The organism is Neorhizobium galegae (assembly GCF_017877135.1).
Lineage (GTDB): Bacteria > Pseudomonadota > Alphaproteobacteria > Rhizobiales > Rhizobiaceae > Neorhizobium > Neorhizobium galegae_A.
Genome location: NZ_JAGIPH010000002.1, coordinates 280682 through 336603, shown reverse-complemented (window position 1 = coordinate 336603; position 55922 = coordinate 280682). Strand labels below are relative to the sequence as shown.

Genomic DNA, 55922 nt, shown 5'->3' with positions numbered 1-55922 from the left:
ATGATGGCGGCTGCCGCAAGACCGAGCACGAAGCCCATCCAGATGCCGATGCCCCGCCATTCGAAGACGAAGCCGAACAGCCAGGCGCAGAAGAAGCCGATCGGCCAGTAGGCGATCAGCGCCAGAATCATCGGAATGGTCGTATCCTTGTGGCTGCGCAACAGGCCGGCCGCCACCGCCTGCAAGCCGTCGAACATCTGGAAGGCGCCGGCCGCCACGATCAGCGGCACCGCCAGCATCAGCACCTCGCGCGCATCCGGCTGGGTCGTATCGAGAAACAGCCCACCCAACGCGGCAGGCGCAACAGCAAACAGCAGGCCTCCCATGGCGGAAATCGCAAGACCGATCAGAAGCACGGACAGCGCTGCCCGGCGCACGCCAAGCTGATCGCCGCGCCCGTAGGCGACGCCGACACGCACCGTTGCCACCTGGGCAAGCCCGAGCGGGATCATGAAGGCGATGGAAGCCAGTTGCAGCGCAATGCCGTGGGCGGCAAGCTCTGCCTTGCCAAGCAGCCCCATCAGCAGGGAGGCAGCCGTGAACAGCCCGGCCTCGGCCAGGATGGTAAAGCTGATCGGCAGGCCAAGTCCCAGAATTTCCCGGAAGGCCGCCCAGTCCGGACGCCAGAAGCGTACGAAGATCTCGTAGGCCTGCGTCTGGGGACGGCTCTGGACATAGGCGACCATCAGCCCGAAACCGGCGAGATTGGCGGTGACCGATGCGATGGCCGCCCCATGCAAGCCGAGCGTCGGCAGGCTGAAATGTCCAAAGATCAGGCCGTAATCGAGAAACATGTTGAGGAAGAACATGCCAAGCGTCACGTAAAGCAGCACGCTTCCCCGCTCCAGCGCGCCGACGAAGGAGCGCATGACCATGAGCAGCAGCGCCGGAAACATGCCCCATTGCAGGATGCGCAGATAGCTCTGTGCCAGCGCCGCAATATCCGGCTCCTGTCCAAGCCGCAGCAGGATCGGTTCGGAAAACCACAGGATCGGCGCCGTCAGCGCACCATAGGCGATTACCACCCACATGCCCATGCGCACCGATCGACGCGCCCTGACGGCATCGCCGCGCCCGATCGCCTGGGCCACCAGCGGCACGACGGCACTGGCAAAGCCGCTGCCGAAAATGAACACGATGAAGAACACCTGGCTGGACAGCACCACGGCCGCAAGCTCGGTCGTGCCAAGCCAGCCGACCATCACCACATCGGTGGTGTTGATCGCCATTTGCGCCAGTTGCGCGCCCACGAAGGGAAGCCCAAGGGCCACGGTCGCCCGCACATGGCCGGACCAGGAATTGTCCGAGGCCTGCGCTTCGGGCGCGGCTGAAAGGGTCACCATGTCACCAAACTCCATAACGAAAAAAGCCGCTGCCCCATTTTCGGGCAGACGGCATCAAAACGATCTAGCCACTGCCCGTCCTTGAGGCAAGGCGAATACACCACGCAGCAGAACAATTGTGGCATCCCATCAGAGACCGTGATGGATCGCCGCGTGTCCCGCCCAGTGTCCGCCTCAGGGGCCGCGGCGGTGCTCGGCCTTCAGGAACTCCACGAAGGTCTTGAGCGGCTGCGGCATATGGCGGCGGCTGTTATAATAGAGAAATGGCCCGGAAAAGCTCTGCGTCCAGTCCTCCATCACCGGAACCAGCGCACCGGAAGCAAGGCCCGGCGCCAGAAACTCCTCGAAGGTGAAGATGACGCCGAGGCCACGGATTGCGAGCGCCACTTCCAGGGCCGTGGTTTCGGCAACCACCCGGGCCGGCGGCAGGATGGTGAATTCACGTCCCTCCTCCTCGAAACTCCAGGACAGCACGCGCCCGCTCGCAAACCGGTGCAGGATACAGTGATGCGCCAGCAGATCCCGCGGATGCTTCGGCGCCCCGTGTTCGGCAAGATAGGCAGGCGCTGCCGCGCCGACATAGCGCTGTACGCGCGGGCCGATCGGCACGGCGATCATGTCCGCCTGCAAGGCCTCCTCATAGCGCACGCCGGCATCGAAGCCTTCGCCGTTGATGTCGATGAGCGCGTCATTGGTGGCAACCTCCAGCGTGATGCCGGGGTAAAGCGCCAGAAACCGTGCGGCGATATCCGGCAGGATCGCATGGGCCACGATGCCCGGCACGTTGAGCCTCAATCGCCCGACCGGCGTGTCGCGCACGCTGTTGATCGCATCGAGCGCCGCCTCGATTTCCAGGAGCCCGGGTTTCAGCCGTTGCAGCAACCGCTCGCCCGCTTCCGTCAGGCTGACGCTGCGGGTGGTGCGGTTGAGCAGGCGTACGCCGAGCCGCGCCTCCAGCCGCCGGAGCGCATCCGACAGCGATGAGGCAGACACGCCGCGCAGCTTGGCGGCGGCGCGAAAACTCTGGCTCTGCGCAACCGCTGCAAAGGCATCGAGTTCGGCAAGGGGGAGATCAGCCATTGTCCATCTTTCCGAACAGGTCGTGCGCGTTGCACCGGATTATCGCACAGCCTCTCTTCGAGTAAAAGACAACCAGCCGATCATTCACGGTACTGAGAAAAGGAATGCGAGATGAAAACACGACAGCTTGGAAAAACCGGTCCGCAGGTATCCACCCTTGGCCTTGGCTGCATGGGCATGTCCGACATGTATGGTCCGAGCGACCGCAGCGAAAGCATCGCCACCATTCATGCCGCCCTCGATGCCGGCGTCACGCTTCTCGACACCGGTGATTTCTACGGCATGGGCCATAACGAGATGCTGATCGGCGAGGCGCTTTCGGGCGGCCTGCGCGACAAGGTTCAGCTCAGCGTCAAGTTCGGCGCGCAGCGCGGGCCGGATGGCGGCTGGCTCGGCTATGATGCCCGCCCGTCCGCGGTGAAGACCGCCCTCGCCTATACGCTGAAGCGACTCGGCGTCGATTATATCGATATCTATCGCCCCTCCCGCCTCGACCCGAACGTGCCGATCGAAGACACGATCGGCGCCATCGGCGACATGGTGACGGCGGGCTATGTACGACATATCGGCCTGTCGGAGATGGGAGCAGAGACGATCAGACGCGCCGCCGCCGTCCATCCGATCGTTGACCTGCAGATCGAATATTCGCTGATTTCCCGCAGCCTCGAAGACAAGATCCTGCCGGTGACGCGGGAACTGGGCATCGGCATCACCGCCTACGGGGTCCTGTCGCGGGGCCTGATCAGCGGCCACTGGCAAAAGACACGGGATACCCAGGGCCGTGATTTCCGCGCCATGAGCCCGCGCTTCCAGAAGGGCAATCTTGAGCAGAACCTGGCGCTGGTCGACGCGCTGCGCGCCATTGCCGAGGCACGCGGCGTTTCGGTGGCACAGATCGCCATCGCCTGGGTGGCGCAGCAAGGCGATGACATCGTGCCGCTCGTCGGCGCTCGCCGCCGCGACCGGTTGAGCGAATCGCTCGGCGCGCTTGATCTGGTACTTACCGGGGAGGATCTCGCCGCCATCGAACAGGCGGTGCCCAAGGATGCCGCCGCCGGTTCGCGCTATGCCGAGGCGCAGATGGCGCATCTCGACAGCGAGCATTGAGCTTTTGGCCTTGAGGCCGCGCTCTGCGCGGCCTCAACCGTCAGCTGCGGGCATAATCATACTGGCCGCCCTTCATCAGCGCCCGCTGGTAGGCGGGACGGGCGCGGATGGCCTCCATGTAGCGGCGCACGCCAGACACATCGCCATGGGCGTCCATGCGCGTCATGCCCGCTTCAACGGGAAAGCTCATGGCAATATCGGCGGCAGAAAATTCAGCGCCGGCAAACCAGCCGCCACGCAATAGCTCGCGGTTCCAGAAGGCCAGATGATCGGCCAACTGCGGATCGACCAGTTTCTTCTGCACACCCTTGGCAATGAGCGAAGCAACCGGGCGCAGGAAAAGCGGCAACTGACCCGGCAGCCGCAGGAAGATCAGCTTCAAAAGCAGAAGCGGCATGGCAGAGCCCTCCGCGTAATGCAGCCAGTAGGTATAGCGAAGCGCCTCGTCGGTACCGGCCAGCGGTTTGAGCTGTTTGCCCGCCCCATAGGTTTCGACGAGATACTCGATGATCGCGCCGCTTTCGGCCACCACGCGGCCACTATCCTCAATCACCGGCGACTTGCCGAGCGGATGCACCGCCTTCAGGCTTTCCGGCGCCCGCATGTCGGCTGCGCGGTGATAGGTCTTGACGGTGTAGTCGAGCCCAAGCTCCTCCAGCAGCCAGAGAATGCGATGGGCACGGGAATTGTCGAGATAGTGCAGGATGATCATCGTGAACCTCGGAATCAGGACTGCTGCGTTGTCAGCACGGCCGCGAACCTAGCGCATCCCGCCCGGAAAGGAAAAAGCAGCCGCGACAGCGGAAGGACCGTCCGCCTGATGGTGCGGTGATGGGAAGCGAGCAGTACCGGAGTGAGGATGTCGCACGGCAGGCCGAGGAGATCGATATGCGACGTACTGCAAGCGCAACGCTTGCCGAGCAACTGATTTGAGACCGCACAAGGCAGGGCAGAACAACCTCCGCCCTTGCCCATTTAGACCGCGCGCAGCAAACCGCCGTTACAACTGATCGTAGCGTGGTGCGAACGTATCGCACGCCTTTATGTCGCCGCTGACAAAGCCTTTGCGGAACCAGGTCACACGCTGGGCGGAAGTGCCGTGATTGAAGGCATCGGGCACGACATAACCCTGGGAGCGCTTCTGCAACGTATCGTCGCCGATCTGTTGTGCGGCATTCAACGCCTCCTCCAGATCGCCCGCTTCCAGAATGCCACGCTGCTGTGTTGATTTTCCCCAGACGCCGGCAAAGCAGTCTGCCTGAAGCTCCACCCGCACCGACATCCGGTTGGCATCGACCTCGCTCATCGAACCGCGCATCTGGTTGAACTTCGGCAGCACGCCGGTCAGGTTCTGCACGTGATGACCGACCTCATGGGCGATGACATAGGCTTCGGCGAAATCGCCGGACGCACCGTACTGACCGGACAGCTGTCGGAAAAAGCCCGTATCGAGATAGACCTTGCGATCGTTCGGGCAGTAGAAGGGTCCCGTCGCCGAGGACGCCGACCCGCAGGCGGAGCGGACGCCGCCGGAAAACAGCACCATGGTCGGTTCCTCATAGGTCTGCCCGGCTCTCTGGAAGATCCCGTTCCATGTGTCTTCCGTCTCGGCCAGAACCGTGCGCACGAAAGCCGTCATTTCATCATTTTGCGCGGACCGGGGCTCAGTCTGCTGCCGGGTCCCCGAGGATCCGCCGTCCATGCCGATATCCCCGCCGGACAGCAAGGTCAGCGGATTGATGCCGAGCATGAAGCAGACGATGACGATGAAGATGAGACCACCGATCCCGATGCCGCCGCCGCGCCCGCCGCCGATGGGAATTCGAATCCCCCTCCCGCCCAGGGAACTGCCGCCCGCGCCGCGTTGATCCTCGATATTGTCCGATTGACGACGTCCCCGCCATTGCATGGCTTTGTCCCCTGCCTGTGTCTCTGCCGCCAGAACGCAATTGCAGGGACGCAGGTTCCTTTGCTGTGCACACGCAACCGAGCGGGCCTCGGATATTCCGCACAACCGCACCGCGCGGGCCCGCCTCCAATGTCAGACGGACGAATTATAGAGGCCCGCCAGGCTCAGCCAATAGACCGTCATGCGCCGTTGCGGCGACTTCTGTAGATTTCAAAGATTGGGGGTTCCTTCCGCCTCAACATTTCCCTATAAGCCGCTTCTAGCCTGAAAAAACCATTCTTGTGCCCGACCGGTGATCCACTCATCCGGCCGGTTTTTCGCGCAGGAAAAATAAGCGGAAAGACGATATGCCCAAGCGCCAAGACATCAAGTCCATCCTCATCATTGGCGCGGGGCCAATCGTCATCGGCCAGGCGTGCGAATTCGACTATTCCGGCACACAGGCCGTCAAGGCGCTGAAGGAAGAGGGTTATCGGGTTATCCTGGTCAACTCCAACCCGGCAACGATCATGACCGATCCGGGCCTTGCCGACGCGACCTATGTCGAGCCGATCACCCCGGAAGTCGTCGCGAAAATCATTGCCAAGGAACGCCCGGACGCGCTTCTGCCCACCATGGGCGGGCAGACGGCGCTCAACACGGCGCTGTCCTTGAAGCGCATGGGCGTTCTCGACCGCTACAATGTCGAGATGATCGGTGCAAAGCCGGCGGCCATCGACATGGCCGAAGACCGCGCCCTCTTCCGCGAAGCCATGGCGCGCATCGGCCTTGAAACGCCGAAATCGATGCTGGCCAACGCCACCGACATCAAGGATACCGACCGCAAGAGCCACGAGGCCGAGCGCGCCAAGCTGCGCGAGACGCTCTCGGGCGCCGAACTCGACAAGGCGCTGGACGAGCTGGAAAACCAGTGGAACCTCGGCGAAACCGACCGCAAGCAGCGCTACATGAGCCATGCCATGGCGGTGGCAGCCCAGGCGCTCGATGTCGTTGGCCTCCCCGCCATCATCCGCCCCTCCTTCACCATGGGCGGCACTGGCGGTGGCATTGCCTATAACCGCTCGGAATTCTTCGAAATCATCGGCTCGGGCCTCGATGCCTCGCCGACCACCGAAGTGCTGATCGAGGAATCTGTGCTCGGCTGGAAGGAGTATGAAATGGAGGTCGTCCGCGACAAGGCGGACAACTGCATCATCATCTGCTCCATCGAGAACATCGATCCGATGGGCGTCCACACCGGCGATTCCATCACCGTGGCCCCGGCGCTGACGCTGACGGACAAGGAATACCAGATGATGCGCAACGCCTCGATTGCGGTGCTGCGCGAGATCGGCGTTGAAACCGGCGGCTCGAACGTGCAGTTCGCCGTCAATCCGGCCGATGGCCGCCTCGTCGTCATCGAGATGAACCCGCGCGTGTCGCGCTCGTCGGCGCTCGCATCGAAAGCCACCGGCTTCCCGATTGCCAAGGTCGCGGCAAAGCTTGCCGTCGGCTATACACTGGACGAGCTGGACAACGACATCACCGGCGGTGCGACGCCCGCCTCGTTCGAACCGTCGATCGACTACGTCGTGACGAAGATCCCGCGCTTTGCCTTCGAAAAATTCCCCGGCGCCGAACCGACCCTGACCACCGCCATGAAGTCGGTCGGCGAAGTCATGGCCATCGGCCGCACCTTTGCCGAATCGCTCCAGAAGGCGCTGCGCGGCCTCGAAACCGGCCTCACCGGCCTCGACGAAATCGAGATCCCCGGCATGGAAGCCGGCGAAGGATCGAAGAACGCCATTCGTGCCGCGATCGGCACGCCGACGCCTGATCGCCTGCGCATGGTGGCCCAGGCCCTGCGTCTCGGCATGTCGGAAGCCGAAGTGCATGAAGGCTGCAAGATCGACCCCTGGTTCATCGCCCAGTTCAAGGCGATCGTCGACATGGAAGCGCGCGTGCGCGAACATGGCCTGCCGACGGATGCGGAAAACCTGCGCGCCTTGAAGGCCATGGGCTTTTCGGATGCCCGTCTTGCCTCGCTCTCCGGAAAGCGCCCGAAGGAAGTGGCCGAACTGCGCAACAGCCTGTCCGTCCGCCCGGTCTTCAAGCGCATCGACACCTGCGCGGCCGAATTCGCCTCGCCGACCGCCTACATGTATTCGACCTACGAGACGCCCTTTGTCGGCGCGCTGCGTTCGGAAGCCGAAATTTCTGACCGCAAGAAGGTGGTCATCCTTGGCGGTGGCCCAAACCGTATCGGCCAGGGCATCGAGTTCGACTATTGCTGCTGCCATGCCGCCTTCGCGCTGAAGGATGCCGGCTTTGAAGCAATCATGATCAACTGCAACCCGGAAACCGTCTCGACCGACTACGACACCTCCGACCGCCTCTATTTCGAGCCGCTGACGGCCGAAGACGTGATCGAGATCCTGCGCGCCGAGCAGGAAAACGGCGAAGTGGTCGGCGTCATCGTGCAGTTCGGCGGCCAGACGCCGCTGAAGCTTGCCGAAGCGCTCGAAAAGAAGGGCATCCCGATTCTTGGCACCGCGCCCGACATGATCGATCTTGCCGAGGACCGCGACCGCTTCCAGAAGCTCTTGATGAAGCTGGACCTCAACCAGCCGAACAACGGCATCGCCTACTCCGTCGAGCAGGCCCGCCTTGTCGCCTCGGAAATCGGCTTCCCGCTCGTCGTGCGCCCCTCCTATGTTCTGGGTGGCCGCGCCATGCAGATCATCCATTCGGAAGGCCAGCTGCAGAGCTACCTGCTCGATACGGTGCCGGGCCTGGTGCCGGAAGACATCAAGCAGCGCTATCCGAACGACAAGACGGGCCAGATCAACACGCTGCTCGGCAAGAACCCTCTTCTGTTCGACAGCTACCTGACGAATGCCGTGGAAGTGGACGTCGATGCCCTTTGCGACGGCGAAAACGTCTTTGTCTCGGGCATCATGGAGCATATCGAAGAAGCCGGCATCCACTCCGGTGACTCCGCCTGCTCGCTGCCGTCGCGCTCGCTGTCGAAAGAAACGCTGGACGAACTGGAGCGCCAGACGGCGGCCATGGCGCGTGCGCTCAACGTCGGCGGCCTGATGAATGTGCAGTATGCCATCAAGGACGGCGTAATCTACGTGCTCGAAGTCAACCCGCGCGCCTCGCGCACGGTGCCCTTCGTCGCAAAGACCATCGGCGCGCCGATTGCAAAGATCGCTGCCCGCATCATGACCGGCGAAAAGCTGGATGCGGCGATTGCGGCCTATGGCACAAAGCCAGATCCGCGCAATCTGAAGCACATCGCCGTCAAGGAAGCCGTCTTCCCGTTTGCCCGCTTCCCCGGCGTCGACACGCTGCTGGGTCCTGAAATGCGTTCGACCGGCGAAGTCATCGGCCTCGACAGCAACTTTGCGCTCGCCTTTGCCAAGAGCCAGCTCGGCGCCAGCGTCGAGTTGCCGCGCGATGGAACCGTGTTCGTCTCCGTGCGCGACGAGGACAAGGAACGTGTTCTGCCGGCCATCAAGCTCTTGGTCGAGATCGGCTTCAAGGTTCTGGCCACCGGCGGCACGGCGCGCTTCCTGGCCGAAAAGGGTATCGAGGCAACGAAGATCAACAAGGTTCTGGAGGGACGTCCGCATATCGAGGATGCCATCCGCAACCGCCAGGTTCAGCTCGTCATCAACACGACGGATTCGAACAAGGCGATCTCGGATTCCAAGTCGCTGCGCCGCGCAACGCTGATGCAGAAGGTGCCCTATTACACCACCATGGCCGGCGCCCTTGCTGCGGCAGAAGCCATCCAGGCGCTGAAGAAGGGCCAGCTGGAAGTGCGCCCGCTGCAGAGCTATTTCTGAGGACGTCACGCCTGACACGCATCTGCAAACAAGCAGCAAATTGACGAAGGGCGGCCTTGGCCGCCCTTCCGCGTTTTCGGGATCTTTTTCCAGCACAACGGCCCGCTTCGCTCGCCTCTATCGGGCCCGTCACGTTGCGTGACGCGGACCTTCGTAATCGGCGGTCGGGATGCGCCGAAGACAAGATAGCTTTACCTCGTCATTGGTCCGCCCGGCTGATCAGCCTTCATGCTGCCTTGCTGAGCGGGTCATGGCCGGCCACCGTCTTGGAGATCGGCTGGCGCACCTGGTGCCATTCGCCTGTGAGCCCCGTGCGATACTGGTAGATGATCTCACCGCCCGAAAAATCGGGTTCGAGAAGAAGGATTGCCGAATAGTTCTCCGGAATGACCGGTCCGATTCCGGCCTCGGGCGGCCACACAATCTCCGGCCAGCCTTTGAGGTCGATCCGGATCTTCGATCCCGGTCCCATCACGGTTTCGTAGATGAGCGGGCCGGAGACATGCGACGACACGCTGAGGGGCGGGTTGACGGCCTGCGTTACCTCCGAATGCCCCGTCACGAGGCTCTTCGGCGTGTAAACCGTCAGATTGAGCGTATTGATCGGGGCGCCCGGCGCGCCTTCCGAGCGCAGCGGCAAATAGAACAGCCCGACCTTCTGAACACTTTCGATAGCCATGAAACGTCCTCCCGTTTGCGGTGATTGATGAACCCGACCATTGATCTCCTTAAAAATCAACCTTCGGACGCAAACATAATGTCATCACCTGCATAGGATGCAACCGTAAGATTTCACGGACTTTTCGCAAAAAAAGTAAATTTTTGCCGACGACGCCAATAATACTAGGCTCTCCGGCAATATTTTTTTGCGCCTACATAAAGTATTCTTTCATGCCGCGCAGATCATTCTGAAAAAGCTGCCTTTCCCGCCTCTGGACCTCCCCTTCTTGCAAGCGCAGCAGATAGGAGGGATGGACGGTGACGAGCAACCGGCGGTCTTCGCCGATGCTCATCATCTTTCCGCGCACCTCCGAAAGAGGTCGCTTTTCGCCCGTCAGCGAGAAATAGGCACTGGCCCCCATCGCCACGACCAGCTTCGGCTGGACCAGGTCAACCTCCTGGCCCAGCCACCAGCGGCAGGCCTCGATCTCGCCCTGGTTCGGCTTCTGGTGGATGCGCCGCTTGCCGCGCGGCTCATATTTGAAGTGCTTGACCGCATTGGTGACATAGAGCGCCTGCCGATCGATGCCGATTTCAGACAGAACCCCGTCGAACAGCTTCCCGGCCGGGCCGACGAAGGCACGACCCGCCAGATCCTCCTGATCGCCCGGCTGCTCGCCAACCACCATGATATCGGCCCGCTCCGGCCCTTCCCCGAACACCGTCTGCGTGGCGTTGCAATGCAGCGGGCAGCGCGTACAGCCTTCCGCCTGCCGGCGAAGCCCGGCAAGCGTGGGCGACGGCGCATCGTGTGGCGGGTCCGCCAGCAAAGCCGTGGCGGCACGCTCGCGCAACCGCGCGTGAAACAGCGGCGGCTGGGAGGCGGCCTTTTCAGCCATCTCCTTCACCTTTTCCTCGGCCTGCGCGATGAGGCCCGGAATGAGCGAGGCTTCCGGCAGGTTTTTCCAGTATTTCTTCGGCATTTCCGCCGTCATCGCCTTCACCTTCAACCGGGCGGGATTGAAGATATTGGCGTAATAGACCCGCCAGAGGTCATCGGCGACATCCTGCCGGTCAAGCTTTTCTGCCGGCTGATCGGATACGACCAGGCCTTCACCATTGAAGGTAGCCGATCCTTTCGGGGTGGCAATCAGCCAGTCCATGTCGGCAAAGCGGCGGGCAAAGAAGGGGGCCGTGCGCGCCACGATGAAATGATCCGGTTCGAACCAGGCGACGAAAGAGCGGCGCGGCCCCTTCTCTCCCGGCACTTCCTTGAAGCGAACGAAGGCCTTCATCTTGTGGCTGTCGCGGCGCACCGATTTTTCAAGTCTGAGCGCCTCGATCACATCGGCATCGGAAACGATTTCCAGAAGCTGCCGCTCATGGCGCAGTCGAAAGAGCAGGCGGTAAAGCAGCGCAAAGCGCGCCGGCTGCGTGTGACAGACGACCGATTGCGCAAGCGCCAGAAAGGCTGCCGGTACCGCAACGGCCTTCCCCGCTGCCGCCAAAGGCTCCGGCATCGGCTGCGGTTCACCCGCCCCCTCCAGAAGCGTTGCCTCGCCTGCAAGCCGCCAGTCGACGGCCTGCGGCTCGATATCGGCCTGCAGGAGCGCGCGCGCGGCGTCCCGCCATTCGGTAAAATCGCCGCGCCCTTTCAGGAAAACCGTGCGCATCAGAACAGGGCCAGTTGCTGCGGCTGCGGCGCAAACATGCCGCGCAGATCCGTGCGATCGATCAGCCGGTGCGGCGTCCAGCCGTCTGCGACGATGAAGGCCTGCACCTTGCGCAGCGACACCGAGAGGCGCCCGAGATCCTCCAGCCGCAACCGCCGCTGCCGGCGCGAAGACAGGATCGCGCGCACCGTCTTTGTGCCGAACCCCGGGACACGCAGCAGCATTTCCTTGGGAGCCTTGTTGACGTCGACGGGAAATTTTTCGCGATTGCCCAAAGCCCAGGCCAGTTTCGGATCGAGATCGAGATCGAGATTGCCGTCGGGTGCCGAAGCGGTGATTTCGCCGATATCGAACCCGTAGAAGCGATAGAGCCAGTCCGCCTGGTACAGCCGATGCTCGCGCATCAGCGGCGGCTTGATCAGCGGCAGTTTCGAAGAGGCGTCCGGGATCGGGCTGAAGGCGGAGTAATAGACACGCTTGAGGCCGTAGCTGCCGTAAAGCCGGGCGCTGGTGCCCAATATGGTCGCATCGCTTGCGCCATCGGCCCCGACGATCATCTGCGTGCTCTGGCCGGCGGGAACGAAGGTGCGCCGGCGCTTCGTCTGCAGCGTCGGCTCGGACGCCTCCTCGATCTTCAACCGCAGATCGCCCATGGCGCGCCGGATGCCGGCGGGCTTCTTTTCCGGTGCAAACTGACCAATCCCCTGGTCGGTCGGCAATTCGATGTTGATCGACAGCCGGTCCGCATAAAGCCCTGCCTCGGCAATAAGGGCCGGAGAGGCATCCGGAATGGTCTTCAGGTGAATATAGCCGCGGAACTGGTGGGTGGTGCGCAGCTCACGCGCCACCCGCACCATCTCCTCCATGGTGTGATCGGAGGAGCGGATGATGCCGGAGGAGAGAAACAGACCCTCGATATAATTGCGCCGGTAGAATTCGAGCGTCAGCCAGATCACCTCGTCGGGCGTGAAGCGCGCACGCTCGACATTGCTCGACGAGCGATTGATGCAATAGGCGCAGTCGAAGATGCAGAAATTCGTGAGCAGGATCTTGAGGAGAGAAATGCAGCGCCCATCCGGCGCATAGGCATGACATATGCCGGACCCTTCCGTCGAGCCTAGACCGCCACTGCCGCCCGAATCGCGTTTCGTGGTACCACTCGAGGCACAGGACGCATCGTATTTGGCAGCGTCGGAGAGAATGGCGAGACGTTCTTTCAGCGACTTCTTCATAAGCATGTTCACTATATGTTCTGGTCGCCGCCGTCAAGCCGAGCTGTGAAAGTGCGCCCCCTGTCAAAGCCCGCCCGGCGCCCTATTTCGAATTTACTGGCAATTGACCTGGTGATTCTGCTATGGTTGCCCAAATTAGAGCTTTCACACGGTTCCGGGGACACCCTCCGGGACCTGTTTCTTTTTGTGGCCGCCCGTGGCGGCCATGAGACTGAGGGTTAAGGAAAATGGTTGATAAGGTCCCGATGACTCCGTCCGGTTTCGCCAAGCTGCAGGAAGAACTGCGCTGGCGCCAGCAGGAGGAACGTCCTCGCATCATCGAGGCCATTTCGGAAGCGCGCGCGCATGGCGACCTTTCGGAAAATGCCGAATACCACGCGGCCAAAGAAGCGCAGAGCCACAACGAAGGCCGCGTGACGGAACTGGAAGACCTGACGGCGCGCGCCGAAGTGATCGACCTCAGCAAGATGTCCGGTTCCAAGATCAAGTTCGGCGCCACGGTCAAGCTGGTGGATGAAGACACCGACGAGGAAAAGATCTACCAGATCGTCGGCGACCAGGAAGCCGACGTGAAGGAAGGCCGCATTTCAATTTCCTCGCCGATTGCTCGCGCCATGATCGGCAAGGAAGCTGGCGACAGCATCGAAGTGGTGGCACCCGGCGGCTCCAAGGCCTACGAGATCATCGCCGTCAACTGGGGCTGAAACCGTCAAGCAGGCGTCGATCGTGCCCCCTTCCCTGCATCAGGTCGAGGTGATTGCCCCGCACTTCAAACGAAGGCTGTCGGGCGTCACCTCCACCATCATCCAGCTCGTTCCGGTTCAGAACCGTCTCGGCCAGAAGGTCATCACCTTCGGGCCGGGCTTGCCGTCCTTCCTGCCGTCCATGTCGGCAGGCGACCTCCTGCGCCTGTGGGCACCGCCTGAGGGCGGCCGTTACCGGGTCTGGCATGCGCGGCGCAATATCGAGATGCTGCCCGGCATTCTGCTGCGCGATGTCTGCCGCATGCGGCTGAAGCTCGTCTTCACCTCCGCCTCGCAGCGCAAGCATTCCGCCTGGACGAAATGGCTGATTTCGCGGATGGACAAGGTGATTTCGGTATGCCGGAAAACCGCCTCCTATCTCGAGCGGGAGAGCACCGTCATCCTGCACGGCATCGATCTTCAGCGGTTTTCCCCGGCGCCTGACAAGGCTGCCGCCAAGGGGCAGCTCGGGCTAGATCCGCAAAAGCACCATGTCGGCTGTTTCGGCCGCGTGCGCCACCAGAAGGGCACGGATCTCTTTGTCGATGCGATGATCCGGCTCCTGCCGAACCATCCGCAATGGACCGCCGTGGTGGCCGGGCGCGCGACGCCGAAATACGTCCCCTTCGAGGACGAGCTGAAAGCGCGCGTCAACGCCGCCGGCCTTGCCGATCGCATCCTCTTTGTCGGCGAGCATACCAATATCAACGAGTGGTATCGCGGGCTGGACCTGTTCATCGCGCCGCAGCGCTGGGAAGGGTTCGGGCTCACCCCGCTTGAAGCCATGGCAAGCGGCATACCGGTGGTGGCCGCCGATGTCGGCGCCTTTGCCGAACTGATCGTCGATGGAGAAACCGGGCGCATGGTGGAACGCGGGGAACTTGCCAGTTTTGCCGGCGGGATAGAACCCTACCTTGCCTCCCCGTCCCTCTGCATCGCACACGGCACCGCCGCCCATGCCCACGTCACCGAACACTTTTCCGTCGAACGCGAGGCAAAGGCCATCGGCGCCGTGTACCGGGCGCTGCTGGATGCTCGATAAGGCCGTTTTCCCATGACAATCTACGTCATCAACCTTGATCGCGCCTTAGACCGCATGGCCCGCATGCAGGCGCTGCTGACGGAGCGTGGCCTTGCCTTCGAACGCATCGAAGCGGTCGATGGCAAGACGCTTTCGCCGGAAACGCTTCAGACATGGTCGCCGAGCCACGCGGACGGGAGCCTGGTTTTGTCGGTGGGCGAGGTTGGCTGCCTGCTAAGCCACAGGCAGGTCTGGCAAAAGGTCGTTGAGAAAGGCGAACCCGGCGTCGTACTGGAGGATGATCTGCATGTTGCTCCTGCCTCATCCGCACTTTTACGTTCTTTGGATTGGCTTCCCGCGGACGCAGACCTTGTGAAGCTTGAGACGACGGGAAAGACAATTGTCGTCTCACGTGCCAAGCAGCCGGTTGCATCTGCCTTCTGTCTCATGCGGCTCGTCGGGGCGCACCTGGGTACGGGCGCCTACATCGTGACACCCAAGGCTGCCAAAATGCTGCTTGCCGCAGTGAGCAGTTCAAATCAGGCCATTGACCATCTGATGTTCGATCCAGCCTCGCCGCTGTTTTCGCGACTGGCGACTTACCAGATCAGCCCGGCCCTTTGTATTCAGGACCAGTTTCTGAAGACAGGGCGCGAAGGACTTGACGGCGACATTGTCCGATCCTGGGCGATCCGGAAGCCAAGACTGAAGCCGGTTCAGAAGCTCAAGCGTGAATTGCTGCGTCTGGTCGCCCAGGCAGGGGTCGCTATTGCAGGCTCCCGGCTGAACCCGTTGAGCACGGTTCGCAATGTCAGGATCGCCTTTTCACCCACACAACCGTGATTGCCCTGAAGGCGTTTGACGCCGCTTAAACCTCCACCAGCCCCAGCTTCTTCACCTGCCGGATGGTGAGCATGGTGCGCACGGTGTCGACATGCTCGTTGGCGGCCAGCACTTCGATGACGAAATCCTGGAAATTGGTGAGGTTTTCGGCCGTACAGCGCAAGAGGAAGTCGCTGTCGCCGGACACCATCCAGGCTTCGCGCACGATGGTCCAGCCCTGCGCGAGCGCGGCAAAGGCCTTCAGGTTGCTTTCCGACTGGTGCTTCAGCCCGACAAGGCAGAAGGCGACGAGATCGTAGCCGAGGCGCGGACCGTTGAGGATCGCCGCATAGCCTTCGATGATGCCCGCCTCTTCCAGCTTGCGTACGCGCCGCAGGCAGGGCGGCGCCGAAATGCCGACGCGCTCGGCAAGCTCGACATTGGTCATGCGACCGTCGCGCTGCAACTCGCGAAGGATTTTGATATCGATGGCATCAAGTTCGGCTTTAAGCACGGAGAACCCCTTGTTTCGGGTTGGTTTTAGCCCAAGACCCGGCGAACGCAAGGATCTGGCGCAAGATTATGTCGCAAGCGCGCATGAATAGTGTGCGTAAATGCCCGCTTGCGCCTCCTCCCGCCCTGCTGCCCTTGAATTGAGGCAGGGAACGTTCATAAATGGGAGCCAAAGGCGAATGGCCCGGGAACCCCCGCAGGGGTTGCGTTCCGCCGTTTGCCGACAGCGACCTCGAAAGGAAAACGTCCATGTCTGCCCGTCACACGCAGGTTCTCATCATCGGCTCCGGGCCTGCCGGCTATACGGCAGCCATTTATGCGGCACGCGCCATGCTGAAGCCGGTGCTGATTGCCGGCATGGAGCAGGGCGGCCAGCTGATGATCACCACGGACGTGGAAAACTATCCGGGCTTTGCCGATCCGATCCAGGGCCCGTTCCTGATGGAGCAGATGCTGAAGCAGGCGCAGCATGTCGGCACCGAGATCGTCAACGATCTCGTGACCGAGGTGGACTTGTCCACCCGTCCCTTCGTGGTCAGAACCGATTCCGGCCAGGTGTGGACCGCCGATACGCTGATCATTGCAACCGGCGCCAAGGCGAAATGGCTCGGCATCGACAGCGAACAGCATTTCCAGGGGTTTGGCGTCTCGGCCTGCGCCACCTGCGATGGCTTCTTCTATCGCAACCGTGATGTGATCGTGGTCGGCGGCGGCAATTCGGCCGTCGAAGAGGCGCTCTACCTGTCGAATATTGCAAAGTCAGTGACCGTCGTGCATCGCCGCGACAGTTTCCGTTCGGAAAAGATCCTGCGTGAGCGCCTCATGCAGCGCCCGAATGTCGAGGTGCTGTGGAACACGGAAGTGGCGGAAATCACCGGCGAGGCTGCAAAGCCGCCGATGCCGCCATCGGTCACCGGCGTGAAGCTGCGCAACACGCTGACCGGCGCCATCACCGAACGGCCGATCCACGGCGTCTTCGTGGCCATCGGCCATGCGCCGGCAACGGAGCTGTTCAAGGGCAAGGTCAGGCTGAAGGACAACGGCTATATGTGGACCGCGCCGGATTCGACCGCCACCGACGTTCCGGGCGTCTTTGCCGCCGGTGACGTCACGGACGACACTTTCCGGCAGGCGATCACGGCCGCCGGCATGGGCTGCATGGCAGCGCTTGAAGCCGAGCGTTATCTTGCCGGCATCCTGCCGCTTGCCGAAGCGGCGGAATAATCATGGTGGTGCCTCTCGACTGGGACAAATTGCGCATTTTTCACGCGGCAGCGGAAGCCGGATCGTTCACCCATGCCGCCGACAAGCTGCATCTGTCGCAGTCGGCGATCAGCCGTCAGGTGAGCGCCCTCGAACAGGACGTGGGGGTAAAGCTGTTTCACCGCCACGCCCGCGGCCTGATTCTCACCGAACAGGGCGAACTTCTCTACCGGACCGCCCATGACGTGCTGCTGAAGCTCGAAACGGTGAAAATGCAGCTGACGGAGACGACGGAGAAGCCGAGCGGCAAGCTGCGCGTCACCACCACGGTCGGCCTCGGCCAGGGCTGGCTCACCGACAAGGTGCAGGAATTCCTGCAGCTTTATCCGGAAATGGCCATCCAGCTCATCCTCGACAACGAGGAGCTGGACGTCAACATGCGCCATGCCGACTGCGCGATCCGCCTGCGCCAGCCGCAGCAATCCGACCTCATCCAGCGCAAGCTGTTCACCGTGCATATGCATGTCTACGCAGCCCCCTCCTACATCAACCGGTTCGGGGAGCCGCAGACGATCGAGGACCTCGACGAACACCGGATCATCACCTTCGGTGAGCCGGCGCCGAATTACCTGCTCGATGTGAACTGGCTGGAATATGCCGGGCGCAATTCCGACAATCCGCGCCTGCCGCACCTGCAGATCAACAGCCAGACCTCGATCAAACGCGCCTGCCTGCTCGGAATCGGCATTGCGGTGCTCCCAGATTACATCGTCGGGCGCGACCCGGGACTGATTCAGCTGGCGATCAACGCCGATATCCCCTCGTTCGACACCTATTTCTGCTATCCGGACGAGATGAAGAACGCCGCGAAGCTCAAGGTTTTTCGTGATTTCATCGTCGCAAAAGCGCGAAACTGGAACTTCTGACGAGGACGCGGGCAAACAGAGTCCGTTGCAACCGAATGACAAAAGCCATTTTCTTCAAGGATTTGCAGGCAGTTCCTACAATTGACGGCAGCTCGAAGCCGCACCTGTGCGAGGAGCGCATGGCTGTCCTGCACAAAAATGGATTGTTCACTGCACAATAAAGCACCATATCGCACACAGCTGATGCACATGGTGGCTTTTCCTCCCAGTTCCACCGCAGCAGCTGTTCCCCTCTGGAGGTTATTTGACCTTCACACTTTAAAGGGCCCTGGAGAAATCCGGTGGCCCTCTTTTTTTAACTGCGCATTGCCCATGTCAGCGGAAATATCCGCCGGAAACACGGCACGGCACTTGCCTGCACCATTCCTCCTCCCCATATTGATGTCAGCTGGCGCCCCTTGGTGACATCCCCTCGTTGCCCGCGCCGGCTGTTCCCCTCTGGAGGTTTTTTCAACCTTCACACCTTTGGGCCTCGGAGCAATCCGGAGGCCCATTTTTTTGGCCGAACCACCTTTAAATCGGGAATGAACGATCCATATATCGTTCATGGACGATATAAGAGATCAGGCCATGGACCGCAGCGAAATCCTCAAAGCCCTGTCGCATCCGGCGCGCGTCGAATTTCTCGAATGGATGCGCGAGCCCGAAACACATTTTTCATCGCAGGCACACCCGCTCGACATGGGCATCTGCGCCAACCAGTTCGAAAAGCGCTGCGGCCTGTCGCAGTCCACCGTATCCGCCCATCTGGCAACGCTTGAAAAGGCAGGTCTCGTCAAGATCACCAAGGTCGGCCAGTGGACCTTCTATCAACGCGACGAAGACATGATCCGTGCCTTCGTCGCGCATCTTGGCGCTACGCTCTGAGCCGTAGCGCTTCCCTCCTCCGCACAGTCAAAAAAGGAACGTTCATGTCGTCATTGTTTGATACCGTCACCTTCGGGGACCTCACCCTCAACAACCGCATCGTCATGGCGCCGCTTACGCGCAACCGCTCGCCGAAGGCCATCCCGAACGATCTCAACGTCGTCTATTACGAGCAGCGCGCCACGGCGGGCCTCATCGTCTCCGAAGGCACGGCCGTCACCCAGCAGGGTCAGGGCTATGCCGATGTGCCCGGTCTTTATCTTCCCGAAGCGCTGGAAGGCTGGAAGAAGGTCACCGATGGCGTGCATTCGCGCGGCGGCAAGATCGTAGCCCAGCTCTGGCATGTCGGCCGCGTCTCGCATGTTTCGCTGCAGCCGGGCGGCGGCGCCCCCGTTGCACCGTCTGCCATCACCGCTAAGTCGAAGACCTATATCCTGAACGAAGATGGCAGCGGCGGTTTTGCCGAAACCTCTGCCCCGCGTGCGCTCGAACTCTCCGAACTGCCGGGCATCGCGGCTGATTTTGCCCGGGCTGCCCGTGCTGCCGTCGATGCCGGTTTCGACGGCGTGGAAATTCACGGCGCCAATGGCTACCTGCTCGACCAGTTCCTGAAGGACGGCGCCAATAAGCGCACGGACGGCTATGGCGGCTCGATCGAAAACCGCCTGCGCCTGACGCTTGAGGTGGTCGATGCCGTGGCTGCGGCCATTGGCGCCGGCAGGACCGGCATTCGCCTGTCCCCGACCACGCCCGCCAATGACGTGAGCGACAGCAACCCGCAGGCCCTGTTCAACGCGCTGGTCGCGGAACTTGCCACACGTAACCTCGCCTTCATCCATGTGATCGAAGGGGCAACCGGCGGTGCGCGCGACCATCAATACGACGGCAGCCGCTTCGACTACGCCGCCTTCAAGGCAGCCTATGTCAATGCCGGCGGCAAGGGCGCCTGGATGCTCAACAACGGCTACTCGGCCGAGACGGCAGCCGAGGCCGTCGAAAGCGGCAAGGCCGACCTGATCTCCTTCGGCAAGCCGTTCATCGCCAATCCGGACCTGGTTCGCCGCATCAAGGACGGCGCTGCCTGGAACGACATCAACCCGCAGACCCTCTATGGCGGCGGCGCGGAAGGCTATACCGACTACCCGACGCTGGAAGCAGCCGAGTAATCCGATTTCCAACGAGGCCCGCACAGCTGCGGGCCTCGTCTTTTTGGAGCGCATGAGCACGTTGGCGACCTATGGCCTGGAGGACAGGGGCAAGGCGTTCTTCGTCAGCCTGTCGCCACGAGGACCGAGCGCCGGTTCGGTCGGCGGCTCCAGGCATTTCAGCGAAACCAGCGTTTCGCGAATGGCCGTGTCGAGCGGCGTCTGTGGCTCGAACCCCAGGAACGCGCGCAGCTTGCCGTTCGACATGCGGATCGGCTCTCTCCAGAGGTATCGCATTTCCCACAGCTCCCGGAAAAGCGGCACGACGGGGGGCGCCAACCCGACAAGCCACCAGGGGAACCGATGCTGGCGCAGCTTGCGTTTGGTGACGCGCGCAATGGCGCCGATCATCCGTTCGCCATCCTCGTCCCAGACGCCCTCCATATGAAAGACAGCGAAGGTCGGCAGCCGACTGGCCTGCCCCAGGAGCCGCACCATGGTTTCGGCCACGTCCGGCAGATAGGCCCACTGGTGGCCAATGCCGCGCGCCGCCGGTCGCATGACACGGGTGACCGGCCGGCCGGGCCGGACCAAACCTTGCGAAAACCAGCTGTTTGCCGCACCCGGCCCGAAAAAATCTCCCGCCCGCACGATCAGCACCGGCACGCCGTCCTGCACTGCAAAGCGCAACCGCCGCTCAAGCTCGACGCGGATCGCCCCCTTGGCGGTCAACGGGTTCTGCGGGCTGTCCTCCTCAAGGATTGGAAAGGCGTCCGGGCCGAAATTGTAGACCGTGCCGGGCAGAAGAATGCGCGCACCGCAGGCTCTCGCAGCAGAAATGGTATTGTCGATCATCGGCAGAACCAGCTTGCCCCAGTCGCGGTAGCCGGGGGGATTGACCGCATGCACGATAAGCTGCGCCCCTTCAGAGGCGTTCAGCACGTCGGAACCGTTCATGGCATCGCCCGTCACCCATTCGAACGACGGTTCGCTCGCGGCAACGGCGAGCGCCCTGCGATGCAGAGCGCGGACATGCCATCCTTCCGCGACCAGACGGCGGCCAACGGTTCCGCCAACGCCTCCGGTGGCGCCAAGGATAAGAGCGATGGGTTTCGTGGCAGGAGTGGTGGAGGCATTGTCTGCGGCGTGGGGGACGGTCATCGGAAACTCCTTCTGTCTGACGGACTGGAGTATCCCGCGTTCTGCAGTTATAGGAAATTCTCGGAAATCTTATGGTGTCTATTCAAAAATGAATGAGCCAGACTGGAATCTCTACCGAACGCTTTTGGCTGTTTTAGAAACCGGCTCCCTCTCGGCGGCAGCAAGGACGCTCGGGCTGACGCAGCCGACTGTCGGGCGCCATATCGATGAGCTGGAGCAGGCGCTGGGGCATGCGCTGTTCACGCGCTCGCAGCAGGGTCTGCTGCCGACCGATGCGGCTGAGGCCTTGCGGCCCTATACGGAAAACCTCGCCACCACGGCTGCGGCCCTGTTGCGCGAGGCATCGAGCGCCATCGGCGCTGTGGAAGGCGTCGTGCGCATCAGCGCCAGTGATGTCATCGGTGTCGAGGTCCTGCCCCCGATCCTGTCAAAATTGCAGGCGGCCCATCCGCGGCTCGACGTGGAGCTGTCCCTGTCCGATACGCTGCATGATCTTTTGCGGCGCGAGGCAGACATTGCCGTGCGCATGACGAGGCCCCGGCAGGATGCCCTGGTGGCGCGCCATATCGGAACGATTGAACTTGGGCTTCACGCCGCCCGAAGCTATCTGGACCGGAAGGGCAGTCCGGCGGACCTGCAGGCCTTGACGCTGCACCACATGGTCGGTTTCGACCGGGAAACGGCCTTCATCCGGGCAAGCATCGAAAGCATCCGGCAACAGGCTCCGGATTTCCCGGACAATCTTCATTGGACCTATCGCACCGACAGCAATCTTGCCCAACTTTCGGCGATCCGGGCCGGAGCCGGCATCGGCATATGCCAGGTCAAGCTGGCGCAACGCGATCCGAACATGGTGCGGTTGCTGCCGGAGTTCTCCCTGTCGCTTGATACCTGGGTCGCCATGCACGAGAATCTGCGGCAATCCCCCCGCTGCAGGGCGACATTCGATGCGCTCTGCGACGGATTGATCGATTATGTGCGAAGCGCCTGACGGGCGTCAGGGCGCCTGATTTGCCTGCGGCTCGGTGTCTTCCACTTCGGCCTCCGGCCGGTCGCCGCCGTCGCTATATTCGACGTGCCATATGCCGGCTGCATCCTGCCAGCTGATTTCTTCTGCATCGCCACCCACCTGCTGCTCGGCCGCAACGATCCGTGCTGCCTGCAGCGCGTCGGCATGGCTGGCAAATGTTTCGGAATAGACGTCGCCCAGCCGGTAGGCCCAGCCGCCATCATGTTGAACGACCTTGTATACGACCTTCGTCATGGCTTTCCTCCTGATGTGTTCTTTTGACGATAACCAAACACCAAATGTCCGGGGGCTTGCGGGGTTCCCACAAAAACGTCTGAAGGCGCCCCTCCTGGCTGCGGATCTGCTTGAAGCCTGCAGCCACTGCCATAGATTGCTCCCGAGCAGCCGGGAGCACAAGCACGCGTATGACATCACTGATAAGGCAGGAAAAATTCCTTCTGGTCGCGCTTGTGGTGGCAATCGCTGCCTATCTTGGCGAACATGCGGTGCTGGAGGCGGGAAAGATCGGGTCACTGGTTGCCGCGGCAGCCCTGATCGGCGTCATCGTGCTGGTGTCCACCCGCGTCGCGCACCATGCGGAAATCCTTGCCCACAAGGTGGGCGATCCCTATGGCACGATGATCCTGACGCTGTCTGCCGTCGCCGTCGAGGTCATCATCCTCGCAATCCTGATGAACAGCAGCGCCTCGCCGACGCTGGTGCGCGACACGATCTATTCTGCCGTGATGATCGACATCAACGGCATTCTGGGGCTTGCGGCCCTGCTCGGTGGTCTGCGGCACGGCGAGCAGCCCTATAACGACAATTCCGGCAAGACCTACGGCGTGATGATCCTGACGGCCATGGGCATCTCGATGATCGTGCCGGAATTCGTGCCATCGGATCGCTGGCACTATTATTCCGCCTTCACCATCTGCGCGATGATTGCGCTCTACGGGCTGTTCCTGCGCATGCAGGTGGGGCCGCACAGCTATTTCTTCAGCTACAGCTATCCGCGCGCCAAACCCGCAGCCGGTGCCGCCCAGGCCGGCGCGCAGGAACAGGAAGGCGAAGGCTCCACTGCCTTGTCCATCGTGACCATTCTGATCGGTGTCGTCCTTATCGGGGCGCTCGCGGAGTTCATGTCGGCCTTCATCAATACCGGCCTTGAGGGTAGCGGCGCACCGCCGGCCCTGATGGCCGTGATCGTCGCCTCCATTTCGGCAGCACCGGAGATCCTGACGGCGCTTCGGGCCGCCCTTCGCAACCGCATGCAGGCGGTGGTGAATATCGCCATGGGCGCCTCGCTCTCCACCGTCATTCTCACCGTGCCGGTGATGGAGGCAATTGCGCTCTATACGGGCCAACCCTTCATCATGGCCATGACACCGGTTCAAACCGTGATGGTGACGATCACGCTGATTGCCGCGGCCATCAACCTCAATGACGGGGAAACGAACGCCATCGAGGGCATGACCCATTTCGTGCTGTTCGCCACCTTCCTGATGCTCACCATTCTCGGGCTTTAAAGTTTCATATCAATCACTTGCCCGCACCACCGGACTCAACCCGGCAAGCACTTGATTCAACCTGCAAAGCGGGACTTCACCGGGTGATAAAGCAAACTTGAACGCGGCGCGTGCGGTCTTCATCACAGGCTACCCTACATGGTCTCCAGGCCCGCCGCGTCCGAACGACCGCCGGCGCGCGCTTGAAACACCGAGACTTGGGACACCGAAACTTGGGAAACTGGGAGAAGACGATGAATTCCTTGAAGCTTCTGATCGCCGGAACAATCCTTGCCGGCACGGCCGCCCTCACCGCCCATGCGCAGGAAAAGCCGGCCGAGACGAGTCCGCCCAACGCGCCGAACCAGCAGCCGCAGTTTGAAAACCAGACGCGCGCCCCGCAACCCGCTGCCCCGGTCAACATCAAGACCGAGGTGGTGGCAAAGGGCCTGCCGCATCTCTGGGCGATGGAATTTCTCCCCGACGGGCGCATGCTGGTAACGGCCAAAGCCGGCGCCATGCATATCGTCCGCGACGGCAAGGCCGGCCCTGCAATTAGCGGCGTGCCAAAAGTCCTGTCCGGCGGCCAGGGCGGCCTGCTCGATGTGGCACTTGCGCCCGACTATGCCACCTCCGGCCGGATCTTCTTCTCGTTTTCCGAGGAGCGCGAGGACGGCAACGGCACCTCGGTTGCCTCCGCGCGCCTTGTGCCGAACGATCAGGGCGGTGGGCAACTGCAGGACGTCTCCGTGATCTTCCGCCAGATGCCAAGCTATGACGGCAACAAGCACTTTGGCTCCCGCCTCGCCTTCGGGCCGGCCGGCGAACTCTATGTCACCGTCGGCGAGCGCTCCGACACTGAACCGCGCGTGCAGGCGCAGGATCTGAACAGCGGTCTCGGCAAGGTGTTCCGCATCACGCAGGACGGCAAGCCCCTGCCGGACAATCCTTTCGTGGGCCAGGAGAATGCGCTTCCCGAAATCTGGTCGCTCGGACACCGCAACGTGCAATCCGCCACCGTGGATGGAGAGGGCCGCTTCTGGCTGGTTGAACACGGGCCGAAGGGCGGCGACGAGTTGAACCGACCGGAAGCGGGCAAGAATTACGGCTGGCCGGAGGTGACCTACGGCGTCGAATACAGCGGCGCCCCCGTCGGCAAGGGCCTCACGCAGATGGCTGAGACGGAGCAGCCGGTCTATTACTGGGACCCTGTCATTGCCCCCTCCGGCATGGCCTTTTACGACGCAAACGCCATTCCGGAATGGAAAGGCGCCTTTCTCGTCGGCGGGCTGGTGAGCCAGGGTGTCGTCATTCTTCACATGGAAAACGACAAGGTAAGCCACGAGGAGCGCGTGCCGCTCAATGCCCGCATCCGCGACGTCAAAGTCGGCCCCGACGGCGCCGTCTATGCCGTGACCGAACAGCGCGGCGGCGGCCAATCGACCATCATCAAGCTGACCAAGGCGTAAAAACTCAACCCTCGGCGTTTCGGCAATGGCTCAGAGCCGGAACGCCAGCGGATGCCCCACAAGCGCGCGGTCGATGGTGACGAGTTGCAGCCCTTCGACCTGGCATTGCGCCAAGAGAAGCCGATCAAAGGGATCGCGGGTGGGCGGTTCGGGATGGGCGGCGGTCAGAACGCGTTCGACCTCTATACCCATAAGGATAAAACCCGCCGCTTCGAGATAGGCCGGAATTTCGTTGATGGGCAAAGAGGGCACCAGTTTTCCAATCCGTGTCTTGATGGCCATTTCCCAAAGACTGGCGGTACTGACGAAAACCTCTCCGACACTGCTGGCAACCCTTGCGTAAAACCGAGGGAATTTCTCGGCCATCACGCCGTCCGCTGCCGCCAGCACAAAATGTGTGTCGAGCAGCAATCTTGCCATCAGGGCAGCGGTCTAAGCAGAAAATCTTCCGGCAGGGGATCGTCGAAGTCGTCCGAGATGAAGCCCTTCGTGCGAACGATGCCTTTGGACCGCAGATAGGCCTGCCCTGCCTCCCAATCAATCCCGCCCTTCTTCTGCGCAGCCCCTTCCCGTGGCACCAGATCGAACACCGGCTTACCGTCGCGCGTCACGGTCACGGTCTCGCCCCTCTCGACATCCTGGGCGAGTTCGTCAAAACGATCCTGAGCTTCACGAATGCTGACGGTTTTCATGGGCAAAAGATACGCCCGGACCGGGATAGCGTCAACGATCCCCCCATAACGACAAAAGGGCCTGCCATCACTGGCAAGCCCTCCATTGAAAGTCGTGAAAAGCCGCGCTTACTTGCAGTTATTGCAGAAGCGCTGGATGCGGCGGCAGGCTTCTTCCAGCAGGTCTTCCGAGGTCGCGTAGGAGATGCGGAAGTTGGGGCCAAGGCCGAAGGCCGAGCCGTGGACGACGGCAACACCTTCGGTTTCCAGAAGCTCGGTGACGAAATCCTCGTCCGTCTCGATGACCTTGCCCGAGGGGGCGGTCTTGCCGATCAGACCCTTGCAGGACGGATAGACATAGAAGGCGCCTTCCGGGTTCGGGCAGGAAATGCCCTTGGCCTGGTTGAGCATGGAGACGACGAGATCGCGGCGGCCTTCGAAGATCGCCTTGTTCTTGGCAACGAAATCCTGCGGGCCGTTCAGCGCTTCGACAGCGGCCCACTGGGCAATCGACGAGGCACCCGATGTCTGCTGGCCCTGGATCATGTCCATTGCCTTGATCAGCTCGAGCGGGCCTGCCGCATAGCCGATACGCCAGCCGGTCATCGCATAGGCTTTCGACACGCCGTTCATGGTCAGCGTGCGGTCATAGAGCGTCGGCTCCACTTCCACCGGCGTCACGAACTTGAAATCGCCGAAGGTCAGGTGCTCGTACATGTCGTCGGTGAGAACCCAGACATGCGGATACTTGACGAGCACGTCGGTCAGCGCCTTCAGCTCGTCATAGCTATAGGCGGCACCCGACGGGTTGGACGGCGAGTTGAAGATGAACCACTTGGTCTTGTCTGTGATCGCCTTTTCGAGATCTGCCGGCTGCAGCTTGAAATTGTTCTCCTGCGTGGCAGACACGATGACCGGCGTGCCACCGCACAACGCCACCATTTCCGGATAGGACACCCAGTAAGGCGCCGGAATGATCACTTCATCCCCGGCGTTCAGCGTTGCCATGAAGGCGTTGAACAGGATCTGCTTGCCGCCGGTGCCGACAATGGTCTGGGCGGCCGTGTAATCGAGATTGTTCTCGCGCTTGAACTTCTTGGCGATCGCCTCGCGCAGCTGCGGAATGCCCGAAACCGGCGTGTACTTCGTTTCGCCGCGGTTGATCGCCTCGATAGCCGCCTGCTTGACATTGTCCGGCGTGTCGAAATCCGGTTCGCCGGCACCGAGCCCGATCACGTCGCGGCCCTTGGCTTTCAGTTCGCGGGCTTTCTGCGAAACGGCAATGGTGGCGGACGGCTTTACGCGGGAAAGTGCATCGGCAAGAAAGGCCATGATGAGAATGTCCTGAAGCTGTTGAAAACGGCAGGCCGGCTCGGCTTTGCCGTCAGGTTCTATGTCGAAGAAAGCCGCCTGTTTCAAGGCCGAAAAGCCGGCACTTGCGTCTTTCTTGCAACGGTTGCCACACGGCGAATTTACCTGTCATTTCAATGCCCGCCGGGGCAGCATGCGGCAACCATCCGCACGTCCGGCGTAACGCCTTGTTTTCGCCACAGTAATTGCCGGTGACTGCCGCAATCCTGTCGTTGTGGCGTCGCTTTCGCCGGGTCTTCTCACACCATCGACGATGCCGTGAGAGGACCACCCATGTTTCTGGACGACGAAGAGGCAACCGCCCGCATCCGGACACGCCGCCTGAGCGGCAGTTTGTGGGTTGCCGGGACGGCACTTGCGGCCTGCATCCTGATGATGCTGGCGCTGGTCGGCACCGCGCGTGCGCAGGACATCTCCTCCCTGTCGCAGGTCGTCACGCCGCAACTTCTCCTGCAAAGCGATGCTGCCGGCGATCAGCGGCTCATTTTCGGCGCCTTGACCCTGGTCTTCTGCGTCGCCGCCGCCGGCCTCTGGCGGTTGAGCTTTCGTGGCCTCTCCACGAACCGCAGCGGCAAGAGCGATGGCCGTCGTATCCACCATTCCTAAGAACCGTCTGACGCCCCCTTACGAAAGCATTTTCGTCCACAAGCTTGAGCCTGCCCGAACCACCTGATAGGCAGCCGCTGCGGTCAAGGCCGCGCGGCTCATCTTTCACGGATCTCGACATGACGCGATTGCAGGCGAACCTTGTGCTTCTTCTTGCGGCCGCCATCTGGGGCGGCGGGTTCGTCGCGCAATCCACCGCCATGGCGACGATCGGGCCCTTCTGGTTCGTCGGTCTGCGGTTTGCCATCGCAGCCCTTGCTGTTCTGCCCTTTGCCGTGCTCGAGGCCCGCCGGATCGGCAGTCGACCGGAACGCCGGCATATGGGCGGCTTCCTCCTCGTCGGTCTGGCTCTGTTCGGCGGCGCCATCACCCAGCAGATCGGCCTGCAGACCACCACCGTCACCAATTCGAGCTTTTTGACCGGGCTCTACGTCGTCTTCGTGCCGGTCATCTCGATCGTCATCTTCCAGCGCTTTCCGCACTGGATCGTCTGGCCGGTGGCGCTGCTGGCGCTCATCGGCATTTTCCTGCTGAGTGGCGGCAATATCCAGGCCGTGTCCACCGGCGATCTCTGGAGCATTGCCTGCGCTGTCTTCTGGGGGCTGCAGATCGTGCTCGCCGGCCACTTCGTCAGCCGCTCCGAACGGCCACTGGCACTGTCTGCCACGCAGTTTGCCGTCTGCGCTGTCGTATCGCTGATGATCGGGATTGCCGTGGAACCTGTCTCCCTGGATGCTGTCGGGGGCGCGCTTGCCGAAATTCTCTATGTCGGCCTGATTTCCTCGGGGCTTGCCTTCGTGCTGCAGGTCATTGGCCAGCGCCACACGACGGCGCCGCAGGCCGCCATTTTCCTGTCGTCGGAAGCTCTGTTCGGCGCGTTTTTCGGTGCCCTGCTGCTCGATGAAACCTTGCCGCCGCTTGGCTATCTCGGCTGCGGATTGATCTTTGCGGCCATGCTGATCGTCGAACTCGTGCCCGAACTCCTCAACCGGCGCCGGAACGCCCGCCTTCAATCGACGCGCAGCTGAGAATTTGAGAGCCTGCGCTTGCGGCCGGAAAACCGCGAGACGATTGAAGTTGCGGGCCTTTTTCCCTCCGAAGCAACGGATGACCCACATTTTATACAAGTCCGAAACAGACGTTTGGCATCACCCCTCGGTGCCAGAAAACTTTTTCTTGCCAATTTGTGTCAAACGCAGCAATCTGTGTCGGTTCGGGCAGTTTGCGAGCATGGGAAGAGCTATAATGAAGCGTTTCGGAAGCGCCAAAACTTCCGGGCGGGGGATTGGGCAAGGATCATGACGATCTTTTCTTTGTTTCCCGCGGTAAATACGGGCCCCTTTCCGCCATTTCGAAATGCCTGCCGCCTGCCCTTCATGGGCAAATATCGTGATGCTGTCCGCCGCTGAACACGGACAGAGGAAAAAGGACCTGATGCATGGCCGAAACTGGCACTGTAAAATTCTTCAATACGGACAAGGGCTTCGGCTTTATCAAGCCAGACAATGGTGGAGCAGATATCTTCGTCCATATCTCTGCGGTACAGGCTTCCGGCCTGTCCGGACTTTCGGAAAATCAGAAAGTAAGCTTCGACACGGAACCGGATCGTCGCGGCAAAGGCCCCAAGGCAGTCAATCTGCAGATTGCCGGCTAAGCCTCGTTACGGTTTTTTACTTCGAGTTGAAGCCCGGCAGGAATGCCGGGTTTTTTTGTCTTGCATCTGCACTTGCGATGTTCGTCTGCGGTGCCGCAGAGGCGGTAACGCTGGACTTTTGACGCTGGCTTACAACACCCCGGTCTGGCCGAACGGCATCCGTGGCTCGACGCCGAGTGCGGAGGGACCTACAGGCCCTGGAGGAAGGGGTTGCTGCGGCGTTCGTCGCCGACGCGGCTTCCGGGCCCATGACCGCAGATGAAGCCCATCTCGTCGCCAAGCGGCAGAACCTTGTCGCGGATGCTGTCGAGCAGTTGCTGGTGATTGCCGCCCGGCAGGTCGGTGCGGCCGATCGAGCCGTTGAACAGAACGTCACCCATGATGGTGAAATTCATGTCGCGGTTGACGAAGATCACATGACCCGGCGCATGGCCCGGGCAGTGCAGCACATCGAAGCGATGATCGCCGAGCGCCACGACGTCGCCTTCGTTCAGAAACTGGTCGGGCACCAGCTTGCGTGCCGGAACCGTGTAACCAAAGGCAGCCCCGCGCGTATCGAGCACCTCCAGCAGCGGCTTGTCGTCGGCATGGGGACCGATAACGGAGGCACCGGTCTTCTCGCGCAACTCGTCGGCACCGCCGGCGTGATCGATATGACCGTGGGTGATCCAGATTTCGGTGATCGTCACGCCCTGCTGCGCGGCAACCTCGATGATCCGGTCGACATCGCCGCCCGGATCGACCACGACACCCTGCTTTGTGTCGGCATCAAAGAGAAGCGTGCAATTCTGCTGGAAGGGAGTAACCGGAATGATACCGGCTTGAAGCATGCCCATGAAGCCTCGTCAGGTTGGTGATGAAAGATAGATCACTATACCCGCCCTGCCTGCCGCAGACAGCCGACAAAATCAATCCGAGACGGAATAACGGCTTTCGGCACTGACGGAGGGTGCAAGGCAGGCACTGGCGACCAGCAGGCTTGCAACGGCAAATTTCAGCGCGAAAACGGTGACGAGAACCGGGCGCAGCGGATGCGAGAGGGAGATCGGGCTCTTGCTCGGCATTGTCCCATCGATGGTGGATAAGCTCATGTTATACTTCCTGTTTCCCTGCGGCTCGGAACGGGGATCGGCGATAAAGGTTCCGTGTGGCCGCAGCTGATTTTGTCTTTCTGCAGCACTTGCGTCTTCTTTGTGGCCGACAAAGCGCAGCGGGCCAGCCCTGCACAATGTTTGCGTGGGATGATGCGCGTTGAGCACACATATTGATGTTGATTGTTGAGCCGCTTCGGGCTTTATCAAATCAGCATGAAACACGTCGCGGTCGGCGGGCGGTGCGGTTGGGCCAAGAGGCTGCACCTCCCCTGCCCGCCAAACCGCCACTCGAAGAGGAACGCCTGGTGCCACCGGTCTCGTCTGGGAAAGCCCTGAAAAAGGTCCAGCCGCCGATGCCTGCTGTCGATGAAAGCAAGATCGACTTCGAAACCATCGAGCTGTTTTTCTTTGCCTATCGCGACTTCATTTCCGATCCAGACGCGATCCTAGAAAAGATCGGCATGGGGCGCGCCCATCACCGGGTCGTCTATTTCGTCTGCCGGCAGCCGGGGATGATGGTAACGGATCTGCTCGATACGCTGCAAATTACCAAGCAGAGCCTGGCGCGCGTGCTGAAGCAGCTGATCGACAGCGGCTATATCCGCCAGATGGCCGGCGCCAAGGATCGCCGGCAGCGCCGGCTCTATCCCACGCTTGCCGGGCGGGAACTGGCGCTTGCCCTGTCGGAGCCGCAATCGAGCCGCATATCGGCAGCGCTCGGCGACCTGACAGCGGAGCAGCGCGAGGGCGTCATCCGGTTCCTGCGCCTGATGCGCGGCCGCGCCGAAGGGCTCAAACCTGTCGAAAACGAGGTGGATTGAAGATGGGGAACAACCCTGTAGCGTTGCTCGACGATGCGGCCCACCTTTTGGTGGTGGATGACGACACCCGCATCCGCGACCTCCTGCACCGTTATCTGCGGGAGCAGGGCTTTCGCGTGACCGGCGCAAGCGATGCGGCCGAAGCGCGGCGCAAGCTGGAGGGGCTGGATTTCGATCTCATCATCCTCGACGTGATGATGCCGGGCGAAACCGGCATTTCGCTCACCCAGTCGCTGCGGGAAAAGCGGGCGATCCCGATCATTCTGCTGACGGCACGCGCCGAAGCCGAATCGCGCATCGAGGGGCTGCAGGCCGGCGCCGACGACTATCTGCCAAAACCGTTCGATCCGCGCGAACTCGTGCTGCGCATCAACAATATCCTGCGCCGCAACAGCAATCCGGATGCGCCGAAGATCGATCAGGTGATGTTCGGCCCCTTCACCTTTTCGATTGCCAAGAAGGAGCTGCGGCGGGCGGCCGAAACCATTCGCCTCACCGACCGTGAGCAGGACATCATGCTGATGTTTGCGCTGAAGGCCGGTGACACCATTCCACGCCACGAACTGATCGGCGACGATGCCGAAGTCGGCGAGCGTACCATCGACGTGCAGATCAACCGGCTTCGCCGCAAGATCGAGGACGATCCGGCAAACCCCATCTACCTTCAAACCGTGCGCGGCATCGGGTACCGTCTGAGCATCGATTGAGGTCGCAGCCTTTTTCAAGGGCTGCCCGCAACCGGCGGCGGCAGCGCTGCCCGAGAGAGACAGCATGGCGATTTTCGACAGGATCGGGCGCGATATCGGCAGGGTGAAGCCGCCGGGCTGGATCCCGCTCGGCCGCTGGCTGAAACGGCGCATGCCGAGCGGGCTTTACCTGCGCTCGGTGCTCATCGTCATCATCCCCATGCTTCTCCTGCAGACCGTGGTGGCCGCCGTCTTCATGGAGCGCCACTGGCGGCTGGTGACGGAGCGCCTGTCGCAGGCCGTCACGCGCGACATTGCCGCCATCATCGAGGTGATCCGCACTTATCCGCAGCCCGAGGACGATTACCAGCAGATCATTCGCATCGCCCGCGACACGCTGTCGCTCAACATTTCCGTCGAACCGGGCGGGCAATTGCCGCCGCCGCGGCCAAAGCCCTTCTTCTCGATCCTCGACGATATCCTCGCCGACCAGATCAACCAGCAGATCCGGCTGCCCTTCTGGATCGATACGGTGGGCGACAGCAGGCTTGTGGAGATCCGCATCCAGCTGGGCGACAAGGTCTTGCGCGTCTTTACCATCCGCAACCAGACCTATGCCTCGAACACCCATATCTTCCTCGTCTGGATGTTCGGCACCGCGCTGCTCCTGATCGGCATATCGATCCTCTTCCTGCGCGGCCAGATCCGCCCGATCCTGGCGCTTGCCGATGCGGCGGAAAGTTTCGGCAAGGGCCAGAAGATGCCGACACCCTTCGTGCCGCGCGGCGCCGACGAAATCCGCCGGGCCGGCATTGCCTTCATCCAGATGCGGGAACGCATCGAGCGGCAGATGGAGCAGCGCACCGCCATGCTGACCGGCATCAGCCACGACCTGCGCACCATCCTCACCCGCTTCAAGCTGCAGCTGGCGCTTGCCGGCGACAATCCGGATCTCGCCGGCATGGGAACCGACATCGACGACATGCAGAGCATGCTGGAAGGCTATCTCGCCTTTGCCCGCAATGAAGCGGCCGAGGATTTCGGCCAGTTGAAGCTCAGCGAACTCCTGGAAAAGATGCGCGCCGATTTCGAGCTGCACGGCAAGAGCATGACCTACCGGGTCGAGGGCGAGGATCTCCTGTCGGTCCGCCCCGGCGCCTTCATGCGCCTCGTCGGCAACCTCGCCTCCAATGCCCGCCGCTACGCCGACAGCCTGCATGTGGAGGCGCGCCACAATGCCAAATGGCTGACGCTCACCTTCGACGACGACGGCCCCGGCATTCCGGAACAATCCCGTGAAGACGTGTTCAAGCCCTTCTACCGGCTGGACGAGGCGCGCAATCTCGATGCCTCCGGCACCGGCTTGGGCCTTGCCATTGCCCGCGACATCGCGCGTGCCCATGGCGGAAACGTGACGCTGGGCGACAGCCCGTCAGGGGGATTGCGTGCGGTGGTGCGCGTGCCGGCATAATCCGTGAGCAGATCCGGCCGGCGCTTACAAGGCGCCGACGCCGCCTCACATCATCTTCATGCCGTTCGGCACCGGCCGCTCGACGGCGGTAAGCACGATATCGCCGTTCTCATCGGCAAAGCCGAGCGTCAGAACCTCCGAGCGCACAGGCCCGATCTGGCGGGGCGGAAAGTTGACGACGCCGAGAACCTGACGCCCGATCAGCGTCTCGGGTGTATAATGCACGGTGATCTGCGCCGACGAACGCTTGACGCCGATCTCGGGGCCGAAATCGATCTTCAGCTTGTAGGCGGGCTTTCGCGCCTCGGGGAATTCGTCCGCCTCGACAATGGTGCCGACGCGGATATCGACCTTTTCGAAATCGGCAAAGGTGATCTCGCCCGCCATCGTCATCTCCCCGGAAAAATCAGCGACCCAGTTCTTCGGCGCGGGCGCGCGCAGCTTCAAGCGCCGTGTCGAACAGCGGCTGCATGCCATCCTCCGCCATCAGCACGGCAAGCGCTGCCGCCGTCGTGCCGCCCGGCGAGGTGACGTTCTGGCGAAGCCGTGCGGCCGTGTCGGAAGAGCGGTTCAGCAATTCGCCGGCACCGGATACGGTTTCGCGCGCAAGCCGCATGGCCAAGTCTTCGGGCAGACCGAGCTTGCGGCCGGCCTCCGCCATGCATTCCACCAGATAGAACACATAGGCCGGGCCGCTGCCGGAAACGGCGGTCACCGCATCAATATCGCTTTCACGCGCCACCCATTCCACCGGACCGCTGACCTTCAGAAGGTCATGGACGGCGGTGCGCTGCGCGTCGGACACCTTGTCATTGCCATAGGCGCCGGTCACCCCACGGCCGATCATGGCCGGCGTGTTGGGCATGGCACGCACCATGGCACCATCGCCGAGATAGCCTTGCAGGAAGGCGAGCGTCTTGCCGGCGGCGACCGAGACGACCACCGTCTCCGGCCCGACCAGCGCGGAAAGCTTAGGCAGAACCGCCTCCATCACCTGCGGCTTGACGGCAAGAAACAGGATGCCGGCCTTTACATCGGCAGGTGCGGCCGTCTCATGGCGGGCACCGGCGGCCTCGATCTGCGCCTTCATGGCCTCCGACGGACCCGGATCGATGACGAGCACGGACGCGCCCGGCACGCCGTTCTTCAGCCAGCCCGACAGCATGGCGCCGCCCATGTTGCCCGCACCGACCAGGACCACCCGGGACGACGAGACGTCAGAGACAGCAGCAGACATCAGCATTCACCCACGGTTTCGAACAGCACCGCATCCATGGCGGCCTTGGCTTCCATGCCGGACCAGACGACGAACTGGAAGGCCTGGTAATAGGTTTCGCAGGCTTCGAGCGCGCTCGACAGCAGCACTTCGACCTGCTGGTTGTTGGGTTCGGCACCGCCGGCCAGAAGCAGCGACTGGCGGAAGATCACCACGTCCTCCTGGCGCCAAAGATCGAAATGCCCCATCAGCACCTGACCATTGACGTGCGACAGCAGCCGGATGACCTCATTGGTGCGCTGGTCGGACACTTTCAGATCGAAGGCGCAGGCCAGATGCAGGGCTTCGAACTCCTCCATCCAGGAGAAGGACACGTGGTAGTCGGTCCAGTGGCCGGCCACCGTCATGGCAATCTCGTCCTCCCCCGATCGCTCGAACGTCCAGTCATTGGAGGCTGCGACGAACTCGATCATGTCAACCGGGTTCGAATGACGTTCAATCTGCATCTCTAAGAGGCTCATACGGCACCTTCTCAACCGGAATGAAAGCGACATGCATGCTTTTCTCAAAACACGACGGATGAACGCGGACACGAACCCGGAAAACCAACTTCATCGATGTTCTTGGCGCCTGCCGCACCGGCCGGCTCATCGTCGTGAGCCTGCGGATCGTGCGGTCGTCGTTTCGAATCATCATTTAAAATCAGTGTATAGGCAGCGAGTCCCAGCACCAGCCCCCGCACCCCGTTTTTGCGGGGACGACTCACACGGACGCTTCGTTCGCGGCATCAGCCTGTGCGGTTAAGCGACTCTGCCGGCAGAGTTTTTCGGCTGTGTCCACAGGCTGTAAAAATCTCGGGACAAACTTTTTAGGAAAGCCGTCAAGCCCAAAAAGAAAACGCGGCGCCTCGTTTGCGAAGCACCGCGTGGTATTGCCGTAGACGAGAGCATGTCCGAACTAAAAGTGCGTTCGCGGCTTTGCGTCCGGACTGCGTAGAAACAATGGAGAGAATAACGTCTGATCCGGTTTTACCGGACATTCTCTCGCACCAACATCAGCTGTTGCTTGCGGAAAGCTTTGCTTCCAGCGCATCGAGACGCGCCTTCAACGCATCGTTTTCATCCCGCGCCTTGATCGCCATTTCGCGCACCACGTCGAATTCCTCACGGCGCACGAGATCCATGCTGTTGAGGAACCGTTCGGCCTGGGCCTGGAAAGCGGTTTCCACTTCGCGCCGCACGCCTTGGGCCGCGCCTGCGGCATCGGTCATCAGCCGCGCGAATTCATCCATCATGCGGTTCGTTCCGGTCGACATTGCCTTGATCTCCCGTTGATGCGCCGCAGCGCGGCGACCTGTCTCTTAACTCCTGACGAGGTAGGATGTGGCATGCCTCCTTGCAAGGAGATTCGCGCCCGTCGCCGCAATTCGTCCCACTTCGCCGACGAAGACATGAGGGCCATCACCTTGTGCCGGGCCGCGACGGGATCATCGAAGCCTTTTGGCAGCGATAGCCCGAGTTCAATCTAGTATAGTGGTTTTGTTGTGTTTTTCGAGCATATGGTTCAGTCAGAAAACCAGATAGGCCTTGACCGGCTGAAGGCGGAAAGTCATGTTCCCGCTCGATACGGCACATCGGCCGAGGGACGTTAAACTTGTATTCAGCATCATCTTTCCTCGCCATCATGCCATTTCCGAACATCGATCCGATTGCTTTTTCCATCGGTCCGCTGTCGGTTCACTGGTATGGACTGGCTTATGTCGCCGGCATCTTTCTCGGCTGGTACTATGCGCGCGCGCTGGTATCGCGGCCGGATCTGTGGCCTGCGGGCGTCGCGCCGACATCGAAGGAGAAGCTCGACGACTTCCTCGTCTGGGTGGCAGCCGGCATCGTGCTGGGTGGCCGCATCGGCTATATCCTGTTCTACGACCTTCCGGCCGTCGTTGAAAATCCCATCCGCGCGCTTGAAATCTGGAACGGCGGCATGTCCTTCCATGGCGGGCTGATCGGCACGACGATCGCCATGATCCTGTTTGCCCGCCGCAACGGCATTGCCGTCTGGAGCCTGTTCGATCTGGTGGCGACCGTTGCCCCCTTCGGCCTGTTCTTCGGCCGCATCGCCAATTTCATCAATGGCGAGCTGTGGGGCCGGATCAGCGACGTGCCCTGGGCCGTTGTCTTTCCGACCGGCGGTCCGTTTGCCCGCCATCCGAGCCAGCTTTATGAAGCGCTGCTGGAAGGTGTCCTGCTGTTGATCATCCTGCGTTTGATGACGCATGGCCTGAAGGCGCTGCGCAGCCCCGGTGTCGTCTGCGGCGTCTTCGTCTGCGGATATGCGCTGTCGCGCATTTTTGTCGAATTCTTCCGCGAGCCGGATCCGCAGCTCGGCTATCTCGCCTTTGGCTGGCTGACCATGGGCATGGTACTGTCACTCCCCATGCTGCTCGTCGGCGTGGTGTCCATCTGGCGCGGTCGGCGCGCCACCCAAAATCCCTGACGCGAGGACGAGGCTTCCATGACCACGCCACTTGCAGACAAGATCAAGAATCTCATCCGGGCCAACGGCCCGATCAGCGTGACGGATTACTTCGCCCTGTGCCTGGCAGATCCCGACCACGGCTATTACAGGACGCGCGAACCCTTCGGCCGCCATGGCGATTTCGTCACGGCACCCGAGATCAGCCAGCTGTTCGGCGAGATGCTCGGCATTTTCATGGTGCATGCCTGGCAGCAGCACGGCGCGCCCTCCCCGGTCAATCTCGTGGAAATCGGTCCCGGCCGCGGCACGATGATGCTCGACATGCTGCGCGTCATCGCAAAGCTCGCGCCCGCCCTGCATGAGGCTCTCTCCGTCCATCTGGTGGAAACGAGCGACCGTCTGCGCGGCGTCCAGCGCGTCACGCTCGAAGCCTATTCCGCCAAGATTACCTGGCATGCGGCCTTCGAGGATGTGCCGGCCGGCTTCACGCTGATTGCCGCAAATGAACTGTTCGACGCCATTCCCATCCGCCAGTTCGTGAAGACCCCGACCGGCTTTCGCGAGCGGATGGTGGGGCTCGATGCGGACGATGAATTGTCCTTCGGCATCGGCGTTGCCTCGCTCGATCCCGCCCTCCTGCCCGCCTCGCACGGATCGGAGCGCAACGGCGTGATCTTCGAGGTGTCGCCGGCGCGACAGGCCGTGATGAGCACGCTGTGCGAGCGGCTGAAGAAGGAAGGCGGCACCGCCCTCATCATCGACTATGGTCACATGGTGACGAATTTCGGCGACACGCTGCAGGCCGTGCTGCGCCACGATTACGACCCGCCGCTTGCCCATCCCGGCGATGCGGACCTGACGAGCCATGTGGACTTCGAGGATCTGGCCCGCGTTGCCCGCGGTGCCGGCATCCGTATCAATGGTTGTCTGCATCAGGGCGACTTTCTGTACGGCCTCGGCCTTTCCGAGCGTGCGGCAGCGCTTGCCCGCAACAAGAGCGAGGCGGAACAGCGGGCGATTGCGCTTGCCGTCGACCGGCTTGCCAATGCCGGCGAAGGCCGGATGGGCGAGCTTTTCAAGGTGATGGCCGTCTCCAGCCCGACCGTGGCGCTTGCGCCCTTTCGACCGGTGCGCGACTGACGCTGCCGCTCGGCGGTTGACATCGCGCTCGCCCCCGGTCCACATTTCGCCGCGACAACGAAGCAGGCGCGTGCAAGGCGCACGTCGCCCAGCCGGCATGCCTGCCGCCTCATCCACCCTCCAGAACGGACAGACGAACAGCACATGCAGGATCCAGCGCCGATCGAAAGCCCTTTGCTGAAAAGGAGCGCCGAAAGCGGCATCCGCCACGGCTTCTTCACGCGTCAGGGCGGTGTTTCCTCCGGCCTCTATGCCGGCCTCAATGTCGGGCTCGGCTCGCGTGACAGCCGCGACGACGTGATCGAGAACCGCCGGCGGGTGGCGGCCTATTTCGGCCAGCCGCCGGAGCGCCTGGCAACCGTCAACCAGGTGCACTCGCCCGATGTGGTGACCGTCGACGCGGCCTATGCCGGGGAGCGTCCGAGCGCCGATGCCCTGGTGACGGCAACGCCCGGCATCGTTCTGGGCGTACTTGCGGCCGATTGCGGCCCCATCCTGTTTGCCGATCCGAAGAACCGGGTCGTGGGTGCCGCCCATGCCGGCTGGAAGGGCGCCCTGTTTGGTGTCGCGGACAATACCATTGCCGCGATGATTGCCCTCGGTGCCGAGCGGAAAAACATTCTCGCCTGCCTCGGCCCCTCGATTGCCAAGGCAAGCTATGAGGTCGGCCCGGAATTTTTTGCCCGTTTCGTCGATGAGGACAAACGCTTTGCCGCTTTCTTCACTCCCTCGGGGAAAGAAGGGCATTACCAGTTCGATCTGCCGGGGTTTACCACGCGGCGCCTGCGAGAGGCCGGCATTGCGGCGGAAAACCTCGATCTGGACACCTATCCCGATTCTGAACGCTTCTTTTCCTATCGCCGCACCACCCATGCCGGCGAACCGGATTACGGACGCCAGATATCGGCCATCGCAATCATGGAGGAATGACATGGCCCTGCATTTCGAACGCAGCGAATACGCCGCCCGGCTGGAGCGCCTGCTTGCCGCCATGGAGGCGGAAAAGCTCGACGCCATGCTGCTGTTTGCCCAGGAAAGCATGTACTGGCTGACCGGCTACGACACCTTCGGCTACTGTTTCTTCCAGTGCCTGGTGGTGAAGGCAGACGGCACGATGTCACTGATCACCCGCTCGGCGGACCTGCGCCAGGCGCGCCACACCTCGATCCTCGACAATATCAGCGTCTGGGTCGACCGCGTGAATGCCGATCCGACCGCCGACCTGAAGAACCTGCTGTCGGAAATGGACCTGCTCGGCTGCCGTATCGGTGTCGAATACGACACGCATGGCATGACCGGCCGGGTTGCCCGGCTTCTCGACAACCAGCTCTCCACCTTCGGCGACATGATTGATGCCTCCTACGTGGTCAGCCGCCTGCGCCTGGTGAAAAGCCCGGCGGAAATCGCCTATGTCCAGCGCGCAGCAGCACTTGCCGACGACGCGCTCGACGCTGCCCTGCCGCTGATTTCGGCCGGTGGCAGCGAGGCCGACATCCTGGCGGCGATGCAAGGGGCGATTTTTTCCGGCGGCGGCGATTATCCGGCCAACGAATTCATCATCGGCTCCGGCGCCGACGCACTGCTTTGCCGCTACAAGGCAGGACGCCGGACGCTAGACGCGCAGGATCAGCTGACGCTCGAATGGGCTGGTACCAGCGCCCATTACCATGCCGCCATGATGCGCACGGTGCTGATCGGCGAACCGACCACCCGCCACCGCGAACTCTACAATGCCTGCCGCGAAACCATTCTTGCCATCGAGGAGGTGCTGCGCCCGGGCCATACCTTCGGCGACGTGTTCGATACACACGCCCGCATCATTGATGACCGCGGCCTCACCCGCCATCGCCTCAACGCCTGCGGCTATTCGCTCGGCGCGCGTTTCTCGCCCTCCTGGATGGAGCACCAGATGTTCCATGTCGGAAATCCGCAGGAAATCCTGCCCGACATGTCGCTCTTCGTGCACATGATCATCATGGATTCCGACAGTGGCGCGGCCATGTCACTCGGCCATACTTATCTCACTACGCAAGACGCACCACGCACACTTTCCAGGCACAATCTGGACCTGCTGGTAAAATAGACAAAGACTCAGATCTACTTGAGTAATACAAAAGCTAAATATCGAAAATATTGACTCCACCCAAATAATTCCCCTAAAGATAAAGGGGCAGTACATTCGAGGGGGAGTGATATCATGAGGAATTTGCAACGGTTTGGACCGCGCACCATCGCGGTTTCCATGGCGTTGCTATGTATAGGCTGCAGCGACTCCCGCCGTATGGTGCCCCGGGCGGATGTCGGGCATTCCTCCTACGGGCGCTATGCTTACACGCGCGATGGCGATACTGTACGGCGCAACACCGCCTATCGCGCTGGCTCCCGGCAAACCTATGCCAGCCAGCCCTATCGCGATCCACGCCTGTATGGCCGCTACGACGACGTCGCCACCGGCGGCGTTCCAGGCTATTACGGCGCTGCGCCGAATTGGAATGCGCCCGGCAATCCCGCTCCCTACGGTGCGCCCGCCGGCTACGGCGCGCGTCCAACCTATGGCGGCTATGATGGTCGGTCGTATGGTGCGACGCCAACCTATCCGAACGGCTGGAACGCGGCCCCGAACCAATATTACCCGCAGCCGCAGCCCTATCCCCCGCAAGCCTATCCGGCGCAGGCCTATCCCGGATCGGGCTACCCTGCCGAGATCTACCAGCCCTACCCGCCAGCGCAGCCCTATCCGGCCTATCGGCCGCAACCTTACACGGCTCCGGCCTATCCGGCCCAGGCCTACCCGTATCCGCCACAGTCCAATACGTATGGCAGCCCAAGTGACGGCAGCGGTACCGCCTATGATGGCCGGTCAAGCGCTGCGTACAGCAGCTACAGCAATCCCGATCCCGCCGGCACCAGTCGCCGGACGAACACGACGCTCTCGACGGCCAGCACACCCGCCCTCAGTCCGCCAACCCGCCGTCTGACGTCCGGCACTGTGCAGAGTGCGCCTCTGCCGCCACCGGCGCAGAGGAACGCCTATACGTCACAAACCCACGCGCCGATTGCGCCGAACACGCTCGACGCGCAAGCCAAGGCTGTCGACCACGGGCGGCGCTCGCCGGTTGCCTCTGCGCCCTTGCCTGAAAAACGTGCGCCACCTGTGGCCACAGGCCGCCAGGCATCCGCCGCAAAGCCGAGGCTTCCAGCGACCCGGCAAACGGCGACCCGGACGGGGACTGACACGGCATCGCTGGGCGAGTCCTCGCGCAACACGATCCGCTTCCTGCCGATCATCGGAGCGCCGACAACGATCATCACGCCCCTGTCGCGTCATCTCGCCAATGCGGCGCGTGCCGGCGGCATCGTCATCCAGGCGTCCAGTGCAAACAATGGCGGCCACTTCCTGAAAGGCTATCTGGCAGCCTTTCGAAACGGCGACGGCGTGACCATCTCCTATGTCTGGGATGTGCTGGACGGGACGGGCGAGCGCCTGCACCGCATCCAGGGGAAACAGGATATCGCCTACGCCGGCGGCGACCTCTGGGCTGCCGTTCCCGGCAAAACCCTGCAGACGATCGCACAGGACACCATCGCCACCTACCGGCAATGGCTGGGGACACGAACCACCTGAATGGAACAGGATCGGCAGCAACTGCACACACCGTTCACAAAAAGTGCTTGATTGCGGTCGTTCAGTCTTGCATTCGGGTGTGGCAACGGTAAAAGGCCGCATCCAGCGTGACAACAGGCGGACCCCAATGAAGGTTTTCGCAGGGAATTCGAACCGGCACCTCGCCGACGCGATCTGTTCCTATCTTAATGTGCCTCTTGGCAAAGCCACCGTCAAACGGTTCGCAGACCAGGAAATTTTCGTCGAGATCCAGGAGAACGTGCGTGGTGAAGATGTCTTCGTCGTGCAGTCCACCTCGTTCCCGGCCAATGACCACCTGATGGAACTGCTGATCATGATCGATGCCTTCCGCCGCTCGTCGGCGCGGCGCATCACGGCCGTTCTTCCCTACTTCGGCTACGCCCGCCAGGACCGCAAGGCCGGCCCCCGGACACCGATCTCGGCCAAGCTGGTGGCCAATCTGATCACCGAAGCCGGTGCCGACCGCGTTCTCACCCTCGACCTGCATGCCGGCCAGATCCAGGGCTTCTTCGATATTCCCACAGACAATCTCTATGCGGTACCGATCCTCGCCCGCGACGTGCGCGAACATTACGACCTGAAGAACGTCATGGTCGTGTCGCCCGATGTCGGCGGCGTGGTGCGCGCCCGCTCGCTTGCCAAGCGCCTCGACACGCAGCTTGCCATCGTCGACAAGCGGCGCGAACGGGCCGGCGAATCCGAGGTGATGAACGTCATCGGCGATGTGACCGGCAAGGACTGTCTGCTGATCGACGATATCGTCGATTCCGGCGGAACGCTCTGCAATGCCGCCGAAGCGCTTCTGAAGAACGGCGCGACCAGCGTGACGGCCTATATCACCCATGGCGTTCTGTCGGGCGGCGCGGTTGCGCGCGTATCCTCCTCGAAGCTGCGCGAACTCGTCATCACCGACTCGATCCAGCCGACGACCGCCGTCCAGTCGGCTCCCAATATCCGTGTCGTCTCCACTGCCGGCCTGCTCGGCGAGGCGATCAACCGCACGGCGCTTGAGGAATCGGTCTCCAGTCTGTTCGACTGACCCGACGCTTCCCAATGCATTCAGAAAGACGCCGCCGCCTGAGGCGGCGTTTTCATTTGAAGGGCATGGTCAAAGGGTGGAAATAGCCCGTTTGCAAGGCTTTTGCTTGCCAGCCCGCGCCACTTGGTCTATAGGCCCCTCGTCCGCGTAGACACCCTTGGAGGCAACGCGGATGAAGCGCATCGGACGATGCCCTTCCGACCCGCTGTATGGCCAAAGCGCCGTCGACGGGTTCTCCAAATAACCTCGAAAGGAATAGCCATGAGCCACGCATCTTACGAGCTCAAGGCCGAGGCGCGCGAACGGGTTGGTAAGGGGTCCTCCCGTGAACTTCGCCGCAACGGTTTCATCCCCGCTGTCATCTATGGTGACAAGCAGGCCCCGATTTCCATCGCTCTGTCGACCAACGAGGTCACGAAGCGCATCCACGCCGGCGGTTTCATGACCACCGTCGCCACCATCGTGTATAACGGCGAAAAGATCTCCGTTCTGCCGAAGGATTACCAGCTCGATCCCGTCCGCGACTTCACCATGCACGTCGATTTCCTGCGCGTCTCCGCAGACAGCCAGGTCACGGTTGACGTTCCGGTTCACTTCATCAACGAAGAAAAGTCCGGCATCAAGATCGGCGGCGTTCTGAACATCGTTCGCCACGAAGTCGAAATGACCTGCCCGGCCAACGACATTCCGGAATTCATCACGGTTGACCTCGACGGCTTCAAGATCGGCGACAGCATCCACATTTCGGCTGTCAAGCTGCCGAAGGGCGCAACGCCGACGATCACCGATCGCGATTTCACCATCGCCACGATCGTTGCTCCGGCTGGCGGCACGTCCGAAGAAGAAGGCGCTGCCGAGTAAGCCTCGCGCTTCACCGGCATTCGTTCGAACCCGCCTTCTCACGAGGGCGGGTTTTTACGTTGAAGCAGGTCTGTTACTCTCCTCGATCAGCATCCCGACAGTAGACAAATCTCGCAACACCCTGTCGGTTTCTGCTAGTCTCGCTTCAAGATTGCTTAATCAATGAATGGAAGCATGGCCGCTCGGCAGGTATAAGCCGACATTCGAGAAAGAAACGGGAGCGCCAGTCAGATCGATGCGCCATTCGGTCGAAAGTCGTTTTATTGCGATTATTTCCGGCGCTCTTCTGATCGTCGTCGCGCCGCTCTTTACGCTCTTTCTCGTCCTGTCTTCACAGCAGGCGACACAGAGCCTGAGGGAGCGCGTCGATATTCGCCTGAACGTCAATGCACAGGCGCTCAGCAAACCGCTATGGGATCTCGATCTCGACAGCATTCGCCTGGTGACCTCACAACTGATCGGCGAACCGGGCATTCGGGTTGTTCAGGTCAGCGATACGCTCGGCAAACTGGACGTGACGGAGAGCAACCTTAAAGACGGCGACGAGCCGTTGACCAAGGCGATGCAGACGATCCAGTACCGTTCGGCCGATGGACTGCAAGAGGTCGGCACGCTCACCATCTACTATACCAAGCTCGGGCTGTTTTCTTCGCTGAGCGCCATGGAAATCGCGTTCATTTCCATTTTCACGGTCGCCATTATCACGGTTTTCGTCACAGCCATTCTCGGCAACCGCATCATGGTGATCCGGCCGCTGATGCGGCTGACGGCCGCCATCGAGGCCACCCGCCGGCTCGGCTCACGCCATCATGTCGATTGGCGTTCCACTGACGAGATAGGACGGCTGGCGCAAAGCTTCAACGAGATGCAGATCGAGCTGGAGCGCGAGGAGCACGAACTGAAGCGCGCCCACCAGCAGACGACGGAAACCTACAACCTGACGCCGGCCATGCTGTTTTCGCTGAACGGCGACGACATGATCTGGGCGGTCAGCGATTACTGGCTGCTGGCCACCGGCTATGCGCGCGCGGACGTGCTCGGCACCCCGTTCATCGATCTGATCGTGGCTGCCGACCGGGCGCGCTACCGGGCACGCAAGCAGCAGATGCGCCCGAGCAGTGCCGCCTGCGAAGTGACCGTCGGGTTTCGCTGCGCCGACGGGCGCGTGATGGACGTGCTGATCCTCGAGACGGAGCTGCGCTCATCCGGCAGCGACATGCCGACCTCGCTCAGTGTGATGACCGACGTCACCGAACTGAAGCAGTCCGAACAGCGCAACCGGCGCCAGGCCATCTCCGATCACCTGACCGGTCTTTTGAACCGCCAGGGTTTCGAGGCGGTGCTGGACGAAAAGATCGTAGAAGCCGACGCGACGCGATCGGAGATCGCCTGCCTGTTCATCGATCTCGACCGGTTCAAGTCCATCAACGACACGCTGGGCCATGCGGTGGGTGATGGCGTGCTGTGCCAGTTTGCAGAGCGCATCGCCCCGCTGATCAAGGCGCATGACGTGGCGGCGCGTCTCGGAGGCGATGAATTCGCCTTGCTGATTACAGGCATCGGCGCAGAAGAGCGGGCACGCGACATCTGCCAGAAGATCGTCGACCTGTTCGACATGCCGTTTCAGGCGGATGGAACGGCCGTGCGCCTCAGCGCCAGCATAGGCCTTGCCTTTTATCCCCGCCATGCCCGCTTTGCCGCTGAACTGCTGCAGAAATCCGACATGGCCATGTACACCCGCAAGCGCGAGGGCAAGAACGGCGCCGTCGTCTATAACGAAGCCATTCTGGACCGGGCGCGCGAACGGGCGGAAATCGAAAGCGACATTGCGGTTGCCCTCTCGGCCAACTGGTTTGAATCGCATTTCCAGCCGATCGTCGATGTGACGACGCGCCAGATCGTCGGCTTCGAGGCGTTGATGCGTCTGCGCCATCCGCGCAAGGGCCTGCTATCTCCCTCCAGCATTATCGAGGTGGCGGAGGAAACCGGGTCCATCAACCAGATCGGCAGTCTGATCCTTGAGGACGCGCTGTCCAATCTGGCGCGGCTTTCCGCCATGCCCGGCATGGACGAGGCCTATGTGGCGGTGAATTTCTCGCCACTGCAGTTCGAGCCCAGCCTGCCTGCGCGCCTGGCAGCGCTCATTGCCCGCCATGCCATCCTGCCGCATCGGCTGGTGCTGGAAATCACCGAAGCCGTGCTGATGCATGATGATCCGGAGGTGCGAAAGGTCCTGGACGAGATCCACGCCTTTGGCTGCCGCATCGCGCTCGATGATTTCGGCACGGGCTATTCGTCCCTGAGCTACATGAGCCGTTTCCCGGTCGACATCGTCAAGATCGACCAATCCTTTATCCGCTCCATCGGCAAGGAGGCCTCCGAAATCGGGCAAAAGAACCGCATGCTCATCGAAGGGATCAGCGCCATATCGCACAAGATGAACTGCACGGTGATTGCCGAAGGCGTTGAAACACGTCGCCAGCACGAGCTTTTGAAACAGATCGGCGTCGATTGCGCGCAGGGCTTTCTCTTCTCTTTACCGCGCAGTATCGACGACCTGATGACGGATCTTTCCCGCTCTGCAGCGCCACTGGAAAGCCTGACGGGATGAGGTCATACTAGGGACGCGCAAGAGGCACTCCGGGGGACGCGGCATGAGGTTTCTGATCGCAATCATCTGCATGGTGGGCAGTCCGGCTTGTGCTGCAAGCATTGCCTTCACCACGGAATCCTACCCGCCCTTCAGTTTTCTCAAGGACGGCGTGCCCGCCGGCGCCGGCGTGGAGCAGGTGAGCCGGATGATGATGGAAGCCGGGTCGGACATGCACTTCACCATTGAAGTGCTGCCCTGGGCACGCGCGCTGGCGCTTGCCGAGACACAGCCGGATCACTGCGTCTTTGCAACGGCGAGAACCCCGGAGCGCGAGAACCGCTTCAAATGGGTGGGCCCCATGCAGATGGATCGCAACAGCTTGGTGCGCCGCGCCGGAAGCGCTGTCCATGTGCCAAATCTTGCTGCGGCCAAAGCCTACCGGATCGGAACCCAACGGGACGACTATACGGAAGCCCTTCTCCAGCAGAAGGGATTTACCGGGATTGATCTCAGCGCCAGCTTCGATCTTACCCTTGCCAAGCTTCTGGGCGGACGCATCGACCTCATGCCGATGTCCCAGCCTGTCATGAAGAAACTCCTCAAAGAACAGCAGCCGATCGAGCCGGTGGTTGAACTGTCACAACAGGAACTGGCCATCGCCTGCAACAAATCGGTCGCCAACGCGCTGATCGCCCGCATGCAGACCGCCCTCGACCGGCTGAAGGCCAATGGCACGGTCGACAGGATCTACCGCGCCTACGGTGTCGAGCTGGTGCACTGATACCAAGTGTCGGTGATCCTGCCAAAAAGGCTTGACTTCATGCCCGTTTCGCGGTCCCAAACGTCCGCGCAGTCGGCCGACGACCAGAGCCAGCGGCATCACGTTCAAACGGGCAGCGCGTCGAGGAGAAGTCTCAGATGCTCATCATCGCCGGCCTTGGCAATCCAGGCTCCAAATATTCCGGCAACCGCCACAATATCGGTTTCATGGCCGTGGATGCCATCCAGCGCCGGCCCGGCTTTTCGCCCTGGTCGAAAAAGTTCAAGGCGGAGATTTCGGAAGGGGAACTGGCTTCCGAAAAGGTGCTGCTGATCAAGCCGCAAACCTTCATGAACCTCTCCGGCGAGGCCGTCGGCGAAGCCATGCGCTTCTACAAGCTCGGGCCGCAGCAGATCATCGCCATCTATGACGAGCTGGATCTCGTGCCGGGCAAGGCCCGCATCAAGACGGGTGGCGGCCATGGCGGCCATAATGGCGTGAAATCGCTCGATGCCCATTGCGGGCGCGAATACCGCCGCCTGCGGCTCGGCATCGGCCATCCGGGCTCCAAGGAGCAGGTGCAAAACCATGTGCTCGGCGATTTCGCCAAGTCAGACCGCGTCTGGCTCGATCCGCTGCTCGACACACTCGCCGACAATGCCGAGATGCTGGTGAAGGCCGAGGACTCGCAGTTGATGAACAAGCTGGCGCTCGCCGTCGGCGCCAAGCCGGACGACGAGCCGAAGACGGCAAAGAAGCCGGAAAAGCCGGGTGGCGGCCAGTCGCATATCCGCGCCGCCCGCAATTTCGCCCAACCCAAGGCCCTGCCGACAACCGGCCCCATGGCCGACATGCTGAAGAAGATGTTCGGCGCCAAGGACAAGGAATGACGCCGCAGGCCGCAGACTTGGCCGCGCTGCGCGGCAACCGGTGCCGGTCAGACGCCCTGTAGCGCGGTCTCTGCGCAGACCTCCGGCGTATAAATCGCGGCAATGCAGTATCAGCGCGCAATTTTCCTTGAAGTCTCGCCAAGAGAGCTTATGTTGAAGCCATACGTTTACAGCCTTTTCGGCTACCTGATCATCCTTGCCTTCTAGGCTGCTTGGCGACCCCCAGATTTTGCGAACGTTTTTCAGAACTTCAGCCCGACCGGCTGGAGCGCGCCAGCAAATCCGTTTCTTGCGCCATCGACCCAGATTTCAAGGACAACCATGTTTCATACCCCCCGTACCGCCGCAGCACTTTTGTTTGCGAGGCCAGAGCCGCAAGCCGGCTCCAATGCCGCCAAGCTGCAGGCCTTGCGCAACAGCCAGGCGCTTCGACTGCGCGAACGCAAGATGATCGAAAAGCAGGAGCGCCTCACCAAACGCGCGTCGCATCTGCAACCCGCCGGCTGATCCTTTCCGCCGACACCCAAGAAGACGACCCAACCCCGATTGAAGGCCGTTTGACGGCCGCAGGACAGTTTGACGTGACAACCATCGACTACAACGCAAGCGCCGGACTTTATCCGTGCAAGACCAACAAGCGCACCACCCGCGTGCGCTACCGGCGGTTCGACACCGTTGCCGAAGCGGTACGCTTTGCCATCGAGGACATGCCCGACGTGCAGTTACGCGGTTGTGTGCTGGAGGTGGACGAGACCCGCTTCGACGGCAACGGCATCCGCCGTCTTTATGACGCGCAGGACTACCCGCTGCTGCGTCGGGCTTGACGGCCTTTGTCGCGGATGCGGGCTTTCATCGACGCATCCGCCCGGCGCCGCACGCGACCGCGATGACCGGAAGGCGATAATCGCATGACGATATTTTCCGTTCGCCACATCACCGAATATGTCTACAAGCGGCCGGTCGCCTTCGGGCAGCACCGCCTGATGTTTCGGCCGCGCGACAGCTTTGATCAGACGCTCCTCAGTTCCGATCTCGCCATCCATCCGCCGCCGCAATCGGTGCGGTGGATCCATGACGTGTTCGGCAATTGCGTGGCGCTCATCGAGTTTTCCGGTCGGGCCAAAAAGCTTCGGTTCGAAACCAACATCCGTCTTGAGCATTCAGAGCAGGTTGCGCTCGATCTGCAGATCGACGAAGAGGCCCTCACCTATCCTTTTGCCTATGATCCGGAAGAAGCGCCGGACCTTGAGCGCACCATTGCGCGCCAGTTTCCCGACCCGGAGGATCAGCTCGGACGCTGGACGCGCCAGTTCGTGCGCCAGGGCCAGCCGACAGAGACCGGCCGGCTGCTGATGACGCTTTGTTATGGCATCCATGAAAGCTTCACCTACCAGCGGCGGCTGGAGCACGGCACGCAGACGCCGCTTCAGACGCTCTCGCTGCGCCGCGGCACCTGCCGCGACTTTGCGCTTCTGATGATGGAGGCGGCACGCACACTCGGCATGGCCGCGCGTTTCGTCACCGGCTATATCTATGTGCCAGACCGCGACGGTTCCACCACGCTGGGCGGCGGTTCGACCCATGCCTGGTGCCAGGTCTACCTGCCCGGCGCCGGATGGGTGGAGTTTGACCCGACCAATGGCATCGTCGGCAACCGGGATCTCATCCGTGTCGGTGTGGCGCGCGATCCGCGCCAGGCCGTGCCGCTCTCCGGCAGCTATGACGGCAAGGCTTCCGATTTCGACGACATGACCGTGCAGATCAACGTGACGACGGACGAAAACAGCACAACCCATACAGGATGAGCGGAACAACCACCACCGAAAGCCGTTCCACGCATGAAGTCGCCACTCCCTTTTTCGATCAAGGACAAACATCCATGAAAATCCGCGCGGGCTTTCGCCTGAGCTACGAATGCCCGCAGGACACGGCCATGCTGCTGGTTCTCAACATCCACCCCTCGCGCCGGGCAGACCTCCTTGGCGAGCAGACGCTGAGTTTCGACCGCCCGATCGAGGCACGTGGTTATCTCGACGGTTTCGGCAATGCCTGCAGCCGCATTGTGGCTCCGGCAGGCCTCACCACGATCACCACAGATTTTGAAATCTATGACGGCGGCCTTGCCGATCCAGTGCCGGAGAATGCCTACCAGCACGAGATCAAGGATCTGCCGGACGAGGTTCTGGTGTTTCTGCTCGGCAGCCGCTACTGCGATACGGATCGTCTGGCCGATTTTGCCTGGAAGACCTTTTCCGACACGCCGCTCGGCTGGCCACGCGTAAAGGCCATTCTGGATTTCACCCACAACCACATCGCCTTCGATTACCAGAAGGCAGATCCGCTGCGCACCGCCTTTGGCGGCTTCACCGACCGCACCGGCGTGTGCCGCGATTTTGCCCATCTCGCCATCACGCTCTGCCGCTGCATGAACATTCCGGCGCGCTACTGCACCGGCTATCTCGGCGATATCGGCGTGCCCGTGGACGTCAATCCGATGGATTTCAGCGCCTGGTTCCAGGTCTATCTCGGCGGCAGCTGGCACACGGTGGATGCGCGCCACAACAAGCCGCGCATTGGCCGTATCCTGATGGCCACCGGCCGGGATGCAACCGATGTGGCGCTGACGACTGCATTTGGCCCGGCGGCCCTCAAGCATTTCGAAGTTATAACCGACGAAATCCCTGCCCAGGCGATGTGACGGCGCCACCTTGGGCAGCGTCGCAGGCGGGATCTTCAATACCTGCGACGGCCGGCAGAATCACTCTTCCGGCTCGGCCTTGAACATCAGCGGAAAGCCCGCTTCCTTGGCCAGATCCATGGCCTCGGAGACTTTTGTCTCGGCAATATCCTTGGCGCAGACGACGACGACGCAGGAGCCGAGCTTGTGTGCCGTCATCATCACCCGGTAGCCAGCATCCTCCCCGATGCGGAAAACAACCTTCAGCACCAGCGTGACGAATTCGCGCGGCGTATAATCGTCGTTGAACAGAATGACCTTGTAAAGCTTGGGTCGCTCCAGCTTCGTTGTGCTCTTCGGCTTGAGTGTAGTTCCGTTCGCCATGGCGGCGGGCCTCCTGTGTCACCTGAGGCGGTGCAGCCGGGATTTCATGGGTCATTCGCGCGCGTACAACAGCGTTTGCGCGCATCATCATGAAAATAGGAAGAGTCTTCGTCCACAGCAAGGCGGCAAGTGCTTTCGGCGGCCGGAAACGCGGCGGAATGGGCCGTTGCCCTTGACCCCATGGCGTGTTTCCCCCATAGCCACGGTCAATCTAAATCAAGGACGGGTGGAACCCTTATGGGCTTCAAATGCGGTATCGTCGGTCTGCCGAATGTCGGCAAGTCGACCCTCTTCAACGCGCTGACCAAGACGGCGGCGGCACAGGCGGCAAACTATCCCTTCTGCACCATCGAGCCGAACACCGGCGAAGTGGCCGTGCCCGATCCGCGCATGCAAAAACTCGCTTCCGTGGCCGGCTCCAAGGAAATCATCCCGACCCGCATCTCCTTTGTGGATATTGCGGGCCTGGTGCGCGGCGCCTCCAAGGGCGAAGGGCTTGGCAACAAGTTCCTCGCCAACATCCGCGAAGTGGATGCCGTGGTGCATGTGCTGCGCTGCTTCGAGGATGACGACATCACCCATGTCGAAGGCCGCATCAATCCGGTCGGCGATGCCGAGACGATCGAGACCGAGCTGATGCTCGCCGATCTGGAAAGCCTGGAACGCCGTGTCGAGCAGACCCGCAAGCGCGCCGCCTCCAAGGACAAGGATTCGCTTGCCCAGCTGCCGATCATGGAAGCGGTGGTGAAGCTCCTGAACGAGGGCAAGCCCGCCCACCTTCTCCTCGCCACCCTTGCCGCCGACGAGATCGAGATCCTGAAGGGTTTGAACCTTCTGACCTCCCACCCGGTTCTCTACGTCTGCAACGTGGCGGAAGCCGATGCAGTGGACGGCAATGCCCATACCAAGGCCGTGGCCGAAATGGCAAAGGCGCAAGGGGCCGAATGCGTGATCATTTCGGCGGCCATCGAATCGGAAGTGGCGCAGCTGCCGGAAGAGGAAGCCAAGGAATTCCTCTCGGCGCTCGGCCTTGAGGAAGCCGGTCTCGACCGCCTGATCCGCGCCGGCTACAACCTGCTCGACCTCATCACCTATTTCACTGTCGGCCCCAAGGAAACCCGCGCCTGGACCATCCGGCGCGGCACCAAGGCGCCGGCTGCGGCCGGCGTCATCCACACCGATTTCGAGCGCGGCTTCATTCGCGCCTTCACCATCGCCTATGACGATTACATTGCCTACAAGGGCGAAGTAGGCGCCAAGGAAGCCGGCAAGGGCCGCGACGAAGGCAAGGAATATGTCGTGCAGGATGGCGACGTCATCCACTTCCGCTTCAACACCTGAGCCTCTCCAGGCTTTTGTCGATTGCGCTGCCGCCCCTTGCCCGGGCGGCAGTTTTCGTTTGGGGCCGGCCGTTTCCGCAAACAGCTTGGAATGACAGGAACATCCGCTATGGTTGTCTGATCAGCGTGAATGGGAAGAGCAATGCTGCATTTTGAGGATTTTCATGAGGGGCGCAGTTTTCCGCTCGGGCCTCGCACGGTCACGGCCGAAGAGATCATCGAATTTGCCCGCGAATTCGATCCGCAGCCGATGCATCTGTCGGAAGAGGCCGGAAAGGCGAGTATTCTGGGCGGCCTTGCCGCCTCCGGCTGGCACACCGCCGCCTTGCAGATGCGCATGATCGTCGACAGCTATATCGGCAATTCCACCTGCCAGGGTGCCCCCGGCGTCGATGTGATGGATTGGAAGAAACCGGTTCTTGCCGGCGACACGCTGTCGGGCGAGGGTCTTGTGCTGGAAGCGCGTCCGCTCAAGTCCCGCCCGGGCATTGGGCTGGTACGCATGCGTACAGAGTTGCAGAACCAGCGCGGAGACACCGTCTGCGTGGCAGAACAGGTCATCATGTTTTCGATGCGCAGCGCCAAGGAGACCGCCGCATGAGGCTGGCTGAGCTTTATCCCATCGGCACCCGCATTGAGACCGGCACGCTGGAATTTTTGGCCGAAGACATCATCCGCTACGCCGAAAAATTCGATCCGCAGCCATTCCACATGGATGCGGAAGCGGCCAAATCCTATGTGTTCGGGGGGCTCTGCGCTTCCGGCTGGCATACCTGCGCCGGCTGGATGAAGATGCTGTTGTCCCATTTTGCCGAGGAATTCCCACGCCTCAAACAGCAGGGGATCGCGCCGCCGAAACTTGGCCCCTCGCCCGGTTTTCGCAAGCTGCAATGGCTGCGACCCGTCTATGCGGGTGACCGCATCACCTATTCGGTGACTCTCACCGACACGCGCGAGCTTGCCTCGCGCCCCGGCACCTGGCTGAATTCGACCCTCAACGAAGGCATCAACCAGAACGGCGAGATGGTGCTGCGGTTCGAAAGCAGCGTGCTGGATTTTGCCTGACCAATCCGGTCGTAGAAGCCAATGCGGCCGGATGCTGATCGCCGGCCGCAACCGTTTCCTCAGCGCGTGGCGATGACCGCAACGCCCGCTCCGACCATCGCGGCCCCGGCGCCCCGGTTGATCCGCTTGACCACGCGCGGGCTGCGCATCAGGCCACGCGCGCGCCTTGCCAAAAGCACATGGCCGCCGATCACCACCACCTCGACAAGCAGGATCACCAGAGCAAGGCTTGCGGCCTGCAGCAGCGTGAGGTTGGGGCCGACGACATTCGGCAACAGGGCGACATAAAACAGCGGCATTTTCGGATTGCCGAGATTGAGCACGACGCCCGCGAGAAACCCGCGTCTCAGATCACCTGGTTCGGCCACCGCCTTCTCCTCTGGCACATACGCAGGCGATGTCCACAGGCGCAGGCCCATCCAGACGAGATAGGCAGCACCTGCATAGCGCAGCACGGTCATGCCAAAACCCATTTCTCCTGCCGCGGCCGACAGGCCGAAGGCGGCGAGAAACAGGAAGATCAGGATGCCGGTGACGGTGCCAAGCCCATAGGCGATGCCGGAGGCAGCACCGCCTTGCACGGTGCGGGCAAGGATGGTCATGTTGTCGGGGCCGGGACTTGCGGCAAAGACGAAAAACGTCGCCCCAAAGGCGATCAGCGTGTGAAGATCCATATCCGTTCCCTCAAAGCTTGTTATGCCTTGAGGCTATGCCCGCGCGGCCTGCCGCACAAGTCCCGCAAGGCGGGATCAGTGCCCTTCGAAGGACACCAATGTGCGCACTTCGACGCCGAGCGCCTCGAGCTTCTGTCGCCCGCCAAGCTCCGGCAGGTCGATGACGAAGCAGGCGGACACGACATCGGCACCCAGCTGGCGCAGCAGCTTGACGGCGCCTTCGGCCGTGCCGCCGGTGGCAATCAGGTCGTCGCAGAGGATGACCTTGTCGCCGGGGCGCACTGCATCCACATGCATCTCCATCTCGTCGGTGCCGTATTCCAGGCTATAGGCCATGCGCACCGTCTGGTGCGGCAGCTTGCCCTTTTTGCGGATCGGCACGAATCCGGAAGAGAGCTGATGCGCCATGGCACCGCCGAGGATGAAGCCGCGCGCCTCGATCCCCGCCACCTGATCGATGGCAAGGCCGTTATAGGGCCGCACCAGTTCATCGACCGCCTGGCGGAAAGCGCCGGCATTGCCGAGCAAGGTCGTGATGTCGCGAAAGATGATCCCCGGCTTGGGATAATCGTGAATGGCGCGGATGGCGGTGGCGAGCGTCGTTGCAATATCGGACATCGGATCTTCCAGTGAAGGGCTGCTAGGGGGGCGGGCAAGGCGCCTTGCACGCGAAAGGCGGCCGAAGCCGCCTCTCTACAGGATCAATGGGAAAACCGAAATGGTTTTCCCGAAACAGGGTGGAGGCTCCGTCAACACGACGGCAGCGCCTCAATGCTCCTTGCGGGCGTAAACCGACTTCTTCGTCAGATAGATGAGGATGCTGAAGATGGCGAGGAACACCATCACCATGAAGCCGGTGCGCTTGCGCTCTTCCAGATGCGGCTCGGCAGCCCACATCAGGAAGGCGGCCACGTCCTTGGAATACTGGTCAAGCGTCTGCGGCGTGCCGTCGTCATAGGTCACCTGACCATCCGACAGCGGCGGCGCCATGGCAAGGGCGGGTGCCGCGATGAAATACGGATTGTAATGCGTGCCCGGGGCAACTTCGACGCCGGCCGGCGGCTCCTGGTATCCGGTCAGCAGGGCGTGGATATAGTCCGGCCCGCCTTCCTGGTACTGGGTGAAGATATCGAAGATGAACTGCGGAAAGCCGCGGGTCACGCCACGGGCCTTGGCGAGCAGCGACATGTCCGGCGGGGCAGCGCCGCCATTGGCGGCAGCCGCCGCCTGATCGTTCGGGAAGGGCGATGGGAAATGATCCGACGGCACGGCCTTGCGGGTGAACATCTCGCCCGCATCGTTGGGGCCATCCTGCACTTCATGCGTGGCGGCAAAAGCCTTCACCTGGGCGTCCGAATAACCGAGGCCTTCCAGCGTGCGGAAGGAGACGAGCTTCATCGAATGGCAGGCGGAACAGACTTCCGTATAGATCTTCAGGCCGCGCTGCAGCTGGCCCTTGTCGTAATGGCCGAAGGGGCCGGCAAAGCTCCAGTCCACCGGCTGCGGATGGTGGATCGGATAGTGCGGCGTGCCGCCTTCCGCATGGGCGGCCTCCTCCGCG

The 55922-nt window shown here is 61.8% G+C and carries 58 protein-coding genes (2 of these 58 running past the window's edge); 35 read left to right on the top strand and 23 right to left on the bottom strand.

Annotated features, from left to right (window positions below; genetic code table 11):
* Positions 1-1343, bottom strand: the 5' portion of a protein-coding gene (locus J2858_RS09145) for an MATE family efflux transporter (RefSeq protein WP_210104483.1). The gene continues 46 nt to the left of window position 1, outside the view; 1343 of the gene's 1389 nt are visible here — the first part of the coding sequence; its start codon is at positions 1341-1343; its stop codon lies beyond the left edge, outside the window.
* Between the two features lie 174 nt (positions 1344-1517).
* On the bottom strand, positions 1518-2423 hold the full coding sequence (locus J2858_RS09140; protein ID WP_210104482.1) for a LysR family transcriptional regulator: 906 nt from the start codon (positions 2421-2423) through the stop codon (positions 1518-1520).
* A 111-nt stretch (positions 2424-2534) separates the two neighbouring features.
* Here J2858_RS09140 and J2858_RS09135 point away from each other — a divergent pair, with 111 nt between their 5' ends.
* A complete protein-coding gene (locus J2858_RS09135) occupies positions 2535-3530 on the top strand; it encodes an aldo/keto reductase (protein WP_210104481.1) in 996 nt (331 codons plus the stop codon).
* Positions 3531-3570: 40 nt separating this feature from the next.
* Here J2858_RS09135 and J2858_RS09130 read toward each other — a convergent pair whose 3' ends face one another.
* Together J2858_RS09130 and ypfJ are read right to left on the bottom strand one after the other, a co-directional pair.
* Complete coding sequence (locus J2858_RS09130) at positions 3571-4242, bottom strand: glutathione S-transferase family protein (RefSeq protein ID WP_210104480.1); 672 nt, start codon at positions 4240-4242, stop codon at positions 3571-3573.
* Positions 4243-4530: 288 nt separating this feature from the next.
* Positions 4531-5439 carry a KPN_02809 family neutral zinc metallopeptidase gene (gene ypfJ, locus J2858_RS09125; protein WP_210104479.1) on the bottom strand — a complete coding sequence of 303 codons (909 nt, stop codon included), beginning with the start codon at positions 5437-5439 and terminating at the stop codon, positions 4531-4533.
* 347 nt (positions 5440-5786) lie between these two features.
* Here ypfJ and carB point away from each other — a divergent pair, with 347 nt between their 5' ends.
* Positions 5787-9272 carry a carbamoyl-phosphate synthase large subunit gene (carB, locus tag J2858_RS09120; protein ID WP_210104478.1) on the top strand — a complete coding sequence of 1162 codons (3486 nt, stop codon included), beginning with the start codon at positions 5787-5789 and terminating at the stop codon, positions 9270-9272.
* Between the two features lie 226 nt (positions 9273-9498).
* Here the strand turns inward: carB and J2858_RS09115 are convergent, their stop codons facing one another.
* From J2858_RS09115 to J2858_RS09105, 3 genes are all read right to left on the bottom strand, one after another.
* Positions 9499-9951: a DUF1842 domain-containing protein gene (locus tag J2858_RS09115; protein WP_210104477.1), complete on the bottom strand. Its 453-nt coding sequence runs from the start codon at positions 9949-9951 to the stop codon at positions 9499-9501.
* A gap of 193 nt (positions 9952-10144) precedes the next feature.
* Positions 10145-11605: a UdgX family uracil-DNA binding protein gene (locus tag J2858_RS09110; protein WP_210104476.1), complete on the bottom strand. Its 1461-nt coding sequence runs from the start codon at positions 11603-11605 to the stop codon at positions 10145-10147.
* Positions 11605-12837 carry a putative DNA modification/repair radical SAM protein gene (locus J2858_RS09105; protein ID WP_210104713.1) on the bottom strand — a complete coding sequence of 411 codons (1233 nt, stop codon included), beginning with the start codon at positions 12835-12837 and terminating at the stop codon, positions 11605-11607. The genes J2858_RS09110 and J2858_RS09105 overlap by 1 nt, the downstream gene beginning before the upstream one ends.
* A 227-nt stretch (positions 12838-13064) precedes the next feature.
* On the opposite strand from J2858_RS09105, the gene greA reads away from it, so the two are divergent.
* From greA to J2858_RS09090, 3 genes are read left to right on the top strand one after another with little or no spacing between them, the layout of a single operon-like run.
* Complete coding sequence (greA, locus tag J2858_RS09100; RefSeq protein ID WP_210104475.1) at positions 13065-13541, top strand: transcription elongation factor GreA; 477 nt, start codon at positions 13065-13067, stop codon at positions 13539-13541.
* Between the two features lie 22 nt (positions 13542-13563).
* Entirely contained in the window at positions 13564-14622 is a 1059-nt protein-coding gene (locus J2858_RS09095; RefSeq protein ID WP_348635464.1) for a glycosyltransferase family 4 protein, read from the top strand.
* A gap of 12 nt (positions 14623-14634) precedes the next feature.
* A complete protein-coding gene (locus J2858_RS09090; RefSeq protein ID WP_210104474.1) occupies positions 14635-15444 on the top strand; it encodes a glycosyltransferase family 25 protein in 810 nt (269 codons plus the stop codon).
* Between the two features lie 25 nt (positions 15445-15469).
* Here the strand turns inward: J2858_RS09090 and J2858_RS09085 are convergent, their stop codons facing one another.
* Positions 15470-15937: an Lrp/AsnC family transcriptional regulator gene (locus tag J2858_RS09085; protein ID WP_210104473.1), complete on the bottom strand. Its 468-nt coding sequence runs from the start codon at positions 15935-15937 to the stop codon at positions 15470-15472.
* Between the two features lie 248 nt (positions 15938-16185).
* Here J2858_RS09085 and trxB point away from each other — a divergent pair, with 248 nt between their 5' ends.
* From trxB to J2858_RS09065, 4 genes are all read left to right on the top strand, one after another.
* Positions 16186-17160 carry a thioredoxin-disulfide reductase gene (gene trxB, locus J2858_RS09080; protein WP_210104472.1) on the top strand — a complete coding sequence of 325 codons (975 nt, stop codon included), beginning with the start codon at positions 16186-16188 and terminating at the stop codon, positions 17158-17160.
* A gap of 8 nt (positions 17161-17168) precedes the next feature.
* Positions 17169-18065 (top strand): LysR family transcriptional regulator VtlR, encoded by an 897-nt coding sequence (locus J2858_RS09075; protein ID WP_348635470.1) that lies wholly within the window; start codon positions 17169-17171, stop codon positions 18063-18065.
* 570 nt (positions 18066-18635) lie between these two features.
* Entirely contained in the window at positions 18636-18932 is a 297-nt protein-coding gene (locus J2858_RS09070) for an ArsR/SmtB family transcription factor (protein ID WP_210104470.1), read from the top strand.
* 44 nt (positions 18933-18976) lie between these two features.
* Positions 18977-20098, top strand: coding sequence for an alkene reductase (locus J2858_RS09065; protein WP_210104469.1), 1122 nt, complete (start codon positions 18977-18979; stop codon positions 20096-20098).
* A 69-nt stretch (positions 20099-20167) separates the two neighbouring features.
* Here J2858_RS09065 and J2858_RS09060 read toward each other — a convergent pair whose 3' ends face one another.
* Positions 20168-21238, bottom strand: a complete 1071-nt coding sequence (locus tag J2858_RS09060; protein ID WP_210104468.1) for an NAD-dependent epimerase/dehydratase family protein — start codon at positions 21236-21238, stop codon at positions 20168-20170.
* 88 nt (positions 21239-21326) lie between these two features.
* On the opposite strand from J2858_RS09060, the gene J2858_RS09055 reads away from it, so the two are divergent.
* Complete coding sequence (locus J2858_RS09055) at positions 21327-22229, top strand: LysR family transcriptional regulator (protein WP_210104467.1); 903 nt, start codon at positions 21327-21329, stop codon at positions 22227-22229.
* A 6-nt stretch (positions 22230-22235) separates the two neighbouring features.
* Here J2858_RS09055 and J2858_RS09050 read toward each other — a convergent pair whose 3' ends face one another.
* On the bottom strand, positions 22236-22502 hold the full coding sequence (locus J2858_RS09050) for a DUF2188 domain-containing protein (protein WP_210104466.1): 267 nt from the start codon (positions 22500-22502) through the stop codon (positions 22236-22238).
* Between the two features lie 170 nt (positions 22503-22672).
* Here J2858_RS09050 and J2858_RS09045 point away from each other — a divergent pair, with 170 nt between their 5' ends.
* A complete protein-coding gene (locus tag J2858_RS09045; RefSeq protein WP_210104465.1) occupies positions 22673-23776 on the top strand; it encodes a calcium:proton antiporter in 1104 nt (367 codons plus the stop codon).
* Positions 23777-24009: 233 nt separating this feature from the next.
* Positions 24010-25224: a PQQ-dependent sugar dehydrogenase gene (locus tag J2858_RS09040; RefSeq protein ID WP_210104464.1), complete on the top strand. Its 1215-nt coding sequence runs from the start codon at positions 24010-24012 to the stop codon at positions 25222-25224.
* A gap of 30 nt (positions 25225-25254) precedes the next feature.
* Here the strand turns inward: J2858_RS09040 and J2858_RS09035 are convergent, their stop codons facing one another.
* The 3 genes from J2858_RS09035 to J2858_RS09025 form a co-directional block, all read right to left on the bottom strand.
* The gene (locus J2858_RS09035) at positions 25255-25644 is read right to left on the bottom strand and encodes a type II toxin-antitoxin system VapC family toxin (protein WP_210104463.1); all 390 of its coding nucleotides are present in this window, start codon (positions 25642-25644) and stop codon (positions 25255-25257) included.
* Positions 25644-25916 carry a type II toxin-antitoxin system Phd/YefM family antitoxin gene (locus J2858_RS09030; protein WP_210104462.1) on the bottom strand — a complete coding sequence of 91 codons (273 nt, stop codon included), beginning with the start codon at positions 25914-25916 and terminating at the stop codon, positions 25644-25646. The genes J2858_RS09035 and J2858_RS09030 overlap by 1 nt, the downstream gene beginning before the upstream one ends.
* Positions 25917-26024: 108 nt before the next feature.
* A complete protein-coding gene (locus tag J2858_RS09025; protein ID WP_210104461.1) occupies positions 26025-27227 on the bottom strand; it encodes a pyridoxal phosphate-dependent aminotransferase in 1203 nt (400 codons plus the stop codon).
* Positions 27228-27539: 312 nt separating this feature from the next.
* Here J2858_RS09025 and J2858_RS09020 point away from each other — a divergent pair, with 312 nt between their 5' ends.
* The 3 genes from J2858_RS09020 (at position 27540) to J2858_RS09010 (ending at position 29526) form a co-directional block, all read left to right on the top strand.
* Positions 27540-27872: a hypothetical protein gene (locus J2858_RS09020; protein WP_210104460.1), complete on the top strand. Its 333-nt coding sequence runs from the start codon at positions 27540-27542 to the stop codon at positions 27870-27872.
* Between the two features lie 119 nt (positions 27873-27991).
* A complete protein-coding gene (locus J2858_RS09015) occupies positions 27992-28900 on the top strand; it encodes a DMT family transporter (protein WP_210104459.1) in 909 nt (302 codons plus the stop codon).
* Between the two features lie 410 nt (positions 28901-29310).
* Positions 29311-29526 (top strand): cold-shock protein, encoded by a 216-nt coding sequence (locus tag J2858_RS09010; RefSeq protein ID WP_003494703.1) that lies wholly within the window; start codon positions 29311-29313, stop codon positions 29524-29526.
* A gap of 188 nt (positions 29527-29714) precedes the next feature.
* Here the strand turns inward: J2858_RS09010 and J2858_RS09005 are convergent, their stop codons facing one another.
* Positions 29715-30362 (bottom strand): MBL fold metallo-hydrolase, encoded by a 648-nt coding sequence (locus tag J2858_RS09005; protein WP_210104458.1) that lies wholly within the window; start codon positions 30360-30362, stop codon positions 29715-29717.
* Between the two features lie 72 nt (positions 30363-30434).
* Positions 30435-30617: a hypothetical protein gene (locus J2858_RS09000; RefSeq protein WP_210104457.1), complete on the bottom strand. Its 183-nt coding sequence runs from the start codon at positions 30615-30617 to the stop codon at positions 30435-30437.
* A 356-nt stretch (positions 30618-30973) separates the two neighbouring features.
* Here J2858_RS09000 and J2858_RS08995 point away from each other — a divergent pair, with 356 nt between their 5' ends.
* The 3 genes from J2858_RS08995 (at position 30974) to J2858_RS08985 (ending at position 33598) form a co-directional block, all read left to right on the top strand.
* Entirely contained in the window at positions 30974-31441 is a 468-nt protein-coding gene (locus J2858_RS08995) for a MarR family winged helix-turn-helix transcriptional regulator (RefSeq protein ID WP_210104456.1), read from the top strand.
* 2 nt (positions 31442-31443) lie between these two features.
* Positions 31444-32148, top strand: coding sequence for a response regulator (locus J2858_RS08990; protein ID WP_210104455.1), 705 nt, complete (start codon positions 31444-31446; stop codon positions 32146-32148).
* 64 nt (positions 32149-32212) lie between these two features.
* Positions 32213-33598, top strand: a complete 1386-nt coding sequence (locus J2858_RS08985; protein ID WP_210104454.1) for an ATP-binding protein — start codon at positions 32213-32215, stop codon at positions 33596-33598.
* A 45-nt stretch (positions 33599-33643) separates the two neighbouring features.
* Here the strand turns inward: J2858_RS08985 and J2858_RS08980 are convergent, their stop codons facing one another.
* The 4 genes from J2858_RS08980 to J2858_RS08965 form a co-directional block, all read right to left on the bottom strand.
* Positions 33644-33985 carry a tRNA-binding protein gene (locus J2858_RS08980; protein ID WP_210104453.1) on the bottom strand — a complete coding sequence of 114 codons (342 nt, stop codon included), beginning with the start codon at positions 33983-33985 and terminating at the stop codon, positions 33644-33646.
* 19 nt (positions 33986-34004) lie between these two features.
* The gene (gene proC / locus J2858_RS08975) at positions 34005-34835 is read right to left on the bottom strand and encodes a pyrroline-5-carboxylate reductase (RefSeq protein WP_210104452.1); all 831 of its coding nucleotides are present in this window, start codon (positions 34833-34835) and stop codon (positions 34005-34007) included.
* Positions 34835-35335: a YbjN domain-containing protein gene (locus J2858_RS08970; protein ID WP_210104451.1), complete on the bottom strand. Its 501-nt coding sequence runs from the start codon at positions 35333-35335 to the stop codon at positions 34835-34837. The genes proC and J2858_RS08970 overlap by 1 nt, the downstream gene beginning before the upstream one ends.
* Before the next feature lie 533 nt (positions 35336-35868).
* Complete coding sequence (locus J2858_RS08965) at positions 35869-36129, bottom strand: accessory factor UbiK family protein (protein WP_210104450.1); 261 nt, start codon at positions 36127-36129, stop codon at positions 35869-35871.
* Positions 36130-36467: 338 nt separating this feature from the next.
* Here J2858_RS08965 and lgt point away from each other — a divergent pair, with 338 nt between their 5' ends.
* From lgt to J2858_RS08895, 14 genes are all read left to right on the top strand, one after another.
* On the top strand, positions 36468-37310 hold the full coding sequence (gene lgt / locus J2858_RS08960) for a prolipoprotein diacylglyceryl transferase (RefSeq protein WP_210104449.1): 843 nt from the start codon (positions 36468-36470) through the stop codon (positions 37308-37310).
* An 18-nt stretch (positions 37311-37328) separates the two neighbouring features.
* The gene (locus J2858_RS08955; protein WP_210104448.1) at positions 37329-38432 is read left to right on the top strand and encodes a class I SAM-dependent methyltransferase; all 1104 of its coding nucleotides are present in this window, start codon (positions 37329-37331) and stop codon (positions 38430-38432) included.
* 144 nt (positions 38433-38576) lie between these two features.
* Positions 38577-39362 carry a peptidoglycan editing factor PgeF gene (gene pgeF, locus J2858_RS08950; RefSeq protein ID WP_210104447.1) on the top strand — a complete coding sequence of 262 codons (786 nt, stop codon included), beginning with the start codon at positions 38577-38579 and terminating at the stop codon, positions 39360-39362.
* 1 nt (position 39363) lies between these two features.
* On the top strand, positions 39364-40515 hold the full coding sequence (locus tag J2858_RS08945; protein ID WP_210104446.1) for a M24 family metallopeptidase: 1152 nt from the start codon (positions 39364-39366) through the stop codon (positions 40513-40515).
* Positions 40516-40713: 198 nt separating this feature from the next.
* Positions 40714-42057 carry a hypothetical protein gene (locus tag J2858_RS08940; RefSeq protein WP_210104445.1) on the top strand — a complete coding sequence of 448 codons (1344 nt, stop codon included), beginning with the start codon at positions 40714-40716 and terminating at the stop codon, positions 42055-42057.
* A 127-nt stretch (positions 42058-42184) separates the two neighbouring features.
* Entirely contained in the window at positions 42185-43117 is a 933-nt protein-coding gene (locus J2858_RS08935; protein ID WP_210104444.1) for a ribose-phosphate pyrophosphokinase, read from the top strand.
* 261 nt (positions 43118-43378) lie between these two features.
* Positions 43379-43978 carry a 50S ribosomal protein L25/general stress protein Ctc gene (locus tag J2858_RS08930; RefSeq protein WP_210104443.1) on the top strand — a complete coding sequence of 200 codons (600 nt, stop codon included), beginning with the start codon at positions 43379-43381 and terminating at the stop codon, positions 43976-43978.
* Between the two features lie 235 nt (positions 43979-44213).
* Complete coding sequence (locus J2858_RS08925; protein ID WP_210104442.1) at positions 44214-46589, top strand: EAL domain-containing protein; 2376 nt, start codon at positions 44214-44216, stop codon at positions 46587-46589.
* 43 nt (positions 46590-46632) lie between these two features.
* Positions 46633-47352 carry a substrate-binding periplasmic protein gene (locus tag J2858_RS08920; RefSeq protein WP_245365687.1) on the top strand — a complete coding sequence of 240 codons (720 nt, stop codon included), beginning with the start codon at positions 46633-46635 and terminating at the stop codon, positions 47350-47352.
* A gap of 137 nt (positions 47353-47489) precedes the next feature.
* The gene (gene pth, locus J2858_RS08915; RefSeq protein ID WP_210104441.1) at positions 47490-48221 is read left to right on the top strand and encodes an aminoacyl-tRNA hydrolase; all 732 of its coding nucleotides are present in this window, start codon (positions 47490-47492) and stop codon (positions 48219-48221) included.
* 321 nt (positions 48222-48542) lie between these two features.
* Complete coding sequence (locus J2858_RS08910; protein WP_210104440.1) at positions 48543-48728, top strand: hypothetical protein; 186 nt, start codon at positions 48543-48545, stop codon at positions 48726-48728.
* A 74-nt stretch (positions 48729-48802) separates the two neighbouring features.
* Positions 48803-49045 (top strand): hypothetical protein, encoded by a 243-nt coding sequence (locus J2858_RS08905; protein ID WP_210104439.1) that lies wholly within the window; start codon positions 48803-48805, stop codon positions 49043-49045.
* An 84-nt stretch (positions 49046-49129) separates the two neighbouring features.
* On the top strand, positions 49130-50026 hold the full coding sequence (locus J2858_RS08900) for a transglutaminase family protein (RefSeq protein WP_210104438.1): 897 nt from the start codon (positions 49130-49132) through the stop codon (positions 50024-50026).
* A 74-nt stretch (positions 50027-50100) separates the two neighbouring features.
* Positions 50101-50919, top strand: a complete 819-nt coding sequence (locus J2858_RS08895) for a transglutaminase-like domain-containing protein (protein ID WP_210104437.1) — start codon at positions 50101-50103, stop codon at positions 50917-50919.
* A 60-nt stretch (positions 50920-50979) separates the two neighbouring features.
* Here J2858_RS08895 and clpS read toward each other — a convergent pair whose 3' ends face one another.
* Positions 50980-51282 carry an ATP-dependent Clp protease adapter ClpS gene (gene clpS / locus J2858_RS08890; protein WP_210104436.1) on the bottom strand — a complete coding sequence of 101 codons (303 nt, stop codon included), beginning with the start codon at positions 51280-51282 and terminating at the stop codon, positions 50980-50982.
* 237 nt (positions 51283-51519) lie between these two features.
* Between clpS and ychF the strand changes: the two genes are divergently transcribed.
* The 3 genes from ychF to J2858_RS08875 all read left to right on the top strand — a co-directional run bounded on the left by ychF (position 51520) and on the right by J2858_RS08875 (position 53687).
* Entirely contained in the window at positions 51520-52623 is a 1104-nt protein-coding gene (gene ychF, locus J2858_RS08885; RefSeq protein WP_210104435.1) for a redox-regulated ATPase YchF, read from the top strand.
* A 129-nt stretch (positions 52624-52752) separates the two neighbouring features.
* Positions 52753-53223, top strand: a complete 471-nt coding sequence (locus J2858_RS08880) for a MaoC family dehydratase (protein ID WP_210104434.1) — start codon at positions 52753-52755, stop codon at positions 53221-53223.
* Complete coding sequence (locus J2858_RS08875) at positions 53220-53687, top strand: MaoC family dehydratase (protein ID WP_210104433.1); 468 nt, start codon at positions 53220-53222, stop codon at positions 53685-53687. Before J2858_RS08880 ends, J2858_RS08875 begins: the two co-directional genes overlap by 4 nt.
* Before the next feature lie 59 nt (positions 53688-53746).
* Here J2858_RS08875 and J2858_RS08870 read toward each other — a convergent pair whose 3' ends face one another.
* From J2858_RS08870 to J2858_RS08860, 3 genes are all read right to left on the bottom strand, one after another.
* Positions 53747-54361, bottom strand: a complete 615-nt coding sequence (locus tag J2858_RS08870) for a LysE family translocator (protein WP_210104432.1) — start codon at positions 54359-54361, stop codon at positions 53747-53749.
* Between the two features lie 75 nt (positions 54362-54436).
* A complete protein-coding gene (locus J2858_RS08865) occupies positions 54437-54979 on the bottom strand; it encodes an adenine phosphoribosyltransferase (protein WP_210104431.1) in 543 nt (180 codons plus the stop codon).
* A gap of 150 nt (positions 54980-55129) precedes the next feature.
* Positions 55130-55922, bottom strand: the 3' portion of a protein-coding gene (locus J2858_RS08860) for a cytochrome c1 (protein ID WP_210104430.1). 68 nt of this gene lie beyond the right edge of the window; only the last 793 of its 861 coding nucleotides appear in the window; its start codon lies off the right edge, out of view; the stop codon is at positions 55130-55132.

Coding starts and splice junctions, on each gene's coding strand:
- J2858_RS09140 (WP_210104482.1), bottom strand. CDS start 2,423: ATGGCTGATCTCCCCCTTGCCGAACTCGATGCCTTTGCAGCGGTTGCG.
- J2858_RS09135 (WP_210104481.1), top strand. CDS start 2,535: ATGAAAACACGACAGCTTGGAAAAACCGGTCCGCAGGTATCCACCCTT.
- J2858_RS09130 (WP_210104480.1), bottom strand. CDS start 4,242: ATGATCATCCTGCACTATCTCGACAATTCCCGTGCCCATCGCATTCTC.
- ypfJ (WP_210104479.1), bottom strand. CDS start 5,439: ATGCAATGGCGGGGACGTCGTCAATCGGACAATATCGAGGATCAACGC.
- carB (WP_210104478.1), top strand. CDS start 5,787: ATGCCCAAGCGCCAAGACATCAAGTCCATCCTCATCATTGGCGCGGGG.
- J2858_RS09115 (WP_210104477.1), bottom strand. CDS start 9,951: ATGGCTATCGAAAGTGTTCAGAAGGTCGGGCTGTTCTATTTGCCGCTG.
- J2858_RS09110 (WP_210104476.1), bottom strand. CDS start 11,605: ATGCGCACGGTTTTCCTGAAAGGGCGCGGCGATTTTACCGAATGGCGG.
- J2858_RS09105 (WP_210104713.1), bottom strand. CDS start 12,837: ATGAAGAAGTCGCTGAAAGAACGTCTCGCCATTCTCTCCGACGCTGCC.
- greA (WP_210104475.1), top strand. CDS start 13,065: ATGGTTGATAAGGTCCCGATGACTCCGTCCGGTTTCGCCAAGCTGCAG.
- J2858_RS09090 (WP_210104474.1), top strand. CDS start 14,635: ATGACAATCTACGTCATCAACCTTGATCGCGCCTTAGACCGCATGGCC.
- trxB (WP_210104472.1), top strand. CDS start 16,186: ATGTCTGCCCGTCACACGCAGGTTCTCATCATCGGCTCCGGGCCTGCC.
- J2858_RS09070 (WP_210104470.1), top strand. CDS start 18,636: ATGGACCGCAGCGAAATCCTCAAAGCCCTGTCGCATCCGGCGCGCGTC.
- J2858_RS09065 (WP_210104469.1), top strand. CDS start 18,977: ATGTCGTCATTGTTTGATACCGTCACCTTCGGGGACCTCACCCTCAAC.
- J2858_RS09060 (WP_210104468.1), bottom strand. CDS start 21,238: ATGACCGTCCCCCACGCCGCAGACAATGCCTCCACCACTCCTGCCACG.
- J2858_RS09055 (WP_210104467.1), top strand. CDS start 21,327: ATGAATGAGCCAGACTGGAATCTCTACCGAACGCTTTTGGCTGTTTTA.
- J2858_RS09050 (WP_210104466.1), bottom strand. CDS start 22,502: ATGACGAAGGTCGTATACAAGGTCGTTCAACATGATGGCGGCTGGGCC.
- J2858_RS09045 (WP_210104465.1), top strand. CDS start 22,673: ATGACATCACTGATAAGGCAGGAAAAATTCCTTCTGGTCGCGCTTGTG.
- J2858_RS09040 (WP_210104464.1), top strand. CDS start 24,010: ATGAATTCCTTGAAGCTTCTGATCGCCGGAACAATCCTTGCCGGCACG.
- J2858_RS09035 (WP_210104463.1), bottom strand. CDS start 25,644: ATGGCAAGATTGCTGCTCGACACACATTTTGTGCTGGCGGCAGCGGAC.
- J2858_RS09030 (WP_210104462.1), bottom strand. CDS start 25,916: ATGAAAACCGTCAGCATTCGTGAAGCTCAGGATCGTTTTGACGAACTC.
- J2858_RS09025 (WP_210104461.1), bottom strand. CDS start 27,227: ATGGCCTTTCTTGCCGATGCACTTTCCCGCGTAAAGCCGTCCGCCACC.
- J2858_RS09020 (WP_210104460.1), top strand. CDS start 27,540: ATGTTTCTGGACGACGAAGAGGCAACCGCCCGCATCCGGACACGCCGC.
- J2858_RS09015 (WP_210104459.1), top strand. CDS start 27,992: ATGACGCGATTGCAGGCGAACCTTGTGCTTCTTCTTGCGGCCGCCATC.
- J2858_RS09010 (WP_003494703.1), top strand. CDS start 29,311: ATGGCCGAAACTGGCACTGTAAAATTCTTCAATACGGACAAGGGCTTC.
- J2858_RS09005 (WP_210104458.1), bottom strand. CDS start 30,362: ATGGGCATGCTTCAAGCCGGTATCATTCCGGTTACTCCCTTCCAGCAG.
- J2858_RS09000 (WP_210104457.1), bottom strand. CDS start 30,617: ATGAGCTTATCCACCATCGATGGGACAATGCCGAGCAAGAGCCCGATC.
- J2858_RS08995 (WP_210104456.1), top strand. CDS start 30,974: ATGCCTGCTGTCGATGAAAGCAAGATCGACTTCGAAACCATCGAGCTG.
- J2858_RS08990 (WP_210104455.1), top strand. CDS start 31,444: ATGGGGAACAACCCTGTAGCGTTGCTCGACGATGCGGCCCACCTTTTG.
- J2858_RS08985 (WP_210104454.1), top strand. CDS start 32,213: ATGGCGATTTTCGACAGGATCGGGCGCGATATCGGCAGGGTGAAGCCG.
- J2858_RS08980 (WP_210104453.1), bottom strand. CDS start 33,985: ATGGCGGGCGAGATCACCTTTGCCGATTTCGAAAAGGTCGATATCCGC.
- proC (WP_210104452.1), bottom strand. CDS start 34,835: ATGTCTGCTGCTGTCTCTGACGTCTCGTCGTCCCGGGTGGTCCTGGTC.
- J2858_RS08970 (WP_210104451.1), bottom strand. CDS start 35,335: ATGAGCCTCTTAGAGATGCAGATTGAACGTCATTCGAACCCGGTTGAC.
- J2858_RS08965 (WP_210104450.1), bottom strand. CDS start 36,129: ATGTCGACCGGAACGAACCGCATGATGGATGAATTCGCGCGGCTGATG.
- J2858_RS08955 (WP_210104448.1), top strand. CDS start 37,329: ATGACCACGCCACTTGCAGACAAGATCAAGAATCTCATCCGGGCCAAC.
- pgeF (WP_210104447.1), top strand. CDS start 38,577: ATGCAGGATCCAGCGCCGATCGAAAGCCCTTTGCTGAAAAGGAGCGCC.
- J2858_RS08945 (WP_210104446.1), top strand. CDS start 39,364: ATGGCCCTGCATTTCGAACGCAGCGAATACGCCGCCCGGCTGGAGCGC.
- J2858_RS08940 (WP_210104445.1), top strand. CDS start 40,714: ATGGTGCCCCGGGCGGATGTCGGGCATTCCTCCTACGGGCGCTATGCT.
- J2858_RS08935 (WP_210104444.1), top strand. CDS start 42,185: ATGAAGGTTTTCGCAGGGAATTCGAACCGGCACCTCGCCGACGCGATC.
- J2858_RS08930 (WP_210104443.1), top strand. CDS start 43,379: ATGAGCCACGCATCTTACGAGCTCAAGGCCGAGGCGCGCGAACGGGTT.
- J2858_RS08925 (WP_210104442.1), top strand. CDS start 44,214: ATGCGCCATTCGGTCGAAAGTCGTTTTATTGCGATTATTTCCGGCGCT.
- J2858_RS08920 (WP_245365687.1), top strand. CDS start 46,633: ATGAGGTTTCTGATCGCAATCATCTGCATGGTGGGCAGTCCGGCTTGT.
- pth (WP_210104441.1), top strand. CDS start 47,490: ATGCTCATCATCGCCGGCCTTGGCAATCCAGGCTCCAAATATTCCGGC.
- J2858_RS08910 (WP_210104440.1), top strand. CDS start 48,543: ATGTTTCATACCCCCCGTACCGCCGCAGCACTTTTGTTTGCGAGGCCA.
- J2858_RS08900 (WP_210104438.1), top strand. CDS start 49,130: ATGACGATATTTTCCGTTCGCCACATCACCGAATATGTCTACAAGCGG.
- J2858_RS08895 (WP_210104437.1), top strand. CDS start 50,101: ATGAAAATCCGCGCGGGCTTTCGCCTGAGCTACGAATGCCCGCAGGAC.
- clpS (WP_210104436.1), bottom strand. CDS start 51,282: ATGGCGAACGGAACTACACTCAAGCCGAAGAGCACAACGAAGCTGGAG.
- ychF (WP_210104435.1), top strand. CDS start 51,520: ATGGGCTTCAAATGCGGTATCGTCGGTCTGCCGAATGTCGGCAAGTCG.
- J2858_RS08880 (WP_210104434.1), top strand. CDS start 52,753: ATGGGAAGAGCAATGCTGCATTTTGAGGATTTTCATGAGGGGCGCAGT.
- J2858_RS08875 (WP_210104433.1), top strand. CDS start 53,220: ATGAGGCTGGCTGAGCTTTATCCCATCGGCACCCGCATTGAGACCGGC.
- J2858_RS08870 (WP_210104432.1), bottom strand. CDS start 54,361: ATGGATCTTCACACGCTGATCGCCTTTGGGGCGACGTTTTTCGTCTTT.
- J2858_RS08865 (WP_210104431.1), bottom strand. CDS start 54,979: ATGTCCGATATTGCAACGACGCTCGCCACCGCCATCCGCGCCATTCAC.